The following is a 56,233-nucleotide window of genomic DNA, read 5'->3' on the forward strand; positions in this document are numbered from 1 at the left end:
CTTGGCTTGATTGACATGCCACAATAGGCTTTGCGCAACAGGCACCCTTTGCCAGGAACGTTCATGAACCAGCCCGACCTCCAGGCCGAGCCGCAATTCAGCCAGCCCTTCCGCCAGATCGCCCTCATGCTCGCGGTGATCGGCCTGTGCATTGCGGGCAGCTTCGTGCTGCTGCCGCGGGTGCTGCCGGTGTTCGAATCGAACCCCTGGCTCAACGGGTTCATCGCCTTCGTCTTCGTCCTGGGCGTGCTGGCCTGCTTCTGGCAGGTGGCGCAGCTGATCCAGTCCGTGCGCTGGATCGAAGGCTTCGCCGCCGACCGGGACACCGGCGCCGACGCCCCGCGCCTTCTGGCGCCGCTGGCCGCGATGCTGCGCCGCCGCGACCGGCGGATGCAGATCACCACCACCTCGACCCGGTCGATCCTCGATTCGGTGGCCACCCGCATCGACGAGGCGCGCGAGATCACGCGCTATCTCGTGTCGTTGCTGATCTTCCTTGGCCTTCTGGGCACCTTCTACGGCCTCGCCACCACGGTGCCGGCGCTGGTCGACACCATCCGCAGCCTCGCCCCCGCCGAGGGCGAAAGCAACATGGACGTGTTTACCCGCCTGATGACCGGCCTCGAAAGCCAGCTGGGCGGCATGGGCGTGGCCTTCGGTTCGTCCCTGATGGGGCTCGCGGGCTCGCTGGTTGTCGGTTTGCTCGAACTTTTCGCCGGGCACGGGCAGAACCGCTTCTACCGTGAGCTCGAGGAATGGCTGAGCTCGATCACCCGGCTGTCCTTCTCGGGCGACGGGGATGGCGCGGGCGAAGGCGGTACCAATGACGCCGTGGCACAGGTGCTGGACCAGATGACCGACCAGATGGAGCGGCTGACCCTCATGTTCGCCCGCTCCACCGAAAGCCAGATGGAGGTGGATGGGCGCATCGGCCAGCTGGCAGATTCGCTGGAACGCATGACCGAGCGGCTGGAAGCGACGGCGCCGTCGTCCTCGTCGCTTGCCCGCATCGCCGAAGGGCAGGAACGCCTTGCCGACGTCATCGCCGACCGCGAGACTGCTGATGGCTTTGATGCCGAAAGCCGCATGCGCCTGCGGTCCATCGACGTGCAGATGTTGCGCCTTCTCGAAGAGGTCGCGGCTGGCCGGCAGGAAAGCATGGCCGAACTGCGCACGGATCTTGCCACGCTCAACCGCACGATGACCAGGCTGGCGCAATCGGCACAGCCCCAGTCGGTGACGGTCCGCCCCAGCCGCCCTCGTACGGAAAGCTGATTCATGTCCCTGTCGCGGCGCACGGGATCAAGGTTTCAGGCCAACATCTGGCCCGGATTCGTGGATGCGATGACCGGGCTGCTGCTTGTGCTGATGTTCGTGCTGACCATCTTCATGGTCATCCAGTCGGTGCTGCGCGACACCATCACCGGGCAGGAAAGCCAGCTTGACCGGCTTGCCGGGCAGGTGGCCGAACTGGCCACGGCGCTTGGGGTTCAGGAACGGCAGAACGCCGCGCTCACCGGGCGTCTGGGTGAGCTCGAGGGCACACTGAACGACACCCGCGATCAGCTGGAACAATCGCGTGCGCTCGTGTCTTCGCTGACCGCAGAGCGGGACGAACAGGCTGGCCGCATCGCCAGCTTCGAAGATCAGGTCGCCAGCCTGCTGGCCGACCGAGACGAAGCCGAAGGCCGCATCGCCGAGCTTACCGCCAGCGAAGAGGCCCTGCAGGACGCCCGCGATCAGGCCCTTTCGGAACGCGATGCGCTCGATCTGGCACTGGCTCAGGCGCGCGCCGAGGTGGACGCCGAAGCCGAGACCGCTCGCCTTGCCGCCGCCCGCCGCGAGGCGCTGCAGGCGCTGGTCGAGGATCTGCGCGCCGAGGCCGCCAGCCGCGATGACACTGTCGGCAGGCTCTCGCAGCAGGTCTCCGAGCTGGAAAGCCAACTGACCGATGAAGAAGCGCAGCGCCTCGCGGAGGCCGAAGCGGCCCGCGCCCTGCGTGAACGCCTTGAGAACGCCGATGCCGAGCTCACCGCCATGTCCATGGCGCTTGAGGATCAGCGACAGCGGGCCGAGGACACGCTTACGCTGCTCGCCGCCGCCCGCGACCGCGCGGAGGAGGCCGAAGCCCTGCGGGACCAGCTGTCGGATGCAGAACGCGAGGCCGCGCTGCTTCAGGTCGCCCGGGACGAGCTGTCGGACACCCGTGAACGGGCCGAGGATGCGGAACGCGAAACAGAACTGCTCAATCAGCAAATGGCCGCCCTACGGGGGCAACTGGGTGACCTGCAATCGCTGCTCGACGACGCCCGCGAACGGGATGCCGCCTCGCAGGTCCAGCTGCAGAGCCTCGGACAGGATCTCAACCAAGCGCTGGCACAGGTCGCCGCCGAGGAACGCCGCCGCCGCCAGCTCGAAGAGGCCGAACGGAAAAGGCTCGAGGAGCAGAACCGCGATCTCGAACTCTATCGCTCGGAGTTCTTCGGCCGCCTGCGCGATCTAATCGGCAACCAGGACGGTGTTCGGATCGAAGGCGACCGCTTCGTCTTCTCCTCCGAGGTGCTGTTCCCGCCCGGCGGGGCCGAGCTGTCGCAGGACGGTGAACGAGAAATCGCCAATATCGCTGGCATCCTGCGCGGCGTGATGGACGACATCCCCGACGGCATCGACTGGATCCTGAGGGTTGACGGACACACCGACGACACTCCGATCCGCTTCGGCGGTGACTTCGCCGACAACTGGGAACTCAGCCAGGCGCGCGCCCTGTCGGTGGTGCGCTACCTGTCGCAGGGCCTTGGCTTCCCGCCCTCGCGCCTTGCTGCCAACGGCTTCGGGGAATTCCAGCCCATCGACTCCTCGGGCACCGCGGCCGCCCGCGCCGCCAACCGCCGCATCGAGCTGAAACTCACCGAACGCTGAGGCGCCCGCCGCTTCCTCTCTTTGCAGATACGCCGGAAAAAGCGAGGGGCAGTGCCCCTCGTTCAGGTGCTGCAAGCCGGCGTGAGGGCTGGAAAATCCGGGCCCCTCATGCCACAAGCGCCCCGCACCCCGACAAGATAGGCCGCACTCCCATGTACATCGTCTCGCTCATCGCCAAGCCCGGCAGCCTTGATGCCGCGCTCGTAAGCTCGTTGCACGGCGCCATGGGAGGCGGCGAGACCCGCCTTCTTGCCAGCGGCGAAGCCGCCGAATTCCCGGTTGCCGAGATTCCCTCGAACTTCGACGAGATCCGCGCGTCGGTTGCAGACATGGTTGATCTCAATATCCTGCCCGCCGAGGGTCGTCGCAAGAAGATGCTGCTGGCGGACATGGACAGCACGATGATCCAGCAGGAATGCATCGACGAGCTGGCGGACGAGGCCGGCGTCGGCGCGCGGGTCAAGGACATCACCGCCCGCGCCATGAACGGCGAGCTCGACTTCGACGGCGCACTGACAGAGCGCGTGGCCCTGCTCAAGGGCCTGCCCGAAGGCATCATCGACAAGGTGCTCGCCGAGCGCATTACCCTCATGCCCGGCGGCAAGACCCTTCTGGCGACCATGAAGGCGCAAGGCGCCTACGCGGCGCTGGTATCGGGCGGCTTCACTGCCTTCACCGAAAAGGTCGCGGCACTCGTGGGCTTTGACGAGAACCGCGCCAACATCCTGCACATCGAGGACGGCAAGCTGACCGGCGAGGTCGCCCGCCCGATCCTCGGGCGCGAGGCCAAGGTCGAGGCGCTCGAGCTCATCACCACGCGCCTCGGGCTGGGAGAGGACGAGGTCATTGCCGTGGGCGATGGTGCCAATGATCTGGGTATGCTCGGCCGAGCCGGATACGGCGTGGCGCTGCATGCGAAGCCATCGGTGCAGGCGCAATGTGATCTGCGGGTGAACCATGGCGATCTCACGGCGCTTTTGTTCCTGCAGGGCTACGCCTCGGACGACTTCGTCGCGTGATCCGTGCCGGGGCGAGGGGCGCTGCCCCTCGCCCCGGCGTATTTTTCAAGAGAAGAAGGTCAGGGGAAGCTCGGGGCCGGACGGATGTCGCCGGTGAGCAGCCCGCGCCAGTTGCGGATCTCCGGGTTCAGGAAGCTCTTCACGTCCGGGTGGCCGGCGTCAAGCACGCCAAGCCTGACCAGCAGCGCGGCGATGGCGCAGTTCGAGGCGCGGGTGGTGCCGTCGGTGATCTTGAGCGCTAGGCCCTGGCCGCGGTTCGGCAGGATGGCGATGAAATACCCCTCGGCCCCGGTCTTGATCGCCACCGGCTCTTTCGCGGCGCGCATCAGCAGGGTGCAGGCGCGACCCTGACCGGCCACGTGTTCGGGATTGGCGATCATCGCCTCGGTGAGGCGGGCCGCGGCCTTCGAGAGGCCATCACCACGCCCGCCGGCACTGGCAAAGAACGCCATTGCGCGGGCCATCCCGTGCATCGTCGTGGCGAAGTTCGGGGCCGAGCAGCCGTCGATCCCGTAGCCGGGCGAGGTTGCGTCGGTCACCGTCTCGAACGCATCGCGCACCGCCAGCTGCACCGCGTGTTCCGGCTCCACGTATTCGCTACCGGCGCCGAGGTGCTGGTTCAGGGTCAGGAAGCCCGCATGCTTGCCCGAGCAGTTGTTGTGCACCTGGCAGGGTTTGCGGCCCTCGCGAATCATCTCGAAGCGCAGGTCCTTGTCGCGGCTGGGTTCCGCCCCGCAGCGCAGGTCGTCATCGGTGAGGCCAAGGTCCGCAAGCCACGCGGTCACCGCGTCTGCATGCAGAGGCGCGCCTTCATGCGAGGCGCAGGCCAGCGCGAGCTGCGCCGAGGTCAGGCTGCGCGCATCGGCGGCGCCCGAGGCGACCAGTGGCAGGGCCTGGATCATCTTGGCAGAGCTGCGTGGCAGGATGATCTGGTCGGGGTTGCCCCAGGCCTGGATCACGTCGCCGGAAGCATCGCAAAGTACGGCGTGGCCGCTGTGCAGGCTTTCGGCAAGGGGGCCGCGGTGGACTTCGACCATGGGGATGGGATGGGTGTTCATGATGGACTTTCACAACTAGGCGATATCATGCCGACAGGGGCTTTATGACATGAGCTTTTTCAGTCTATCCTCGCCGCGTCGAGTAAAAATTGGTAGCGCCCGGTGGGCCGCCGGACCGTCCGGGTCCCGCCACAGGGTGATGATCGGGGCGCCTTTCGCGGGCGTTGAGGCAAAAAGACAGCTGGAGGCTGCAACCTATGAAGGCATTTCTCGGAGGGGTTATTGGCGGCGTGATGCTGGCCGCGACCGCGACGGCCGCACTGGCACAGGAAGAAAGCCAGAATCGCGTGAACGCGATCACTGACTGGTCCGTGTTCGAGGGGAGCGACCCGCGCGAATGCTGGGCCGTGACCACCTACAAGGAAAGCGTGAACACCGTTGACGGCCGCGTCGTTTCGGTGCGTCGCGGGGATATCCTGCTGATGGTATTCTACCGTCCGGGCGCCAACGTGACCGGGCAGGTCGCGTTCACCGGCGGCTATCCCTTTGCGCCGGGATCGACGGTCAACGTGAACATCGGCGGCAACGAGTTCGATCTTTACGTCGATGGCGAATGGGCTTGGCCGGCGACACCGCAGGACGATGCTCAGATCATCGCCGCCATGAAACGCGGCGCCGACGCGGTCCTGACCGCGCGGTCGGCGCGGGGCACGCAGACGCAGGACACGTTCTCGCTTCTGGGCTTTACCGCGGCAGTGGATGATGCGCAGTCGCGCTGCTCGTCCTGATCCTTCTGCAGTGACCCGAAATTTGCGCCCTCGCTGTTCTGGCGTGGGCGTTTTCGTTTCTTGAGCCAGCGGCCAGAAGCACCTTGCCTAAACGGCGCCTGGTGTTGTCTGGCAGTGCAGCCCCCGAGGCCAGAGGGCCCGAGGCTGCTGGCGTGGCGGGGCGCTGAAAATCAGCGCCTGGGTCTTGCGCGGCGCATTGGCGTCCCCTTTTTCGAGGTCGCGGGCCTGCCGTGTCCCGAGTCGCCCGGGCGGGACGTCAGATCGCGACCCTGTCCGCCAGCCGTTCCTGCACCAGCCTGCTGAGCCGCGCGACATCGCCGGGGAGCGAGCGACCTTCGACACGGGCGCGGGATACATCTTCGGCGGCGGCCTGCAGCACGTGATCTCCGGCGCTGAAGGCGACTCCGCGCAGGAACTGTGCCACGTAGTCGACCATCCGCCCATCCCGGTTGACGTTCAGCACGTCCGCCGCGTGGGCCATGTCGTCGCGGTAGGCCAGGGGGTCCGGGCGCACCGGATCGTCGGCCACCATGCGCAGCCCGCGCGGCTGGCGTTCGGGGGGCAGGTTACCGATGATCTCGTTCTGGAAGGCGACGACGCTGTCCACCGGTTTCGGGAGGAACCCGTCCGCGCCGGCGGCGAAGGCCACATGCTCGGCAAAGCTGTCGCCGCTGGTACCAAGAATGACCGAAACACGAGGCGTCGTCTTTGCCATCTCGGCGATCAGGTCGGCGCCGGAGCCGTCGGGCAGGCCGAGGTCCACGATCACCACGGTGGGCCGGTAGACCATCAGGTGACGCCGCGCCGACAGCAGGCAATCGGCCCGCCGGATGCGCGCCCCGCTGCGCAGGCACAAAAGGCGCATGGCATCACACGCATAGCGGCTGTCCTCGACCACCAGCACGGTCAGGCCCAGCAGAGGGCGTGTGGCGGTGGGGCGTGGGAGATGGGTGTGGCGGTCCGGGTCTGTCATCGTGTCCTCCATAGGGATCTGCCCTCAGCATTCCCCGGTTGTCCCTAATGCCCAGTTAACGCTCGCAGCATCTTGCGGCATTTCCTGCCCTCCGGTCTTATGCGCGAGATTTTCGCGAAACGGAGGAAAACGCCATGATCGGACGCCTGAACCACGTAGCCATCGCGGTGCCGGATCTTGATGCGGCGGCCGCAAGCTACCGTGACACGCTGGGGGCAAAGGTGGGTGCGCCGCAGGACGAACCCGATCACGGCGTCACCGTCATCTTCATCGAGTTGCCGAACACCAAGATCGAACTGCTCTATCCCTTGGGCGACGACTCCCCGATCCGCGGCTTTCTGGACAAGAACCCGGCGGGTGGCATCCACCACATCTGTTACGAGGTGGACGACATCCTTGCCGCGCGCGACAAGTTGCTGGACACCGGCGCACGCGTTCTGGGCAGCGGCGAGCCGAAGATCGGCGCCCATGGCAAGCCGGTGCTGTTCCTGCACCCGAAGGACTTCCAGGGCACGCTGGTGGAACTGGAACAGGTCTGACAGACGCGGTAGGGTCCCCGCACCCAGCCGACAGAGGAGGCCGAGATGGGCATCGTTTCAGGAATCGTACTCTTTGCAGTGATCTGGTTCATGACCTTCCTGTGCGTGATCCCCGTGCGTCTGGTGACGCAGGGCGATCGAGGAGAGGTGGTCGAAGGCACCCATGCCAGCAGCCCCGAGGTGCACAATCTTCGCAAGAAAGCGCTGATCACCACGGCCATCAGCCTCGTGATCTGGGGCATTGCCGCAGCGGTCATTTTGTCGGGCTGGATCACTGTACGGGACATCGATGCGATGATGTTCAACCGCATGGGCTCGCCTTCGGGCAACTGAAGACGTCAGCGCGCGAACCACGCCAAGCCGCGTGCGAAACAGACGGGGCGGCGCACCTGCGCCGCCCCGCTGCATCGTTGCTTCAGCGTTTGCGGGCCTGAAGCCGGTGGAAGAGGTGGGTGAAGGTTGCCGCGCCAATGATCGGCACCAGCAGGTTTACCAGCGGAATGGTCAGCGGCACCACCATCAGGATGCCCGCCAGCCAGATCGTCACGAAATGGCGCTTGCGGATCTGCCGCGCGCCCTCGCGCCCAACCCGGCGCACCGCGGCAAGGGTGATGTATTCCCGGCCCAGCAGGAAGCCGTTGAGCCCCCAGAAGATGAACGGCGCCAGCGGTGCGAACATCAGATACAGCACCAGTGCCACGATGTTGGCCAGCACCAGCACCCCGAGGAAGGCCAGCGAATCGCGGATGTTCTCGGCCAGCGACAGCTCGTCCGCGGGGCCGAGGCTCGGGTAATGCCGGTCCTCTACCGCCTGCGCCACGTCGTCGAGGAACAGCCCGGTGATGGCCGAGGCCACCGGTACCATGAGAAAGACCGACAGCAGCATCATGAGGGGGATCGCCCCCCAGCTGATCGCGTCGTCCACCCATGTCACGGTACCGACCCATGGCAACGTCAGGCTGTCCCCGATGACCCAGCCCACGCCGGTCACGAAGACGAAGTAGACCGCAACGAAGATCGCGATGGTGATCGCAAGCCCCTTCAGGAGCACCCACTGGAAGCGCCGGTCGCCCAGCTGGCCGATGGCGGCAAGGAAGGACGCAGGGATCATTCGCTCACCCAGGTGGTGATCGCGGAGAGGTCCGGGCGCGGGCGATCTGGTGGGGCGGAGGTTTCGGTGCCGATGTGGATGAAGCCAGCGATGCGTTCATGTGGGGCAAGGCCCAGCGTGTCCTCGACGAAGGGCCGGTCCTCGGCAATCCAGCCGGTCAGCCAGTTGGCGCCCCAGCCGCTGGCCAGCGCGGCGTTGAGCAGCGCCAGACATACGGCACCGGCAGAGTAGGTCTGTTCGATGGCTGGGATCTTGGCGCTGTCCTTTGGCGACTCGACCACCGCCACGCAAAGATGGCTGTCGGAAAATTGTTTGCGCCCCTTGCCGGCGTTGCCCTCATCGAGCTCCAGCGCCTCGCCGCGCGCGCCCGCCGCTTCCGAGAGGCGGGCCAATCCCGCGCCTTCGATGACGATGAAGCGCCATGGCTCGAGCTTGCCGTGGTCCGGCGTGCGGGCCGCCGCGGTCAGGATCGGCTCGAGCGCGGCGCGGTCCGGCGCGGGGCCGGTCAGCGTCTTGGCAGGGCGCGACCGGCGGCCAAGCAGGAACTCCATCGCGGCGGTGTTGGGGGTGGGCATCGGCGTCTCCTTCGCTGGTCCGCCTCTATGTCAGCCTTTCTGCCCCGTCTTTCAACCATCGGCGTTGCGGCGATGGGGCAGTGTTTGCCGCCTGTTCTTGACGGCACTGCGACGGGCGCGCGCCCACTCCAAGCGGGAGGCGGGAGGCGGGAGGCGGGAGGCGGGAGGCGGGAGGCGGGAGGCGGGAGGCGGGAGGCGGGAAGCGGGAAGCGGGAAGAAGTCTGGCGCGCAGCCCGGAGAGGTTGCCGCAGGATCACGCCAACGCTATCGAGTGGCGCAGCAGCGAAAAGGACAAACGCCATGGCTAAGGCGGCCCTCGCCCATCTCGCGCAGCCCGGCGCCCGGTTTGAGCTGCGGGTGACCCCCAAGTCCCGCCGCAACGAGATTCGCGAAGACGGCAGCCTTCTGCGCGTCGCCGTCACTGCCGCGCCCGAGGACGGCAAGGCCAATGCCGCCGTCCAGAAGCTTCTGGCAAAGGCGCTCGGCGTGCCGAAATCCCGGCTGGAACTGGTGCGGGGCGCGACCTCGCGGGACAAACTTTTCCGGCTCGAGGAGTGAGCGGCTTTTCGTCTTGGGTATTGCCGTCCGAGACGGATCGGAACGATGGTTCGGCCCCGGGGGTCAGTCCTTGTCGCGCACGTAGACCCCTTCGGGCAGCGACAGTGCCGCGGCGAGGTCGCGCATCTGGGTCATAGACAGGGTGATGCGATACACCTGATCGGTGCGTGGATCGTATTGCTCGACCGTGACGCATTCCTCGAACCCGGAAACGATGACGTCTTCCTGGAGGTGTGTGGAGCCCTCGTCCACAAGGGTGACGACCGTGGCGTCAAATTCGTGCTCTATGCTGAACATGAAACCAGCCTATCCCGGCCACCGCCCGGCGCAAGACCTGAAAAGCACGCCCCGCCGCGAACATCGCCTTCTGCGTGGCAATGCTGGTACAGCAGCGCCATGGCTTCTATGCTGGAGTGACGATCTGCCCGAACCCCGGAGCCTTCATGCGCCGTCTTCTTCCCCTCCTCCTCGTCTTCCTCGCCGCTTGTGAGGTCATGCCCACGGTCGATACCCCGCCGGGCACCGGCAGCGCGCGCCCGGTCGAGACGCAGGCTGAAATGGCGACCCGGCGCTTCGTCGAGGTGGCAAGCCGGATCGAGCCCATTGCCGAATCGCAGTGTGATCGACTGACCCGCGGGCAGAACTGTGATTATCTCATCGTGGTCGATGACCGGCCGGGGCAGGAAGCCAACGCCTTCCAGACGCTGGATGCACAGGGCCGTCCCATCATTGCCTTCAACCTCGCACTCATCGCGTCCGTGCAGAATGCCGACGAGCTGGCCTTTGTCATGGCGCATGAATCGGCGCACCACATCCTCGGACACCTTGCCAAGGTCGAAGAGGATGCCGCCATCGCCGCGGTGATCTTCTCGGGTGTCGCCGAGATGTCGGGGGCAAGCGCCGCCGATGTTCGCTCGGCGCAGGAGCTGGGGGCAAGCGTGGGCGCGCGGACCTTTTCCAAGGAATACGAGCTGGAGGCCGACCAGATGGGCACGGTCCTGACCATCATGGCCGGCTATGATCCGGTGCGGGGCGCGGATTTCTTCCTGCGTCTGCCCGATCCGGGTGACCGTTTCATGGGTTCGCACCCGTCGAACGCCGCGCGCCGGACCATCGTTCAGCGCACTGCGGCCGCCTACCGCGCCACCAACTGACCCGCCAAGGCCCCTCTTGACCTGAATCAAGGGGGGATTGCCGACGGTTTGCTAGCCTCTCTCCTGTCCCCAACCCCGACAGGAGAGACTGCCATGCCGACCAATACCAACTACGCCCGACACGCGCGACTGGTGGATCACATGGCCTCGGCCGTGGGTGTCGACATTGCCGAGGAAATGATCCGCGGGAGACTGACCTTCGATGGTTTCGATCACGCAGTGCTGTCGTGCACCGGCTGCACCCAGCCCTGCGCCTGCGCCGGCTGGCTGGAGCAGCGCGAGCAGCAGCAAGCCGGCCCTGCCGACACCACTCCCGATTTCTGTCGCAACACGGCGCTGTTCCAGCAGCTTCGCGACGCCTGAGCGGCATGAGGCAAGAAGCAGACGAGGAAGCGATGCTTGACGCCACCCCGTTCCGACCGCTCGGCGATGAGACCGAGCATTACTGGCTTGTTCAGCGCATGGCCCGTGCCAGCGGCACCGACCTTGTGGAAGCCTCTGACACCGGGGCGCTCACTCAGGCGGAATGGGCCGGCATGGTTCACCGCTGCCGTACCTGCGCCTGGGCCGACGGCTGCCAGCGCTGGCTGTCGCAGCCGGTGGATGCGCTGCGCGAGGCTCCGGCGGATTGCCTCAACCGTGACTGGTTCGCGGCGTTGCAGGCAGGGCCGGGCATGGCCTCGGGCACAGAGAAGAACCGGCGGTGATTCCATGGCACACCTGCTCGGGGATCCCGCGCTCCATTTCTGGTTGACGCGCAGCGTGGCCCGGGTGATGGGCCTCAGCCTTTATGACGAAATGCAGGAGGGCTCGCTGTCTTCCGCCGACTATGCGCAGATGGTGACGCGGTGCCGTGGCTGCGCTCTGGTCGAGGCTTGCGAGCGCTGGCTGGCGTCCTCAGCCCCCGGTGCGGGGCAGCCGCCTCCGGGGTGCCCTAATGCCGAGCGGTTGCATGCGCTGAAGCGGAGGCACTGACGTCCGGTTGGGAATACCGTTGGCCTGCCATAAAGGCGTCAAGGGTACCGGGAACGGCAAATCGCAGCAGAAGAGAAAAGGCGGCCACCCCGGCGAAGGGGTGACCGCCTTTTTCGAGACCTGGTTCAGGCCACGCAGAGGGCGCTGAACAGGGCTTCGGGCGGTTACTCGGGCCGCAGGCCGCGCGCCGATTCCTTGATGGCGTCGTATTGGCCCGAGGGGCGGAAGCGCCAAAGGTAGTCAGGCAACACCGCCTCGGCGACCGTGGGGGAAATTCCCAGATCAGCCAGGCCTTTGGCCCCGTCGCTGACGATGTTGTCGCTGCCCAGCTGCTTGACCTGGTCACGGGTGATCTGCGCCTTGAAGAGACCACCGGTCAGCTTCTGCACCGTCTCGAAGCCCGATCCCATCACCGAGGCCATTCCGAAGGGGATGTTGGCGGTAAAGCGGCGGCGGCGGATGATGGCCAGCATCTCCTCGATCCATTCGCGGAAGGTCTTCACCTCGGGGCCGCCCAGCTCGTAGATGCCGGTGGCTTGGCCAGTGATCCCAAGGACGGCGGCCTGTGCCACGTCATCCACGTAGACCGGCTGGAACTTCGTTTCGGCGCCGACCAGCGGCAGAACCGGGCCCATGCGGGACATGCCGGCGAAGCGGTTGAAGAACGCATCCCCCGGGCCGAAGATCACCGATGGCCGCAGGATCAGCGCGCCGGGCATGTGCTTCAGAACGGCCTCTTCGCCCAGTCCCTTGGTGCGGGCATAGTCGCTGGCGCTGCTGCTGTCGGCGCCAATGGCGGACAGCTGCACCATGTGCGCGACGCCCAGTTCAGCGGCGATGCGGGCAACGCGTTCCGCGCCGTCCGACTGGATGGCGTCGAAGTTGTTCTTGCCCTTGGCGTCGAAGGTGCCGACGCAGTTCACGACCGCATCCGCGCCCTTCATCACATCGCGCACGGAGGCATCGTCGCGGATGTTGCAGAACACCGGTTCGACTTGGCCGACGACGCCGTAAGCGCGCACGAAGATCGCTTCGTTGGGGCGCCGCACGGCCACACGCACCCGCCAGCCAAGCTTGGCCATACGGCGTGCTATGTAACGGCCAACAAAGCCGGATCCCCCGTAGATGGTGACGAGTTTGCTCATTGGGCCTGCTCCTGATGCCAGGTTTCGATCACTGGATACCCATTGCAGGTGCGTCCAGCAAGGTGCGCAGAGAGGAGATGGAAAACAAATCGAAAAAAGGTCGTTGACACTCCTGCGCACTCCCCGTAAACGCTCGCCACACACCACCTAGTGCCCAGGTGGCGGAATGGTAGACGCGCTGGCTTCAGGTGCCAGTGGCCGCAAGGCCGTGGAGGTTCGAGTCCTCTCCTGGGCACCATTGGTGTACTGCACCAAAGACCCTGGAAACCGCTGGTTTCCGGGGTCTTTTGCATTTCAGGCGGGCTCCTTGTCTTGATGACCCTGGCCTGACGATCAGGGCGGTGTCTGGGGCCGGATGTCAGAGCCGCAAGTTCAGGGCGATCCTCAAAGCGGTATGTCGAGACCAGCCGATCCGCAGCCGGTCGAGTTGATGCCAGTCTGGTCGATGCCTGTCGAAAAGGCCCGGTCATACAGGCCCAAGGGAGCCCGGATGATCTTTCAGCCTTGCGTTGACGCCCCTCACCAGCACCCGGAGACGGCATTAGTTGTTCGGGCCCTGTCTCAGACGTTCTGGTCGGGCATCTGCCGTTCAGGGTGGAAGGCCGTGCCGGAGGTCAAAGCCGATGGCCCCGGAAGGCCAGCCCCGACCCTCTCAGGCCTTCAGCATCCACAGGGCCAGAAGCGGTTCTTCCCCACTGCGCATGGCGTGCTCGTATCCCGGCGGGACGTAGAAGCTGCCTCCGGGGCCGGGGGTGAACCAGTCCGGAGTGCCGACTCGGAATTCGCCACCCGACAGCACGAGGTAGGTTTCCTCGGGCGCATGGTCATGGTCGGGATAGCGCAGGTCCGGGGCCAGAAGGCTCAGGCCGATCCACACGTCGGGGCGGTTCTCCCAGCCGCCGGGGCCGACGAGCATGGCGTTGGCATGCCGCTCGCGCACCTCTTCGCTGGCCGAAGGTTTCGGAGACCAGCGCAATTCCGGCGCGATATGGCGAATCGCCTGCAGCAGCGGCGCAAGCCGGGGCGCCTGCGGCGCGTTCCGCAGCGCCGGGCCAAGCCATTGCGACACCACGGGGGGCATCTCGGCATCGGCGGCATGTTCGCCGGGAGGAATGTCCGACAGCCGCTCGCGGATCATTGCAAGGGACGCGCGCGAGCGGTCGTCGGTGGCGTGATGCTCCGCCGCGTCCAGCGCGACGGAGAGGAAGGTTTCGAGCGTGTCCGCTCTCATAGGCTCTCCTTGGGTCAGAGCGACCGGGTCAGCCGCAGTCCGTCGTAGATTGCCGCGTGGGTGTTGCGCGATGCAACCGCGTCGCCGATGCGGAACAGCCGGAAAGCGCCATCGGGGTTCGCATTGACTGTTTGCGCGCCACCCGTGGCCAGCGCGTCGTAATCCACCTCGCCCAGGTTGCGCGACAGCGGCTTCAGCTCGAAGTAGAGATCATCGAGCGGGCGGGTGCCGTGGTTGACCACCACCTGGTCCACCTCGCGCGTCCGGCTGAAGGCGCCGTAATCCGAGCCAAGCACCGCTTTCAGCATGTTGCCACTGCGTTCGACCGAGGCGAGCCGCCATGTCACCGTGAAGGTGGTGTCACGCTGCTGCAGATTGCGCATGTATGGCACGAGGTTCATCGCCATGACCTCGGGGGCGAAGCTGCGGTCAGGGGTGACGATCTCGACCGACGCGCCGGTCTCCGAGATCATGTCCGCCGCCTGAAGCCCCGCGTGATCGCCCGCGTCGTCATAGACCAGTACGTTGCGCCCCGGCTTCACGTCACCTGACAGGATGTCCCATGCGGAGACGACCAGATCGTTGCCGTCGGGCAGTACCTCGGTGTGGGGCATGCCGCCGGTGGCGATGATGACCTCGTCGGGGGTGGTGGCAATGATGTCGGCGGCTTCGGCGAAGGTGTTGAAGTTGAAGGTCACGCCCAGCTTCTCGCACTGATCAAATCGCCATGCGATGATCGAGGACATTTCGCGCCGCCGTTCCTGCAGGGCGGTCAGGCGGATCTGCCCGCCGGGCTGGTCGGCGGCCTCGAAGACGGTCACCGCGTGGCCGCGTTCGGCCGCGGCGCGCGCCGCTTCCATGCCGGCGGGGCCAGCGCCCACGATGGTCACGCGCTTGGGGGTTTCCGCCTTGGCGATGGTGTGGGGCTGCTCGATTTCACGCCCCGTGGAGGGATTGTGCAGGCAAAGCGCCATCCCGCCCTGATAAATGCGGTCGAGGCAATAGTTGGCTCCGACGCAGGGGCGGATGTCATCCTCTCGTCCTTGGGTGATCTTGCGCACAAGGTGCGGGTCGGCGATGTGCGCGCGGGTCATGCCGACCATGTCCACCTTGCCGCTGGCGATGGCATGGCGGGCGGTGGCCACGTCGGGAATCTTGGCGGCGTGGAAGGTGGGGAAATCGGTGGCCTTGCGGATCTCGCCCGCGAAATCGAGATGCGGCGCGTTCTTCATCCCCTGCACCGGGATCACGTCTGTCAGGCCTGCATCGGTGTCGATATGGCCCTTCACCACGTTGAGGAAGTCGACCAGCCCGCTGTCCTTTAGCTTGCGCGAAATTTCAAGGCCGTCCTGGGCGTCGAAACCGCCGGGCAGATCCTCGTCCCCTGTGTAGCGTACCCCCAGCAGGAAATTTTCGCCGCAGCGCTCGCGGATGCCTCGCAGCACGTCGAAAGTAAACCGCAGGCGGTTGTCGAGGCTGCCGCCGTATGGACCATCAAGGTCGTTGGTCAGTGGCGACCAGAACTGGTCTGCCAAATGGCCGTAGGCTTGAATCTCAAGCCCATCGAGCCCCGCCGCCTTCATACGCTCTGCGGCGCCGATGTAATCCTCGATGATGCGGGCGATGTCCCAGTCTTCCATTTTTTTCGGAAAGGCGCGGTGCGATGCCTCGCGTTCATGGCCGGGCGAGACGACGGGCAGCCAGTCGGCCTTGTCCCAGCGGGTGCGGCGGCCCAGGTGGGTGAGCTGTATCATCACCGCACAGCCCTCGTCGTGGCATTCCTGCGCCAGCTTGGCCATGTGGCCGACCACCTCGTCCTTCCAAGCAAGGATGTTGTTGAACACCGGCGGGCTGTCCCGCGACACGCTGGCCGATCCTGCGGTCATGGTCATCGCCACACCGGCCTTGGCGCGCTCCACGTGGTAGGCGCGGTAGCGGTCCTTGGGCATGCCGTCCTCGGGGTAGGCTGGTTCATGGCTGGTGATCATGATGCGGTTCTTCAGCGTCAGATGCTTGAGCTGGTACGGCTGGAGAAGCGGGTCGTTCGACATGGGGGCCTCTTCGTCTTGCTGAGGGAACTGCGACGACGATTTTCCAAAATGTACATATGTGTCAATAAATTTCGCAATCGTGCGAGGTGGTGGCTGGCCCTGATATTAGGGGTGCACGATATGTGGTGACTGTTTGGTCTCTGATATCAACATACACGCCAACGCCGCTGCTGAAAACTGGACATAACCGTACATTCAGGCGACACTGACTCCATGACCGACACCCCTCAGACCGACCTTGACCTTCCCGAACGTGGCTGGCGCGGCTCGCCCGAGCTGTGGCTTGATGCCGCCTACGAGGCGCTGGTGACCGGGGGCGTGGACGCGGTGAAGATCATGCCGCTCGCCACCTCGCTGAAGCTGTCGCGCACCAGTTTCTACTGGTTCTTCAAGGATCGCCGCCAGCTTCTGGCCGCGCTTCTGAACCGCTGGGAAGACACGACCACCGAGGCGCTCATCGCTGCCACCGTCGCCTATGCCGCGACTGAGACCGAGGCGATGCTCAACGTCGTCTCAGTGTTCCTGTCGGACGCGCGATTCGACACGCGGCTGGAATTGGCGGTCCGGTCCTGGGCGCAGCAGGACGAAGAGGTGCTTTCCCGTCTGAGGCAGGCGGACACGCGCCGGCTTGCCGCTCTGCGTGAGATGCTGGAAGGCTGGGGCCATGATGTGGCGGATGCGGATGTGCGGGCACGGACGATCTACCTCGTGCAGATCGGCTACATCTCCATGCGGGTGGTCGAGGGGCTCGAAGAGCGGCTTCAGCGCTTCCCCAACTACGTGGAGATCTACACCGGCAAGCGCCCCACCGAGGCCGAGATGGCGCGCTTTACCGCTGGGCTCGGGCTGGGCTAAACCTCGACGTTTCGCGCGCCCATTTTTCCACGTCCCAGTGCAGGAAGTTACCGCATGAGCACCGAGATCCCCCCGAGTGGAGAGCTGATCCTTGTCCGTCATGCCCCGGTGGTCGAACCGGGCTGCCTGTTCGGACGCACCGACGTGGCCGCGCGGGTAGATCCTGTGGCGGCCCAAGCGCTGCGTGAGGCGCTGCCCCGGCCCGCGCGACTGGTAAGCAGCCCGGCCCGCCGCTGCCGCGAGACGGCTGCCGCGGTCTGGCCGGACCTTTCACCCGAAACCGATGCCCGCCTGTGGGAGCAGGATTTCGGCGACCACGACGGGCTGCCCTTTGCCGAGATACCCGACATCGGCCCGCTGTCCGGCCCGGATCTTGCACGCTGGGCGCCGCCCGGAGGCGAAAGCTTTGCCGATGTCTGCGCGCGCACCACGCCCGCGCTGGCCGAACATGGCGCAGCGGCCTGTGAGGCCGGGCCGGTGGTGCTGGTGGTCCATGCGGGAGTTATCCGGTCGGCTCTGTCACAGGTGACGGGGGTGATACATGCGGGGCTGGCCTTTGAAGTTGCCAATCTTTCGATCACCCGCCTGCGGTGCGGCGCGAAGGGACCGCTTTCGGTGATGGCGGTGAACCATGCCTGACAGGTGGATTGAGTTCCGCTAAACCGGAAACCAGTGGACTCATCTGTTCAGCCACGGGGGCCGCACCGCATACTGCCCCAAACGCGCAACAGGGATTTTTGACATGGCACGCGACGACAAGCTCAAGCTGGGTACCTTCGTCTACACCTTCGGCTTCCACCCGGCGGCCTGGCTGCATCCGGAGTCGGACGTGAACGGCGCCAACGACATCGCGCATCTGGCGAACGTGGCGAAGATCTCGGAGGCGGCGAAGCTGGACTTCATGTTCTTCGCCGACAGTCCGGCCGCCGCCATCGGCCATCCCGACGCGCTGGCCCGCCAGCCCACGAAGATGAACCGCTTCGAGCCGATCACCGCGATCACCGCGCTGTCCATGGTAACCGAGAAGCTGGGCTTTGTCGCCACCGCCTCGACCTCGTATTACGAGCCTTACAACATCGCGCGACTCTACGCCTCGGCGGACCATATCTCGGGCGGGCGGATGTGCTGGAACGTGGTCACCTCGGACCATGACGAGACCGGGTACAACTACAACCGCGAGGGGCTGGATCCGCACGCAGACCGCTATGCGCGCGGCGAGGAGTTCCTCGACGTGGTGTTCGGGCTGTGGGACTCCTTCGAGGACGATGCGCTGCTGCTGGATCGTGAGAACGGCGTCTACCACGACAAGGACAAGCTGCATCAGCTGGACCACAAGGGCGAACACTTCCAGGTGCGCGGGCCGCTGAACATCGCCCGCACGCCGCAGGGGCGCCCGGTGATCGCGCAGGCCGGAGGGTCCGAGCGGGGCCGCGAACTGGCGGCACGGACCGCCGAGATCGCGTTTTCGCTGGCGTCGAACATCGACAAGAACGCCGCCTTCTACGCGGATGTGAAGGGGCGCATGGCCAAGTACGGGCGCAATCCCGACGACCTGAAGATCATGCCCGGCATCGTGGTCAACGTGGGCCGCACCCGCGAAGAGGCAGAGGCCCGCGCGCAGGAGATGGTCGATCACATGCACCCCGAGGTGGGGCTTCTGATGCTTCAGGAATTCCTCGAGACCGACCTGCATGGTGCCGACCTCGACGCGCCGTTCCCGATGGACCGCATGCCGGCCAAGGCCAAGGGGTCCGAGGCGATGTTCGCCGAGGTGAAGGAGTTCGTGGAACAGGGCCACACCCTGCGCGACCTCATCACGCATTACGCCCGCAAGCACACCGGCAACGGGCTGACGGGGTCGTACATGGAGGTGGCCGACTACATGCAGGAGTGGTTCGAGGCACGGGCCGCCGACGGGTTCATCCTGATGTTCCCCACCCTGCCTGCCTCGCTGCGCGATTTCGCCGAGCTGGTGGTGCCGGAACTGCAGCGCCGTGGGATCTTCCGCGAGGAGTACGAGGGCAGCACCCTGCGCGAGAACCTTGGGTTGAGCTGGCCTGAGAACCGCTACACGTTGGCGCGCAGCGCGGCGGAGTAGGCGCCGGTTCTAGGCTGCAAGAACGGCGGGCGTTGCATCTGGCGGCGCCCGTCCGCATTTTGCGTATTTGGAAAGAGAAGAAGGGTCTGTCGATGAATGGGGCGATGAGCGAAGCGGCACTCGAGGCGCTGGTGGCGCGGTTCGGAACACGGATCGAGACGGGTGAGGCGGTGCGCGCCCAGCATGGTGCCGGGGACAGCTGGCACGCGGCGGCGGCGCCGGATGCGGTGCTGTTCGTGGACAGCACGGCGGAGGTGTCGCAGGCGCTGGCGATCTGCCACGAGCATGGCGTGCCGGTGGTGGCCTTTGGGCACGGATCGTCGCTCGAGGGGCAGGTGCAGGCGGTGCGCGGTGGGCTTTGCCTAGACCTCTCGCGCATGGACAAGGTGCTTCGGGTGTCGCAGGGCGATATGGACTGCAGCGTTGAGTGCGGCGTCACCCGGCAGGCGCTGAACGAGGATCTCCGGGCCACGGGGCTGTTCCTGCCCATCGACCTTGGCGCACATGCGACTGTGGGGGGCATGGCCTCGACCCGCGCCTCGGGGACGATGACCGTGCGCCACGGCACCATGCGTGATCTGGTCATGGGCCTGACCGTGGTGCTCCCCGATGGCGAGGTCGTGCAAACTGGGGGGCGGGCGCGCAAATCCTCGGCCGGGTATGACCTGACTGGGCTGTTCATCGGTGCCGAGGGCACGCTTGGCATCATCACTGAACTGACGCTGAAGCTGGCTGGCATCCCCGAGACGGCGAAGGCGGGGATGTACGCCTTTGCGAGCGTGGATGAGGCCACCGCCTGCGTGGTGGAAGCATTGCAGTGTGGGCTCTGCCTGAACCGGATCGAGCTTCTGGACGGCTTGCAGATGGCGGCGATCAACGCCTGGAATGGCACCGCCCATGCTGAAACCGCGACGCTGATGGTGGATCTTGCGGGCGGCGAGGTGCAGGTGGAGACCGACCTTGAGATGTTCGGGGCGCTGGCCGAGGGTCATGGTGCCACCGCCCATCCCTGCGAGACGCCCGAGGCGTATAGCGCCATGTGGGCGCTGCGGCATTCAGCGCTTTATGCGGCGCGGGGGCTGCGGCCCGGCTGCAAGAGCCTGTCCACGGACGTTTGCGTGCCGGTGACCGAGCTGCCCACGATCATCGCCGCGATCGGGGCCGAGATCGAGGCGGCGGGCATCGTCGCCCCCATGCATGGTCACGTGGGCGACGGTAACTTCCACCTTGTCATGCTGTTTGACCCCGAGGAGCCTGAAGAGCAGGAAACCGTGCGCGCCCTCAATCACCGTCTTGTCTCCATGGCGCTGGAACATGGCGGCACCGCTACGGGCGAGCATGGCGTGGGGCTGGGCAAGAAGGTGTTCATGGAGGCGCAGCACGGGCCGGCGCTGGGCCTCATGAAGCGCATCAAGCAGGCGGTGGACCCGAAGGGCATCCTTAACCCCGGCAAGATCTTCGACCTCTGAGCTCCCCCTGCTTTCATGAACACCCATGGCGGTGGCGGAAAACAGCGCCTGTTTTTTAGGCGTTGCCTTGCGTGTGGCGTGGGGGCATGAAAAGGAAATCCGGCGCTGGCGACTTTTCCCCTGTCCATGCGGCTCCTTTTTATTTTGTATATGCAAATGGGCTGCCGGGTGCTGGAGATCAGAATCGTGGGCCAGCCCGAGAGATATGCAACGACAAGGCCCGGAACGGGCCGCACAGGGAGAACTTCTATGCGCAAGCATTTCCTTGCCGCCCTCGCAGGGGCGGCCGTGACCCTCGGCTCCACCGTGGTCGCCCAGGCCGATGCCCTTGACGACGTGATGGAGGCAGGTGTCCTCCGCGTCGGCACCGAGACCGCCTTCGCGCCCTTCGATTTCATCGACGCAGGCACCCACACCGGCCTCAACACCGATGTCTTCGCCGCCATTGGTGAGGAAATGGGCGTCGAAATCGAGTGGATCACTCTTGACTGGACCGGCGTTCTGCCCGGCCTCGAGGCGGGGCGCTTCGACGTGGTCGCCGGCCCTGCGACCATCACCAAGGAACGTGCCGAGCGCTACCGCTTCTCGTCGCCTATCGCCGAGGCGACCGTGGCGATCCTTGCCTGCGCTGATTGCGACATCGAGGCCCCCGAGGACATCGCCGGCAAGCCCATCGGGTCTGCCACGGGCACCGCGCAGCTCAAGCAGCTGCAGGAGTTCGCCAGCACTCTCGACACCCCGCCGACCGAGATCAACGAGTACGTGTCGTTCAACGAAAGCTACGCGGACATCGCTGCGGGCCGGATCGAGGCAGTTGCCAACTCGCTGCCCAACATCGCCTTCGTGGCGCAGCAGCGTCCCGAGGTCTTCAAGGTCGTGACCCCCGCCTTCGGCACCCCGACCTACTTCGGCTACCCGGGCCGCATCGAGCCCGAGTTCGCGACCCTCATGGACAAGATCGACGAGATCCTGCTCGCCATGAAGGAAGACGGTCGCATGGCCGAGCTTCAGGAAAAGTGGTTTGGCACCACCTTCGACATGCCCGACTACGTCACTGAACCCAACATCTGATGACCATCGGCGGTGCGGGGGCGAACCCCGCGCCGCCAAGCAGAACGGGCCCTCATGACCTGGAAACTCTTCTCCCTGCTGCTCGAAGCGTCGCTGATGACGCTTCTTGTAAGCTCGATTTCCATCCTTGTGGGGCTTGGTATCGCCATCGTGCTGTCGGGCATGCGCATGTCGGGAAACCGCGCGCTGTTCGCCATCACCGGCGTCTTCATCTCGTTCTTCCGCGGTGTGCCGCTGCTTGTGCAGCTTCTGCTGATCTACAACCTGTTGCCCGTGCTTGGCCTCACCCTGCCCAGCCTTGCCACTGCGATCATCGGCCTGTCGCTGTGTACCGCCGCCTACCAGGCCGAGAACCTGCGCGGCGGCTTCGAAGGGGTGCCCAAGGGGCTGGTCGAATCCGCCGAGATGGCCGGGTTCTCGCCTGTGCAGACGTTCATCCACATCCGCACGCCCATCGCCCTGCGCATGACCTTCCCGGCGCTGGTGAACGAGGCGATCCTGATCCTGAAATCGTCCTCGCTGGTGTCGGCCATCGGCCTGATCGAGCTCACCAAGATGGCGCAGAACCTTGCCGCCTCGACGTACATGCCGCTGCCGATCTTCGCTTCCGCTGGCGTGATCTACCTTGCCATCAACCTTGTCGTGGCCTGGCTTGGCCGCCGCGCCGAGAACGCGCTGCCCGGACTGCCGACCAAATGAGCTTTGATTTCGCCGTCATCCTTGCCCAGGGGCCAAAGATCCTTTCGGGGATTGTCGTCACCATCCTGATCTGGGTGGGCGGCAATGTCGCCGCCGCCGTGCTGGGATTCCTCATCGCCACGCTGCGCCGCTTTGGCGGGCGGGGCGTGGATGTCCTGCTGCAGGTGCCGATCGAGGTGATCCGGGGCACGCCCTTCCTCGTGCAGATCTTCTTGCTGTATTTCGGCGGTCCCTACATCGGGCTGCGGCTGGATCCGATCACCGCGGGCTTCATCGGCATATCGGTCTACGGTGCCGCGTACTACGCCGAGATTTTCCGTGCCGGGTATCGGTCGGTGCCCGTGGGCCACGTCGAGGCCGCCGAATGCGTCGGCTTCAGCCGCAACCAGATCATCCGCTTTGTCCTTCTGCCCGAGATGGCGCTGCTCGTGCTGCCGCCGTCGATCAACATGGCGATCATCCTGCTCAAGGAAACCGCGCTGCTCTCGCTCATAACCGTGCCCGAAATGACCATGACCGTGAGCGCCATCGGCTCGCAGCAATATGCCTTCGTAGAGGCGCTGGTGGTGCTGGCGCTGGTCTACTGGGCGCTGGTCGAGGTCGCCAACTGGCTGGGCCGCATCGCCGAACGCAAACTCTCGAAACTGAGTGCCTGACATGACCGACCACGCAATCGTCGCCACCCACGTGTCGAAGCAGTTCGGCGACACCGTCGTCCTGCGCGACATCAACATGGAGGTCGAGCGGGGCAAGGTGTCCTGCCTCATCGGCCCCTCCGGCTCGGGCAAGTCGACGCTGCTGCGCTGCATTGCCTTCCTCGAGCAGGCCACCAGCGGCACGATCCTTGTCGAAGGTCAGCCGCTGGGCTTCGTGGGGGACGGCAAGGACCGCCGCCGCCAATCCCCGGCTGAACTACGCAAGGTGCGCTCCAAGATCGGGATGGTGTTCCAGCAGTTCAACCTTTGGCCCCACATGACCGCGCTTGGCAACGTGTCGGCTGCACTGCGCCGGGTGCGCGGCATGTCCCGCTCCGAGGCCGAGGACCGCGCCATGCGCCAGCTAGACCACGTGGGCCTCAAGGAGCGGGCGGGGCACTACCCCAGCCAGCTGTCCGGCGGCCAGCAGCAGCGCGTCGCCATCGCCCGTGCGCTGGCGCTGGATCCGACGATCATGCTCTTTGACGAGCCGACGTCGGCGCTTGATCCCGAGCTGACCGGCGAGGTGCTGAGCGTGATGCGCGAGCTTGCCGCCGAGGGCATGACCATGGTCGTCGTGACTCACGAGATCGGCTTTGCCGCGTCGGTCGGGCACAAGGTGGCCTTCCTCGACGGGGGCAAGCTGCTGTTCCACGACACCCCCGAGGCGGTGTTCCAGAAACCTCGCGAGCCCCGGCTCGAGCAGTTCCTCGACACCTATCTCGATCGCGGCGCGGCGATGCTCAAATGACGCCCCTCTTGGGGGATGTGGAAATGGCGCCCCTCCGGGGCGAGTCCCAAATCGCAGCATGGGCCTGACATGGCCCGTCTGCCCCAGCTTCGCGCAATGGAGAGCTTTGAGGCGGTGGGGCGGCTTGGGTCCGTCGCCGCGGCGGCGGCCGAGCTGGGCGTGACCGCCGGTGCCGTGAGCCAGCAGGTCCGTCGGCTCGAGGCGCATCTCGGGGTCACTCTTCTGGAACGGCAGGGGCGTGGGCTGGAGCTGACCCGTTGGGGCAGGCTCTACCATGCGGGCCTCGCGGACGGGTTCGCCCGGCTGGCTGAGGCTGAACGCCCTCTGCGCGCCGCCATGGAGGGCGCACCGCTGGTGGTCAGCGGGTTGCCCACAGTGGCGGCGAAGTGGCTGGGGCGTGTCCTTTACGACTGGGCGCGGGCTCATCCCGAATGGCCGGTGCGCTTGATCTCTGAAGACGATCCCCGTGCCGGAGCGGGCGTGGACTTCGCCATGTGCTTCGGCGCGCCCGAGGGGCAGGGGGCCACGCTTTTCACCGACGAGGCGGTGCCGGCCTGCGCTCCCGCGCTGCTGGCTGCTCATGCGCCCGTTGGCCCGGAGGAGCTGCTGGACATGCCACTTCTGCGCATCGACTGGAGCGCGCAGTACGATCGCTTCACACCGCCGGGGTGGGAGCCATGGGCCGCGCTCAACGGATTGCCCCCACCGCAGGCCACGCCGGTGATGAGCTTTGCGCAGACTGCGGCTGCCATCGACGCGGCGGTGGCGGGGCAGGGGGTGGTGCTGGGCCAGCGGGCGATGATGCACGAAGCGCTGGTGACCGGGCAGCTGGTGGTGCCCTTTGACCTCGGGTTGCCGTTGTCGCAGCCCTATTCGCTGGGCTGGTCTCGCGAGGCACTGGAAAAGCCCGGCGGCACCGCGCTGCGCGACTGGCTGGTGGCGCGGGGGCGCGAGGAGCGCAAGGCTTAGGCCGGGCAGGGGCGTTGCGTGACCGGATGGCGGACTCTGAGGGGCGAGCGAGCCGCATGCTGCCTGTATGTGGGCCTGAACGCGAAGCAGCGCAGCGTCGGGCCGCGGACTGGCGATCCGCCTGCGGAATCCCTCGGTTTACCGTCGCCAGATCCGAAGGCCCTCGCAGCTTAGCGCTTGTGTCGACAAATCGCCGGGCCGGGGGGCGGCCCGACGATGCGCGGCGGCCTACAGCCTTGTTTCCGCGCGAGGGCAGACGGCAAACGGAAAAAGGGCGCCCCGAGGGACGCCCTTCCTTGATCTCGAACGCTGAGCGATCTCACTCCTGCGGAATGACACGCAGGGACAGTTCCATGAGCTGGTCCGAGGTCGCATCGGACGGCGCGGCCATCATCAGATCCTCGGCGCGTTGGTTCATCGGGAACATGATGACCTCGCGGATGTTCGAGGTGCCGGCCAGCAGCATCACGATGCGGTCGATCCCGGCGGCGCAGCCACCGTGCGGCGGGGCACCGTACTGGAACGCGTTGTAGAGGCCCTGGAAGCGCTTCTTCACCTCGTCCTCGCCGTAGCCCGCGATCTCAAAGGCCTTGAGCATCAGCTCGGGCTTGTGGTTCCGGATTGCGCCCGACACCAGCTCGTAGCCGTTGCACGCCAGATCGTACTGGAAGCCTTTCACCGCCAGCGGATCGCCTTCCAGCGCCGCCATGCCGCCCTGCGGCATCGAGAACGGGTTATGCTCGAAGTCGATCTTGCCGGTTTCCTCGTCCTTCTCGTAGATCGGGAAATCCACGATCCACGCAAAGGCAAAGCGGTTCTTGTCGGTCAGGCCAAGTTCTTCGCCGATGACGTCACGCGCCTTGCCCGCAACGCGCTGGAAGCTCGCGGGCTTGCCGCCAAGGAAGAACGCCGCGTCGCCGACGCCAAGGCCCAGCTGCTCACGGATCGCCTCGGTGCGCTCGGGGCCGATGTTCTTGGCCAGCGGGCCTGCGGCCTCGAGGCCTTCGCCCTGATCACGCCAGAAGATGTAGCCCATGCCCGGAAGACCTTCCTTCTGGGCAAACGCATTCATCCGGTCGCAGAATTTGCGCGACCCGCCGGTCGGCGCCGGAATCGCGCGGATCTCGGTGCCCTCCTGCTCGAGCAGCTTGGCGAAGATCGCAAAGCCCGAGCCGCGGAAATGCTCGGAGACGTCCTGCATCTCGATCGGGTTGCGCAGGTCCGGCTTGTCGGTGCCGTACTTGAGCGCCGCTTCCTTGTAGGGGATCTGCGGCCAGGAGGCGGGATCGTCGACCTTTGCACCCTCGCCGAATTCCTCGAACACGCCCGCGATCACCGGGGAGATGGTGTCGAACACGTCCTGCTGCTCGACAAAGCTCATCTCGAGGTCGAGCTGGTAGAAATCGGTGGGCGAGCGGTCGGCGCGGGGGTCCTCGTCGCGGAAGCAGGGCGCGATCTGGAAATACTTGTCGTAGCCCGACATCATGATCAGCTGCTTGAACTGCTGCGGCGCCTGCGGCAGGGCGTAGAACTTGCCCGGGTGCAGACGGGACGGCACGAGGAAGTCGCGCGCGCCTTCAGGAGACGACGCGGTGATGATCGGCGTCTGGTATTCGCGGAAGTTCAGATCCCACATGCGCTTGCGCATGGACGACACCACGTCCGAGCGCAGGGTCATGTTCTTCTGCATCGCCTCGCGGCGCAGGTCGAGGTAGCGGTACCGCAGGCGGGTTTCCTCGGGGTATTCCTGATCGCCGAAGACCATCAGCGGCAGCTCGGCGGACTGGCCCAGCACCTCGATCTCGCGCACGAAGACCTCGATCTCGCCGGTGGGCAGCTTGGGGTTCACGAGGCTCTCGTCGCGGGCCTTCACGGTGCCGTCGATGCGGATGCACCATTCGCTGCGCACCTTCTCGACCTCGGCGAAGGCCGGGCTGTCGGGATCGCACAGCACCTGCGTGACACCGTAATGGTCGCGCAGGTCGATGAACAGGATGCCGCCATGGTCACGGATCCGGTGGACCCAGCCGGACAGGCGGACGGTGTCCCCCACGTTCTGCTTGGTAAGCTCGGCACAGGTGTGCGTGCGATAGGCGTGCATGGGTACGGGCCCCTTGAAAGCTGCTGGAAAGTTAGGCGCCGATACAGCCTGCACAGCCCCGGAAGTCAAGGGAACAGGGCGCAAACTTGCCGAAAAGGGCGCCTGTATTAATGTTTATTAATGCCCCCCGCGACCATTGCCGCGCCGGGCGAAGATGAAAAGCTCACAGATTGGAGGTCTTTGCCATGTGGAAGACCGTACTCGACAGGATGTTGAGAAAGCTCGTGGTGACGGGCGAGCTGACCGTTACATGGCCGGATGGAATGAGCGATGCCTATGGCCCCGGAGGTGGCCCGACCGCCGATGTGCGGCTCACCGATGACAGCATCGTCAAGGAACTGGGCCAGCGACCGGTACTTGCCCTTGGCGAGGGGTACATGGACGGTCGCATCGATGTGGCACCGGACCGGGTCTATGACCTGCTCGCCCTGTTGATCCGCTGCCAGCAGCAGGGGGCCATGCCCAAGTGGTTCAACGCGGTGCAGGCGGTGCGCGGCTGGACCCGCGGCATCGAGCAGCGCAACAACCCGCTGCGCAGTGCAAGGAACGTGCAGCATCACTACGACATCTCGGATGATCTCTACCGGCTCTTCCTTGATGACGACATGCAGTATTCCTGCGCCTACTTCGCCCGGCCCGACATGACCCTGGACGAGGCCCAGGCAGCCAAGAAGGCGCATATCGCCCAGAAGCTGCAGCTGAAACCGGGGATGACCGTGCTTGATATCGGCTGCGGTTGGGGCGGCATGGCGCTGACTCTGGCGCGCGATTACGGGGTAAAGGTCACCGGGGTGACCCTGTCGGAAAACCAGCTTGCCACGGCGCAGGCGCGGGCGAAGGAGATGGGGCTCGAGGATCGGGTCGAATTCCTGCTGCGAGACTACCGCAAGGTGGAGCGGCATTTCGACCGGATCGTCAGCGTGGGGATGCTCGAACACGTGGGCTACCCGCATCTCGACAGCTATTTCGCCAAGGTCGATGACCTGCTGGCCCCCGATGGCGTGGCGCTGATCCACTCCATTGGCCACGTGTCGCCGTCGACCGCCACCTCCACCTGGATCGACAAGTATATCTTCCCCGGCGGCTATATCCCGTCGCTGTCCGAAGTGTCCCAGTCCATCGAGAAGACCGGCCTCTGGGCCGCCGACGTTGAGATCCTGCGCGGCCATTACGGCCCAACGCTGAACCACTGGCGGCAGCGCTTCGAGGCGCGGCTGGACGAGGTGCGCGCCATGTACGATGAGACCTTCGTGCGCATGTGGCGCTTCTACCTCGCGGTCTGCGAGGCGGCGTTCGAGGAAACCCGGCAGGGGGTGTTCCACCTGCAGCTGTCGCACGGGCAATACGCGGTGCCGCGCACCCGCGATTACCTTTACGCGGCCAAGCCACAGGACGAGATGAGGCACGCGGCCCAGTAAGGGACGCCCACCGGCACCGGCTGGGCGAGTTTCAGAGCGCGTCCAGCCCGGATTTCAGCGCATCGCCCATGCCGCTGTCTTCCATGTGGACCCGAAGCCGCTGGTTGTAGCCGCCTTCGGTGTTCAGCGCCGCGATCAGCGTGGTGCAGTCGCTTCCCGCAAGGCTGGACGCGACGAGCATGCGCAGGAAGGCCTCGCCCTGCGCGGTGTCCTCGACCTTGTCGCCCAGCCAGTCCGCAGCGTCCGCGACCATCCGTGCCGCCGGGGACAGCACCGCCTGCGCCGACAGGTAGGCCGACAGCTCCGCCTCGTCCTTCAGCGGGAAGAGCGTATTCTTCGCCCCGAAGAGGTCGCCCACCAGCGCCTCGTCGCCCAGCATCATCAGCGGCGTGCCGCCGGTTGCAATGCCGGGGAAGGGCATCATCACCGCCGCCGCCCGGGCCGGGGCCACCAGTGCGGCCACGTCACCAAGCCCGGCCCCGGCCATGAAGCTGATGACGTTCTGTCCCTCGCGGAAGGGCAGCCCGCCGAGGATGCCCGGCGCGTGCTCAGCCATGAGCCCAAGGAAGACGACGTCGCAGGCTGCCACGATGGCCGCTGCCTCGGCGATCTCCACGTTCTCGTGCGCCGCTGCCAGCCGCGACGCATGCGCCTTGCTGCGCGGGGTTACAAGGATGCGGTGGCCGTCAGGCGCGAGGCCCTCCACCACTGCCGATGCGATGGTGCCGCAGCCGATGAAGCCGATTGTCGCCATGGTATGTCCCCCGTATTGGCCCTGTCTTGGTCCCTGTCTTGCGTTGCTGTGACCCTGCCCCGCGATCCTCTCGGGGTGCAAGGGGCAGGGCCCGTGCAGGACGCCGCAGACGTGACGCTGATCGGGGGTTGCACGGGACAGCGGCATGTCTATAACGCACGACAATTTGCGGGCAGCAGCGACTCTCCCCCGCCGCTTTGCCGTGCCTGCCGAAAATTGCCCCGAATACGTCCAAGCCAGAGGTCGAGACATGCCCAAGAGAACCGATATCAAATCCATCATGATCATCGGCGCAGGGCCCATCATCATCGGCCAGGCCTGCGAATTCGACTATTCCGGTGCCCAGGCCTGCAAGGCCCTGCGCGAGGAAGGCTACCGGGTCATCCTGGTGAACTCGAACCCCGCCACGATCATGACGGACCCCGGCCTTGCCGACGCCACCTACATCGAGCCGATCACGCCCGAAGTCGTCGCCAAGATCATCGAGAAGGAACGCCCCGACGCGCTTCTGCCGACGATGGGCGGTCAGACCGGCCTCAACACCTCGCTGAAGCTCGAGGAAATGGGCGTTCTTGAGAAGTATGGCGTGGAGATGATCGGCGCCAAGCGCGAGGCCATCGAGATGGCCGAGGACCGCGCCCTGTTCCGTGACGCCATGGACCGCATCGGCCTCGAGAACCCGGCGGCGACCATCGTCACTGCGCCCAAGAAGGAAAACGGCAAGGCCGACCTCGACGCGGGCGTGCAGATCGCGCTCGAGGCGCTGGAAACCGTCGGCCTGCCGGCGATCATCCGTCCCGCCTTTACCCTTGGCGGCACCGGCGGCGGCGTCGCCTACAACCGCGAGGATTACATCCATTACTGCCGCAGCGGCATGGATGCGTCCCCGGTGAACCAGATCCTCGTCGACGAATCCCTCCTTGGCTGGAAGGAATTCGAGATGGAGGTCGTCCGCGACAAGGCCGACAACGCTATCATCGTCTGCGCCATCGAGAACGTGGACCCGATGGGCGTGCACACCGGCGACTCGATCACGGTGGCGCCCGCGCTGACACTGACCGACAAGGAATACCAGATCATGCGCAACGGCTCGATCGCCGTCCTGCGCGAGATCGGCGTGGAAACAGGCGGCTCTAACGTGCAATGGGCGGTGAACCCCGAGAACGGCCGCATGGTCGTCATCGAGATGAACCCGCGCGTGTCGCGCTCCTCGGCTCTGGCGTCCAAGGCGACCGGCTTCCCCATCGCCAAGATCGCTGCGAAGCTGGCGGTCGGCTACACGCTCGACGAGCTGGACAATGACATCACCAAGGTGACCCCGGCCTCCTTCGAGCCGACCATCGACTATGTCGTCACCAAGATTCCCAAGTTCGCCTTCGAGAAATTCCCCGGCTCCGAGCCGCACCTGACCACCGCGATGAAATCCGTTGGCGAGACCATGGCCATCGGCCGTACCATCCACGAGAGCCTGCAAAAGGCGCTGGCGTCGATGGAATCCGGTCTGACGGGCTTCGACGAGGTGGAGATTGACGGCGCGCCCGAGAAATCCGCCGTCATCAAGGCGATCAGCCAGCAGACCCCGGACCGCATGCGCACCATCGCGCAGGCGATGCGTCACGGCCTGACCGATGACGAGATCCACGGCGTCACCATGTTCGACCCGTGGTTCCTTGCCCGCATCCGCGAAATCGTGGAAGCCGAGGAAGACGTGAAGGCAAACGGCCTGCCGCAGGACGAAGACGGCATGCGCATGCTCAAGATGATGGGCTTCACCGATGCGCGCCTCGCCAAGCTAACCGGCTTCTCCGAGAAGGACGTGCGCAAGCGGCGTCACGGCCTTGGTGTCACCGCCGTCTTCAAGCGCATCGACACCTGCGCCGCCGAGTTCGAGGCGCAGACCCCCTACATGTACTCCACCTACGAGACCCCGATGATGGGTGAGGTGGAATGCGAATCCCGGCCCTCGGACAAGAAGAAGGTCGTGATCCTCGGCGGTGGCCCGAACCGGATCGGCCAGGGCATCGAGTTCGATTACTGCTGCTGTCATGCATGTTTCGCCCTGACCGATCAGGGCTATGAGACGATCATGATCAACTGCAACCCCGAGACCGTGTCGACCGACTACGACACCTCGGACCGTCTCTATTTCGAGCCGCTGACCTTCGAGCACGTGATGGAGATCCTGCGCGTCGAGCAGGACGCCGGCACCCTGCACGGCGTCATCGTGCAGTTCGGTGGCCAGACTCCCCTGAAGCTGGCAAATGCGCTCGAGGCCGAAGGCATCCCGATCCTCGGCACCACGCCCGACGCCATCGACCTTGCCGAAGACCGCGAGCGGTTCCAGGCGCTGGTCAACCAGCTTGGCCTGAAGCAGCCCAAGAACGGCATCGCGTCCACCGATGCGCAGGCGCTGGCGATTGCCGAGGACATCGGCTTCCCGCTGGTGATCCGCCCGTCCTACGTCCTTGGCGGCCGCGCCATGGAGATCGTGCGCGACATGGCCCACCTCGAACGCTACATCAAGGAAGCGGTTGTCGTCTCCGGCGACAGCCCCGTGCTGCTCGACAGCTACCTGTCGGGTGCGACCGAGCTTGACGTCGACGCCCTTTGCGATGGCGAGGCGGTGCATGTCACCGGCATCATGCAGCACATCGAAGAGGCCGGCGTGCACTCGGGCGACAGCGCCTGCTCGCTGCCGCCCTATTCGCTGGGCAAGGACATCATCGAAGAGATCAAGCGCCAGACCGAAGCACTGGCCCGTGCGCTGCACGTGGTCGGGCTGATGAACGTGCAGTTCGCGGTCAAGGGCGGCGAGGTTTACCTCATCGAGGTGAACCCGCGCGCCTCGCGTACCGTGCCCTTCGTCGCCAAGGCCACGGATTCGGCCATCGCCTCCATCGCGGCGCGGATCATGGCGGGCGAAAAGCTGTCTGCCTTCCCACTGCGCGCAGGCTATGCCGCTGATACGGACTACGACACCGACGTGCCGATGGCCGACCCGATGACCCTCGCCGATCCGGATATGCCCTGGTACTCGGTGAAGGAAGCGGTGCTGCCCTTCGCCCGCTTCCCGGGTGTCGACACCATCCTTGGGCCGGAAATGCGCTCCACCGGCGAAGTCATGGGCTGGGATCGTTCCTTCCCCCGCGCCTTCCTCAAGGCGCAGATGGGCGCAGGCACGCACCTGCCGACCGAAGGCGCGGTGTTCTTCTCGATCAAGGATGACGACAAGACCGACCAGATGCTCGAGGCAGCGCAGGTGCTGACCGAGATGGGCTTCACCATCATCGCCACCGGCGGCACCGCGGCCTTCTTCGAGAAGGGCGGCGTGACCGTCGAGCGGGTCAAGAAGGTCTACGAGGGTCGTCCCAACGTGGTCGACCTGATGAAGGACGGTGGTATCCAGCTGGTTCTGAACACCACCGAGGGCGTTGCCTCGGTCGAGGACAGCCGCGAGATCCGCTCGGTCGCGCTTTATGACAAGATCCCCTACTTCACCACCGCCGCCGGCGCCCATGCCGCGGTGATGGCGATGAAGTCCCGCGAGGAAGGCGACATCGTCGTGAAGTCGCTGCAGGGCTGAGGCCCTTCGCGCAGATGAACACAGGAAAGCGGGGCGGAAACGTCCCGCTTTTTCCGTTTGAGCCGAGGCCCTCAGCGCGGAATCAAGGCCGCAGGCCGCCGCGCAAGCGCCGGACCGTCCCGGCGGTCTGGCGCTCTGGTGATGTCCGTGCATCGTGTCGAGGTTCTTCGGACGTGGCCGGGATAAATCGAGAGGATCGACCATTTCAGCGCCAGCCCATGGTCCGGCGCTGGCGCGGCTCCACACTGAGGCGACAACCAAATCGGCGCCAACGGGAATTCCCGCAGCTTGCGCAGCCGAACCCGATGCATCCCCTTCCCCCTCCCCGGGAAACCCTGCTAAGCCTCACCTGACCGCAGAAGGAGGCCCATCCCATGACCACGCCGAAACCCGTTGTCCTGACCATTCTCGACGGATGGGGCCTGCGCGACGAAGAAGCCTTCAACGCCCCCAAGCTCGCCCGCACCCCCAACATGGACAGGCTCTACGAAAGCTGCCCCAACGCCACCCTCGTGACCTACGGCCCCGAGGTCGGGCTGCCGTCCGGGCAGATGGGCAACTCCGAAGTGGGGCATACCAACATCGGCGCAGGCCGCGTGGTGGCGATGGATCTCGGGCAGATCGACCTTGCCATCGAGGACGGCAGCTTTTTCGACAATGACGCCATCAAGGACTACGCCGCCAGGGTGAAGGATGCCGGGGGCCGCGCGCATGTCATGGGCGTGATTTCGGACGGGGGCGTGCACGGGCATATCGACCACGTGAAGGCCGCGGTGAAGATGCTCACCGATCTGGGCTGCCAGGTGGTTATCCACGCCATCACCGATGGCCGCGACGTGGCACCGAAATCGGGTGAAGGCTTTGTGACCGACCTTGCGGGCAATCTGCCCGCAGGCGCGACCATCGGCACCGTCATCGGGCGCTACTACGCCATGGACCGCGACAACCGCTGGGAGCGGGTAGAACAGGCCTATAACGCGATGATCCTCGGGCAGGGCGACACCGCGCCCGACGCGCCCACCGCAGTCTGCCAGAGCTACGCCAGGGAGAAGACCGACGAGTTCATTCCCGCCACCGTCATCGATGGCTATGACGGCCTGAAGGACGGTGACGGCCTCTTCTGCATGAACTTCCGCGCAGACCGCGCGCGTGAAATTCTGAAAGCCATCGGTGACAAGGATTTCGACGGGTTCGAGCGTGAGATGCCCAAGCTGTCCGCGCTGCTGGGCATGGTGGAGTATTCCGATGCCCACAACGCCTATATGACCACCGCCTATCCCAAGCGGAAGATCGTCAACACGCTGGGCGAATGGGTGGCCAAGCACCGGCTGAAGCAGTTCCGCCTCGCCGAGACCGAGAAATACCCCCACGTCACCTTCTTCCTCAACGGCGGCAAGGAAGACCCTGAGGAGGGCGAGGACCGGTTCATGCCGCTGTCGCCCAAGGTCGCGACCTACGACATGCAGCCTGAGATGTCCGAACCCGAGGTGGCCGACCGCTTTGTCGCTGCCATCGAAAGCGGCACCTATGATCTCATCGTTACCAACTTCGCCAACCCTGACATGGTGGGCCATACCGGTGTTCTCGAAGCGGCCGTCGCCGCCTGCGAGGCGGTGGACCATGGGCTTGGCCGGGTGATCGAGGCGCTGGAGAAGGCCGGAGGCGCGATGCTGATCATCGCCGACCACGGCAATTGCGAGACCATGTGGGACGAGGCCACCGATGGCCCGCACACGGCGCATACCACCAACCTCGTGCCGGTGATCCTTTACGGCGGCCCAGAGGGCGCCGAGCTCAAAGCAGGCAAGCTGGGCGACGTGGCTCCGACGCTGCTGCAACTCATGGGCCTCGAGAAACCCGAAGAGATGACCGGCGAGAGCCTCATCAAGTGAAGCCCCTCGCGCTTGCCCTGCTGCTGCTTGCAGCGCCTGTCGCCGCGCCCGTTGCAGCTCAGGAGCCGGCAGAAGCCGCGCGCGCGGCGGCAGGGGCGCTCGAGGAGGCATCGGTGCAGCTGGACCGCGCGACAAGCGCGCGCGACCGGGTGGCTGCTCTGACCCGCACGGTCAGGGCCTACGAGGCCGGGCTGGCGGCCATGCGCGACGGCCTTCGCGAAGCTGCGATCCGGGAAACCGAACTGTCGCGCCGCCTCGAGGGGCAAGAGGCCGAGATTGCCCAGCTGCTGGGCGTGCTGTCGAGCATGGGAGGCCGGGCCGAGCCGGGCATCATGCTGCACCCACAGGGGCCCGTGGGCGCCGCGCGGGCGGGAATGATGCTCGCTTCGGTAACGCCAGGGCTCAATGCCGAGGCGCAGCGCCTGCGCGCCGACCTCATGGAGGTGACAGAGCTGCGTCTGCTGCAGCAATCCGCTGCCGACACCCTGCGCGAGGGGCTGACCGGCGTGCAGCAGGCCCGCACCGCGCTCAGTCAGGCTGTAGCAGACCGTACTGAATTGCCGCGCCGCTTCACCGAGGACGAGGTGAAGACCGCGATTCTGATCTCCTCCACCGAAACGCTCGAAGGCTTTGCCAGCGGGCTGTCGCATATCGCGGACAACGAGGTGCTGACCGCTCTGCCGCCCATCGACGACCGCAAGGGCGCGCTCGATCTGCCGGTGCAGGGCCAGCTGCTGCGGCGCGCGAACGAAGCCGATGCGGCCGGCGTCGCTCGCCCAGGTATCGTCCTCGCTACGGCGCCGGAGGCACTGGTCACCACCCCCACGTCGGCCACCGTGCGCTACAGCGGGCCGCTGCTTGATTACGGGCTTGTGACCATTCTCGAGCCGCAGCCCGATCTGCTCTTCGTTCTGGCCGGGCTCGACACGACCTATGGCAAGACGGGCGAGGTGCTGCCCGAAGGCACCCCGATAGGTCTGATGGGTGGCGCGCCGGACGGGGACAATCCGTCACCATCTGTTGAAGGGGGTGGCGCTGGACGCAGTGAAACGCTCTATATAGAGGTCAGAGAGGGTGACAGGCCCGTGGATCCACTGACGTGGTTCGCAACCGACCAGAACTGAACCGGGGATGAACTGAGGGATGAACAGGGCATGAACAAGTTTATGATGGCCGCGCTGGGTGGCACCGTCGCGGGCGTTGTCGCGACCACCCAATTCGTGGGGCCGCTGCTGGCGCAGGAAAACGAACGGCAATCCAGCGTGTATGAACAGCTCGACCTGTTCGGTGACATCTTCGAGCGCATCCGCGCGCAATATGTTGAAGAGGCCGAACCTCAGGAGCTGATCGAGGCGGCAATCAACGGCATGCTCACGTCGCTCGACCCGCACTCGAGCTACCTGCCCCCGGACGACGCCGAGGACATGCGGGTGCAGACCCGCGGCGAGTTTGGTGGTCTCGGCATCGAGGTCACGCAGGAAGATGGCTTCGTCAAGGTCGTCTCGCCCATCGACGACACCCCGGCCGCCGAGGCCGGGATCGAATCCGGTGACTTCATCACGCATGTCGACGGCGAAAGCGTGCTTGGCATGACCCTCGACGAGGCGGTGGACCTGATGCGCGGTCCCGTTGGCTCCGATATCGTCATCACCGTGGCCCGCGAGGGCGAAGAAGAGCCCTTCGACGTCACCATCACGCGCGACACCATCACGCTGACCGCCGTGCGCACCCGCCTCGAAGGCGACACCGTTGTGCTGCGGGTGACCACCTTCAACGATCAGACCTTCCCCAACCTCGAGGCCGGCCTTGCCGAGCGCATTGAGGAAGCGGGCGGCCTCGATGCCATCAACGGCGTGGTGCTTGACCTGCGCAACAACCCCGGTGGCCTGCTGACCCAGGCGATCAAGGTGTCGGACGCCTTCCTCGACAAGGGTGAGATCGTGTCGACCCGGGGCCGCAACCCCGAGGACGGCGACCGCTACAATGCCGAAGCGGGCGACCTGACGAACGGTAAGCCAATGGTCGTGCTGATCAACGGCGGCTCGGCCTCGGCCTCCGAGATCGTCGCGGGCGCGCTCAAGGATCACCGCCGCGCGGTGGTCGTGGGCACCAAGAGCTTTGGCAAGGGGTCGGTCCAGACGGTGATGCCGGTGCGTGGCGATGGCGCCATGCGCCTGACCACGGCGCGCTATTACACGCCGTCGGGCCGGTCGATCCAGGCGCTCGGCGTGTCGCCGGACATCGTGGTGGAACAGCCGCGCCCGGCGCCAGAGGAAGAAGAGGAAGAAACCTCCATCTTCAGCCGCTCCGAAGCGGACCTGCGCGGGCGCCTCGACAACGACAGCCTGTCCGAGGACGAGATCCAGCAGATCGAGGAAGACCGCGAGCGGGCCGAACAGTCCGCCGCCCTGCGCGAAGAGGATTACCAGCTGGCCTACGCCATCGACATCCTCAAGGGCCTCAGCGTTCTTGAAACCGAACAGCAGGAATGAGATTGGACGGGCGGGGATTTCCCCGCCCTTTCCTTTTCCGACGAGGCTTCGATGACCAAACCCCTGCTGAGTGCCGAAGAGATTGCCGCGCTGCCCTACCGCCCCTGCGTGGGCGTCGTGCTGGCCAATGCCGAGGGCAAGGTGTTCGTGGGCCAGCGCATCGACAGCGAGGTGCCCGCCTGGCAGATGCCGCAGGGCGGCGTCGACGAGGGCGAGGATGCCCGCACCGCAGCCCTGCGCGAGCTCTGGGAAGAAACCGGCGTGACCTCGGACCTCGTGACCGTCGAGGCGGAAACAGACGAGTGGTTCACCTATGATCTGCCCGACAACCTCGTGGGGCGGATCTGGAAGGGCAAATACCGCGGGCAGGAACAGAAGTGGTTCCTGCTGCGCTTTGCGGGCAACGATGAGCAGGTGGACATCGCGACCAGCCACCCCGAGTTCTCGGTCTGGCGCTGGCTGCCCATGGACGAGGTGGTCGAACAGATCGTGCCCTTCAAGCGCGCGGTCTACAAGCAGGTCCTGAAAGCCTTCGCTGACAAACTCTGAACGACGGCTGCAGCTGCTCTTTCCTACACTCGCCGTGTGGTACGCTCCGCCTCAGGGCATTGCCGTGCCAGCGCTCCTTGAACGTTCTTGCAAGGGACGGGGTGGCTAGCGACACGCCGGAGACTGCTGTGGGTGGGCTTTGCCCCTTCACGTCAAATCCGGCGTCTCGCGGCCTGCCGCTAACGCGCTTTCCCAACCTGCGCCATGATGAATGAGGCGGTGCGCTCGCTGGCGCAATCACGGACTGACCAAGGGTCGAGATGGCTCAGGGAGCCGGGCTTTACCGGTATTTTCTAAGCCCCATGCTTCGTCGGGGCTAACCTGTGAACCTTAGATTGCGAACGTTTGAAAGGTCGCAGGGGCCCTTCCTTGCCTGCCCCAAAGCGTGACGAAGGCACATCTAGATCCATCGGACCATCAACCCGAATGTCATCGAGGTTCGAGATGTGGCAGGGGGCTCTGCCCCCGTCTCCTGCGGAGACTCCCCCGGCGTATTTTCAAAGAGACGAAGAGCAGGCCGCGCCCGGGCACCTGCCGAAGGACGCCCTGTTTCCTCTTGCCGAAAATATCCCCGCCGGAGGCAGGCCCGGCAGTCGGACCGGGTGCCGAGTGGGGCAAGGGCACTCAGCGCAGGGCGTTCAGCACTCGCAGAGAGGCATAGCCATCCGGCACCATGTCGCGGCTTTCCTGATAGCCACGCACGGCGGCGATGGTAAGGGGGCCGATCCGCCCGTCGAGACCCTTGGGATCGAAGCCCACGTCTTGCAGCCGCTCCTGCAGCTCTAGCCGTTCGTCCAGCGTCAGGGCGCGGTCCTCGCGGGGCCACTCGGCCTGGATCGCAGGGCCGCCGAGGATACGGTCACCAAGGTGGCCGACCCCGATCACGTAGGCATCGGCGGTGTTGTAGCTTTCGATGACCGAGAAGTTCTCGAAGATCATGAAGGCCGCGCCCTCGTGCCCGCCGGGTAAGAGGAGCGAGGCGGGTCCATGATCCGGCACCGGATCCCCGGACATGTCGGTGACGCCGAGCGCCTCCCAGTCCGTCCCTTGCTTTTCGATCTCACGGTCTGCGAGCGTGTAGTCGAAACCGTCCGGAAGGCGCACTTCCACGCCCCAGGGCTGACCCTTGGTCCAGCCGTTTTCCGCCAGGTAATTGGCAGCCGAGGCCAGCGCGTCGGCAGGATCGTCGGACCAGATGTCGCGCTTGCCGTCGCCTGTCCAGTCCACCGCGAGGGAAAGGAAGGACGACGGCATGAACTGCGTGTGCCCCATGGCCCCGGCCCAGGACCCGCGCATGTGCGCAGCGTCAGTGTCGCCGTTCTGCAGGATGGTCAGCGCGTCGATCAGCTGGCCTTCGAAGAAGGCGCCGCGCCGGCCGTCATAGGCCAGCGTCGCGAGCGAGCGGATCACCGGATCTGAGCCGCGGAAGGTGCCGAAGGCGCTTTCCAGTCCCCAGATCGCCACCACCGCTTGCTTGTCGACGTTATAGTGGTCCTCGATGCGCTGCAGCAGCTCAGCATGCTCAGCCAGCGCCTCCTTGCCGGCCTTGATGCGGGCGTCCGAGGCGGCACTGTCGAGATACTCCCAGACCGTCTTGGTGAATTCGTTCTGGTTGCGGTCACGCTTGATGACCGCCGGATCGTATTCCACCCCGGAGAAGGCCGCATCGAGCACGTCGTCCCGGATGCCCTGTTCGGCGGCGCGGCTGCGGAAGGCGGCGACCCAGTCGATGAACCCGTCCGGACCCTTCACGTCGCTGTCCGCCGGCGGCAGATCGCCTTGCGTCGACAGCACCGGGCGCGCCTCGGGTCGGGTGGATGTGTTCGGGGCCTCGGCCTGCGCCATTGTGGCGGTGCAGGCGACGAGGGCGATGCTCAGGATCCGCGTTCTCATGCCGGGTTCTCCCTTATGATGCCTCGGGGCGCAAACTACAGCCTGAGCGCCCCGCTGCGAAGGGGGATCGCGCGCGGCGGCGGAGTCCCGCCCGCCACTTCGGCTCGCTACTTGGACCGACGCTGGCGGGTGACCTTGCGCTTGGCCTTGGCATCCTTGCGCTTCGCCGCGTTCTCCTTGCGGCGGGGTGGTCCGGAGGGTTTGCCCCGCTTGCCGCCCGGACGGCGCGAGGGCCGGCCCGTGCCGCGCCCTTCGGGCATCTTGGCATCCTCGAGTTCGATCAGTTCGAGCCCGATGCCGCCGGTGACGGGCACCGCCTCGGCAAGCCGCACCTTTACCCGCTGGCCAAGGCCGATCACGATGCCGGTGTCGGAGCCCATGAGGGTGCCCGCCTCGCGGTCGAAGTGGAAATACTCGTTGCCTATGTTGCGGATCGGCACGAGCCCGTCAGCCCCGGTTTCGTCCATGCGTACGAACAGGCCGAACTTGGCGATGCCGCTGATCCGCCCGCCGAACTCCGCGCCGATGCGGTCGGCAAGATAGGCGGCAAGGTAGCGGTCCGTGGTGTCGCGTTCGGCCATCATCGACCGCCGCTCGGTGTCCGAGATGTGCTGGCCGGTCTGTTCCAGCCGCTCGATCTCGCCCTCGGTGAGGCCATCGTCGCCCCAGCCATGGGCCGAGATCAGCCCGCGGTGGACGATCAGGTCGGAATAGCGCCGGATCGGCGAGGTGAAATGGGCGTAATCCTTCAGCGCGAGGCCGAAGTGACCGAAGTTCTTGGGGCCGTAATAGGCCTGCGTCATCGACCGCAGCGTGGCCAGGTTGATCAGCTCGGCTTCGTCCCGGCCCGCCGCGTCATGCAGCAGCTTGTTGAGATGCGCAGTCTTGAGCACCTGCCCCTTGGCCAGCGACAGCCCGGCGGCATCGGCGGTCTCGCGCAGTGCCTCGAGCTTGTCCTGCGGCGGCTCCTCGTGGACACGGAACAGCAGGGGGGTGCGCTTGGCGATGAGGGTTTCGGCGGCGGCCACGTTGGCCAGCACCATGAACTCCTCGATCAGCTTGTGAGCATCGAGCCGTTCCGAGAACTGCACCGAGGTCACCTTGCCCTCGTCCGAGAGCACGATCTTGCGCTCGGGCAGGTCGAGATCCAGCGGCTGGCGCCTCTCGCGGGCCGCGCGCAGGGCCTCGTAGGCGGCGTAGAGCGGTTTGATGACCGGCTCCAGAAGCGGGTCGGTGGCGTCGTCGAGGGTGCCGTCCATGGCCGCCTGCACCTGCTGGTAGCTCAGCGAGGCGGGCGAGCGCATGAGGGCGCGGACGAACTTGTGGCTCTTCTTATTACCTTCGGCATCGAGCACCATGCGCACGGCGATACAGGCGCGCGGCACGCCTTCGTGCAGCGAACACAGATCGCCCGACAGCCGGTCGGGCAGCATCGGCACGACGCGATCGGGGAAGTAGCTCGAGTTGCCGCGCTTGCGGGCTTCGATGTCCAGCTTGGATCCGGGCCGCACGTAATGGGCGACGTCGGCGATGGCGACCCAGACCACGTGGCCGCCCTCGTTGCCGGGATCCTCGTCCGCCTCTGCATAGACCGCATCGTCATGGTCGCGGGCATCGGAGGGGTCGATGGTGACCAGCGGCAGCTCGCGCAGATCCGTTCGGCCCTTGAGGCCCGCGGGCTTCATCGCGTCGGCCTCGGCCAGCACATCGGCGGGGAAGTCGTCAGGGATGCCGTGCTGGTGGATGGCGATGAGCGATACCGCCTTCGCCTCGGACGGATCGCCCAGGCGTTCGGTGATGCGCGCCTTCGGCCTGCCCATGCGGCCCTTGGGGCCTGCCTGTTCGGCCTCGACCAGTTCGCCGTCCTGCGCGCCATGGGTGGCATCGGGGCCGACGATCCATTCCTTGTCCGACCCCTTGTCGATGGGCAGGATGCGGCCGCCCTCGGCGCCCTTGCGGAAGATGCCCACCACCCTGAGCGCGGTCTGGCCGATCCGGCGGATCAGCCGCGCTTCGTAGTTGTGGCTGTCCTCGTGCACCACCTGCAGCTTGGCAAGGATGCGATCACCCGGTCCAAGCGTGGCATCGGTGGCGCGTGGAACATAGAGCACCACGGGCTCCACGCCTTCGCCATGCCATTCGAGCGGCTTTGCAAAGAGATCGCCGTTCTCGTCCGGCGCTTCGATCTGCAGCACGGTGACGGGGGGCAGCCGGTCCGGGTCGCGGTAGGTCTTCTTGCGTTTCTCGAGATGACCCTCGTCCTCGAGTTCTTTGAGAACCCGCTTGAGGTCGATGCGGGCAGCCCCCTTGATGCCGAATGCCTTGGCAATGTCGCGCTTGGAGGTGAGGGTCGGGTTCGCGGAGATCCAGTCGAGGACGTCCGCCTTGGTCGGCAATTTGCTCATGTCTACGCCGTATCACGCCACCGCGACGCCGTCATGACGAATCGTGCGGTGTTGGCGGGGCTGGTCATGGGGAAAAAGGGACAGACCCGACCGGTCGGCGGGGCAGGGTGGGAGCAGCGGCTGCGGCTCCGGGCCAGGGTGCGGATCTGCGCCACTGCTGCGGCGGTCGCCGGGGGACCTGATTGGTCGGTCAGGCTGGCTGTCCGGACAATCGTCGGGTCAGTTGATATGCCCGCCCCGTGAGTGGCAGCTTTAGAGCCGACCCTGAGGCGGACGGCTCAGGCCGCCTGCGAGGATCGGTCTTCGGTCAGTATTGCATAGAGCGTCGCCGGATCGGGATTGGCCCGCAGCTTGGTGCAAAGGGCCGGATCGCGCAGGGTGCGGGATACGAGGGCCAGCGCCTTGAGATGTTCCACCCCGGCATCCTCGGGCGCGAACAGTGCAAGCGCGATGTCCACGGGCTGGCGGTCAACTGATTCGAAGTCCACCGGCTTTTCCAGAAGGATGAACACACCGCGCACCTCGTCGAGGCCCGAAAGGCGCGAGTGCGGCAGCGCGACACCATGGCCCACACCGGTGGGCCCGAGGCTTTCGCGCTCCATCAGTCCCTCGACGACGCGGGGTGCCGAGAGCTCGTAAGCGCTCTCGGCCAGTTCGGCGATGTCATGCATCAGCCGCTTCTTGCTGCTGGCAGCCGCGACGACCTTGACCGCCTGCGGTTTGAGTAGTTCCAGAAAGGTCATGGACCGCCTTTCAGTGTCTGCTCTTTGGGGCAAGCCCGTCGCGGTGCCGATCGTCTTACGGATCGATCCAGCCGATATTGCCGTCTTCACGACGGTAAACGACGTTCACGCCATCCTTCTTTTCATTACGGAACACCAGCACGGGCGCGCCGGCAAGCTCCATCTGCATCACGGCCTCGCCCACGGAGAGAGAGGGAATCTGGGTTTCCATCTCTGCCACGATGATAGGCTGAAGGCTATCGGGCTCCTCGGCACCAGTGTCCGACTCGCCGGCGAGGATATACGAGGACACCCCGAAGAGTTCAACGGGCTGTGACCGGTCCTTGTGGTGATCCTTCAGACGACGCTTGTAGCGACGCAGCTGCTTGTCGATTTTTTCGGAGGCTCCCTGGAAGGCGGCGTAGATCTCGGTCGCCTTGTCCTTGGCCGTGCAGTTCAGGCCGGTGGACAGGTGGACCGTGACTTCGCAGACATATTCATGCGCACTTTTGGAAAAGGTCACCTGGGCGTCGGTGGGTCTGTTCGAATACTTGTCGAAGATGACGCCCATCTCGTTCTTGACGTGCGTCTGAAGCGCTTCGCCAATGTCGATCTGCTTACCCGTGATCTGATAGCGCATTTTCATTCCTTCTCATCGTTGGATCCGACTTCCACGAATGCCCTCTGGGGCCTTAGGGATGTGGGGACGGACCGGGGGCGACGCAACCACTTTGCATCCAATGACGTGCCGGCCCTCTCCCTGGGGTGGCGCTTGGTCTGGCATGCAAGATCACGTTGCGTCATGGGGTATATTTGACGCGAGGAACGCAGAGTCTGTCAATGATCTGTCACAAGGCGAAGCGGGTTGCGGCCTGCCAGCCTGAACGATTGGTAAAGCCGCGTCGCGGCATGACCATCAGTCGATTCGGAAGTTCTCGCCCAAGTAGACGCGGCGCACGTTCTCGTTCTGGACGACTTCGGCGGGGGTGCCGTGCATCAGCACCTTACCGTCGTGCAGGATGTAGGCACGGTCGACGATTTCCAGCGTTTCCCTCACGTTGTGGTCTGTGATGAGCACGCCGATGCCGCGGCTTTTCAGGTCCGCGACAAGGTGGCGGATATCGCCGACGCTGATCGGGTCGACCCCGGCGAAGGGCTCGTCCAGCAGCAAATAGCGGGGATTGGCGGCAAGGCAGCGGGCAATCTCGACCCGGCGGCGTTCACCGCCCGACAGGGCAAGCGCCGGAGCCCGGCGCAGGTGCTCGATCGAGAACTCGCCCAGCAGCTCCTCTAACCGTTCACGGCGGCGGTGGCCGTCGCCCTCGGCGATGTCGAGCACGGCCGAGATGTTGTCCTCGACCGACAGGCCGCGAAAGATCGACATCTCCTGCGGCAGGTATCCGATTCCCAGCCGGGCGCGGCGGTACATGGGCAGCCAGGTGGCGTCACGCCCGTCGATGGTGACCTGCCCGCCTTCGGGGTTCACGAGGCCCGCCACGGCGTAGAAGGTGGTGGTCTTGCCCGACCCGTTGGGACCGAGCAGGGCGACGACCTCGCCCCGGTTGAGGTCGAGCGTCACGTCGCGGATCACCACGCGCTTGCGGTAGCTCTTGCGCAGGTGGCGAACGCGAAGGCCGCTGTCGCCTTCGGTGCTGGTCGTGTCGGGGCGGGCCATGTCGTCTCTTTACTGCTGCGCGGCGTCGTCGCCCTGGTTGAGCACGGTGCGCACCCGACCGGTCATCTCGGCGGTGCCATCCTCGAGGTTGACGACCATCCGCTCGGAGGTCAGCGCGTTGTTGCCCTGCGTGAGAAGGACGTTGCCGGTCATCACCACGGTGCCGGTGTCGATGCTGTAATCGGCGCGCTCGGCCTCGGCAGCCTCTTCACCGCTGACTAGCGTGACACCGCCCGACGCCTCGAGCCGGTCGATGCGGCCTTGGCCTTCGGTATAGATCACCAGCACGCGCGGCGCGGCGAGGCGCATCTCGCCCTGACCGATGACCACGTTGCCGGTATAAAGCGCAGTGCCGTCGGATTGGTTGACCTGAAGCTGGTCGGCGGTCACCTCGACGGGCGCGTCGGTGTCCTGCTGCATGCCTCCGAAAGCGACCTGCGCCCCCTGCGCCAGCAGCGGACCGGAAACGGCAATGAACGCGGCGGTAAGGGCTGCGGTCGTGAAACGAAGCATCTTGTAGCGTCCTCAAGGATCTTTCGGGTCGTATACCAGCTTTACACCGTCCGTGAACAGCAGTTGCACATCATCGCTGGACTCTTCGCCGGTGATCACCAGCCGTCCGGCGGTGAACTCCCCCGCTGGCCCCTTGCCCGAAACGGGCGCAAGCGTTTCCGCCTCGATCCGGTCCAGAGCAGTGCGCATGCGCTCCGTGGTCATGACATAGCCGGTGGTGCTGGTGATTTCCACCGCTCCCTCAAGGTCGGCGCTTCGGGTGTTCTCGTCCACCAGCCCCTCCGCCGAACGCAGGGTCACGCGGCTGCCGTCCGCCATGTCGAGCGCGGCATCGAGGCTGAAGGCGCGGATCCGGTCCAGTGCGCCGTCTACCGGCTCGGCCCGTTCGGCGGTCAGGCGCAACTGGTCCCCTTTGGCAGTGGTGCCGGCAAAGTTTGGGCCGACGATCTGTTCGCGCCCCGGCGATCCGCTGCCCTGCATGAAAGGCAGGTCGATGGTGGGCTCCGTGCCACGCGGCAACAGGAACAGCGTCGAGAGCAAGGCAAGCGCTGCCAGCGGCAAAAGCAGTTTCAGCCAACCGACGAACCGGGAATATGTGTCTCCGCGCGGTGCCATGTCAGGAATGGGCGAAGATGTCAGTGTCAGCCCAACCCTCAAGGTCGAGCATCGCGCGGGTCGGCAGGAAGTCGAAGCAGTGCTGCGCGATCTCCATCCGGCCTTCGCGGACCAGCATGGCGTTGAGCGCCTCGCGCAGGTGATGCAGGTGAAGGACGTCCGATGCGGCGTAGTCGATCTGTGCCTTGCTCAGCTCGTCCGCACCCCAGTCGCTGGATTGCTGCTGCTTGGAGATGTCGACACCCAGAAGCTCTTGGGTGATCGCCTTGAGCCCGTGGCGGTCGGTGTAGGTACGCACGAGGCGGCTGGCGATCTTGGTGCAGTAGACCGGCGCGGCCAGTGTGCCGAAAGCATGCTGCATGGCGGCAATGTCGAAGCGCCCGAAGTGGAACAGCTTGAGCACGTCCGGATCGGCCAGAAGGTTGCACAGGTTCGGCGCGTGGGTCTGGCCTCTGGCCACCTGGACCAGATGCGCGTCACCGTCACCGGAAGACAGCTGGACGACACACAACCGGTCCCTCTGATGGTCGAGGCCCATGGTCTCGCAGTCGATGGCGACGACCGGGCCGAGGTCGAGGCCGTCCGGCAGATCGCCTTTGTGCAGATGGTTTGCCATGGATCCGACCCCTTTCACAGTCCTGCGGGCAGTGCGCTGGACATAGGCAGAAGCGACCCGGCGCGCAACTGGGGCCGCGTTCCCAAGCTTGCCACATTTGGTCCGAATGAAGCGGCAAATGTGGTGCGATTCGGCAGGAATGTGGCGTGAAGTGGGCGTCCTCTCTGTGGAGTCCGGAGTAGATGATGACGAAAAGTGACAGAATGTAACATTTCGTGATGTCCGGCGTGCACGCTAAGGGTGTGCTTTTTGCGGAGCGAGTAGCTGCGTCGATCCGCCGGCGTTTGGTCGAGGCAGGCGTGGCTCGGGCGTCGTTTTGTCACGGTCGGCCTGGCTCGGGCCTCAGCACTGTTTCTGGTTTATAATGAGTTCATGACGTCTTCGTTGTCTCAGTCGAGCCAAAAAATCAATATTCGCAATATGAAATGGAAAGTGGCCCGGATTATCGCGAATTGTTTCCAATATTAATGCCACTTTAAGGCGAGTTAGTGGCGCATTGTTGATGATCTAATTTGAGGCGTCCGAGGTCTCCGTGTGACATGAATCCCGGTTCATGCTCTCGACTGGTCTGACGATACCGCCCGCGCGCCGGCCCATCCAAGCGGCATACGCTCGCCTGTCATCAGACGGGGTGAACAACCTATTGGTGTGCATATAAACCACTTGTTGACGTGCCACGGGTTGGACGCCATATCTCTAAAAGTCGAAGGATGGACACATTCTCGACAAACTACGGCACTGGGGGTTGGTGCTGCCCATTCGGGAGAACAGGGTAAAGTCTGCTGCGATCCGCTCGGATCTGACATTTGCATCATCTGCCCCGGCATGCCGGGATGGCCCCCCCCTCTGGTCGGACTCTGTCCGACCTCACGGATAGGTCTTGCCGATATGCAGCCGTCATTCAGACCAACCCAAAGCTTCCGGTAACGCACGCCTCCGGGAGGTTATTGTGACACTGCAGATCCGCCAGCCGCTGCCGACGGCCCAGCTTGAAACGCTGATCGACACCGCGCTTTTCTCGACGCCCCGCTCTGCGTTCTATCGTAATGTCGCCAAGCGTGGTCTTGACATCGCACTGATCGCGATCGGCGTGCTGCCGGTGATGCTCGTCACTCTTGTCCTTGCCGCCCTCATCGCCTGTGACGGACATTCGCCGATCTACCTGCAGAAACGCGTGGGCCGGAATGGCCGCGTGTTTCACATGTGGAAGCTGCGCTCGATGGTAAAGGATGCGGACAGCCGGCTCGACGCCTACCTCGCCGCCAATCCCGAAGCCCGGGAGGAATGGACCCGCACCCAGAAACTGCGCCACGATCCGCGCATCACTCGGATCGGCCGCATCATCCGCAAGACCTCGCTCGACGAACTGCCGCAGCTCTGGAACGTGCTGCGCGGCGACATGAGCCTCGTGGGGCCGCGCCCCATGATGGTGGAGCAGCAGGACATCTACCCGGGGACTGCCTATTACGCCCTGCGTCCCGGCATCACCGGCTTCTGGCAGACCTCGGTCCGCAACGAATCCAGCTTCGCCGAGCGTGCCGGCTTCGACACCGACTATCTGCGTCAACTGTCTCTTAAGGCGGATATGAAAATACTTTTGAAGACGGTCAAGGTCGTCATCAAAGGCACTGGCTGCTGACGCTTCTCTCTCTCTCAAGAAGCTCACGAAAGGCCTCCTCATTCGAGGGGGCCTTTCTTCTTCTGCGCCTAGGCGGCAGGGCAGAGCCCATGAAAAAGGCGCGCCGCGGGTTCTCCGCAGCGCGCCTCGCTTCGTCGGCCCTGATGGGATCAGGAAGCGTTGGGCAGGATCACGATTTCCACGCGGCGGTTGCGCTGCTTGCCCTCGGCGGTGAGGTTGGAGGCGATCGGCTGGTCTTCGCCGCGGCCGATGGATTGCACGCGGTAAGACGGCACGCCTTCGGACATCAGCACGCTGGCCACGGCCTGGGCGCGGCGCTGCGACAGGCTTTGGTTATAGGCGGCTGCGCCGTCACTGTCGGTGTGGCCCACCACCTGAACGGTGGTGTTCGGGTAATCGAGAAGCGACCGGCCGACAGTGCGGATATCGGCGGTCAGGTCGCCGCGCAGGGTGGCGCTGTCGGTCGCGAACAGGATGTCCTGCGGCATGGTCACGACGAGGCGATCACCGGTGTTGTTGATCGACACGTTGTTGCCAAGCTGCTGGCGGAGCGCCGCTTCCTGCTTGTCGAGCTGGTTGCCGATCAGGCCACCCGCGACGGCACCGGCAAGGGCGCCCGCGGCGGCGTTCTTGACGCGGTCATCGTTGTTGCCGCCGATCGCGCGACCGGCGATAGCACCACCCAGCGCGCCGATGGCGATACCGCGGTTGGTGTTGTTGTTGGGGTTGTTCTCGTTGAACATCTGGTTCTCGGCACAGGCGCTGAGCGCCATCGCGGCCGCGAGGGAAACCATAAGGGGGGTTTTGACCCGGATCATCTTGTGCCTCATCTGTCACTCGTCCCGTTTCAAAGGGCTCTGGCGACGTTATAGCGCGCCGTTTGCTTTCGCCAACCGAACATTCCGTGTGCGGTCGGCAGCCTTCCGCCCAAAATGTAACTCAGCGTTTCAGGCCTCGAGCCGCGCGCTTTCCCACGCGAGGATGGCGCGCTTCACCGGCAGTCCCCAGTGATACCCTCCAAGGCCGCCCGATTTGCGCAGCGCCCTATGGCAGGGAATCAGCAGTGAGATCGGGTTGCGCCCCACCGCCGTGCCGACCGCCCGCACCGCCTTCGGGCTGCCGATGGCGGCGGCAATGTCGGAATAGGTGGTCACATGCCCCGAGGGGATCGACATCAGCGCCTCCCACACCTTGATCTGGAAGGGGGCGCCAATGACGAACAGTGGTACCTCGGCATCGCTGCGCCCGAAGGCGGCATCGGCCCAGGGGGCAAGCGGCGCGGGTTCTTCGACATAGCGCGCGCCGGGCCAGCGGGCGCAGAGGTCGGCCATTGCAGCCTCCTCACCTGCTTCGGCAGTGAAGGCGATGCCGCAGATGCCCCGTTCGGTGCCCATGATGATGGCAGGGCCAAAGGGGCTGTCGAAACGGCCCCAGCGGATCATCAGCCCGTCACCGCCCTTCGCAAAATCGCCGGGGCTCATGGCCTCCCAGCGCAGGAACAGGTCGTGCAGCCGCCCGCCCCCGGACAGCCCCGCCGCCAGCGCGGTATCAAGGGTGCTGTGCCGATCTTCCAGCAGGGCCTTGGCGTGGCCGAGGGCAAGGTACTGTTGCAGGCGCTTCGGCGACACCCCGGCCCAGGTCGAGAACAGGCGCTGGAAATGCGCCGGGCTCATGCCCATGCCGCCGGCGAGCTCGTCGAGCGTGCAGGCGGGGCCGCGTTCGTCCACCAGTTCGATGGCGCGGCGCATCACCTCGTAATGGTAGCCTGAGGTCTTTTGCATCTGGTTCATGGTCTCGTCTCCGGCCCCGATACCCCATTAGGCGGCAAACGTGGGCCGGATGCGACCCGAATATTGCGCATCCCGCGCCGCTCGGGCATCAGGGTGGGCATGGCAAAGCAGCTTGATTATCACACCCTGCGCGAGATCTTCACGCGCTTTCACGAGGCCGAGCCCGAACCCAAGGGCGAGCTTCACCACGTCAACGCCTTTACCCTCGTGGTGGCAGTGGCGCTTTCGGCGCAGGCGACGGATGCCGGGGTCAACAAGGCCACCGCAAAACTCTTCGAAATCGCCGACACCCCCGAGAAGATGCTGGCCTTGGGCGAAGAGGGTGTGACCGATCATATCAAGACCATCGGCCTTTACCGCAACAAGGCCAAGAACGTCATCAAGCTGTCCCGCATCCTGCACGAGGACTACGGAGGCGAGGTGCCCTGTTCCCGCGCCGCGCTCGAGTCGCTGCCCGGTGTGGGGCGCAAGACGGCCAACGTTGTATTGAACATGTGGTGGCATTACCCGGCGCAGGCGGTGGACACCCATATCTTCCGTGTCGGCAACCGGTCGGGGATCTGCCCCGGCAAGGACGTGGTCGCCACCGAGCGCGCCATCGAAGACAACATCCCCGTGGATTTCCAGCAGCATGCGCACCACTGGCTGATCCTTCACGGGCGCTACACCTGTGTCGCGCGCAAGCCCAAATGCGGGGCCTGCCTGATCCGCGACCTCTGCCAGTTCGAGGAAAAGACCTTATGACCTCCACCAAGAAATACCAGGTTGTCGGCATCGGCAACGCCATCGTCGACGTGCTGACCCGCTCGGACGATACCTTCCTCGATCACATGGGGATCGAGAAGGGGATCATGCAGCTGGTCGAACGCGAGCGTGCTGAACAGCTGTATGGCGCCATGGAAGGCCGGGTGCAGGCGCCGGGCGGGTCCGTCGCCAACACCATCGCCGGGATTGGCGCGCTGGGGCTGCGCACCGGCTTCGTGGGCCGGGTGCGCGACGACGCGCTGGGGCGCTTTTACGCCGAGGCAATGGAGAAGGACGGCACCGATTTCGTCAACCCGCCGGTGGAAGGCGGCGAGCTGCCCAGCTCGCGCTGCATGATCTTCGTGTCCCCCGATGGTGAGCGGTCGATGAACACCTACCTCGGCATCTCTGCCGAGCTTGGCCCCGAGGACGTCTCGGACGAGGTGGGCGCGCAGGCCGAGATCGTCTTCCTCGAAGGCTATCTCTTCGACAAGCCCAAAGGGAAAGAGGCTTTCACCCGCATGGCCCGCACCTGCCGCGCGGCAGGTGGCATGGCCGGGATCGCCATTTCCGACCCGTTCTGCGTGGAACGGCACCGGGACGATTTCCTCAAGCTCATCGCCAATGAAATGGACTACGTCATCGGCAACGAAGCCGAGATCCGGTCGCTTTATCAGGACGATTCGCTTGAGGCCGATCTGGCCCGCGTGGCCGAGCTGTGCCCGCTGGTGGTCTGCACCCGCTCGGGCGATGGCGTCACGATCATTCACAACGGAGAGCGGACGGACGTGCCGGTGACCAAGGTAGTGCCGGTTGATGCCACCGGCGCGGGCGATCAGTTCGCCGCCGGGTTCCTCTATGGCCTCGCGACAGGCGCGGACATGGCAACCGCGGGCCGCATGGGCACCGTTGCCGCGTCCGAGGTCATCGGCCACATGGGCCCGCGCCCCGAAGCCGACATCCGCGCGCTGTTCCGCCGCGAAGGCCTGATCGACTGATCCGATGCGCCGGGGCGGGCTGCCGCCCCGGCCTTTTCTGATGGGTCTGCACACTGGCCGTCCCGGCCCTTCGGCCTGCGGCGACGGGCCTGCCGAACCGGCCCTTCCAACCTTGCCCCATCCAAGCTGGCCGACCTGATGCCGGTGTGCCGGGCGTCAGTGCGCTTCGGCCCAGTTGCGGCCCATTCCTGCATCCACCACCAGAGGCACATCGAGCTTCACCACCGGCTCTGCGGCGCCTTCCATCACAGATTTAGCGGCCTTGATCAGGTCGTCCTCGGCGCCGGTCTCCACTTCGAACAGCAGTTCGTCGTGCACCTGAAGCAGCATCTTCGCGGGCAGCCCGTCGATGGCGTCGGGCATGCGCACCATGGCGCGGCGGATGATGTCGGCAGCGGTGCCTTGGATCGGCGCGTTGATCGCGGCGCGCTTGGCAAAGCCCGCGCGGGGGCCCTTGGCGGCAATCTCGGGTGTGTTGATGACGCGGCCAAACAGCGTTTCCACCCGCAGGTGTTCCTTGGCGAAGGCCACGGTGTCGTCCATGTAATCGCGAATGCCGGGGAAGCGCTCGAAGTAGCGGTCGATGAATCCTTGCGCCTCGCCGCGCGGAATGCGCAGGTTGCGCGCAAGGCCAAAGCCGGAAATGCCGTAGATTACACCAAAGTTAATCGCCTTGGCCTGCCTGCGGATCTCGGGGGTCATGTCCTCCATGGGCACATTGAACATCTCGGAGGCGGTCATGGCGTGGATGTCCTGCCCGTCACGGAATGCCTGCTTGAGCGATCCGATGTCCGCCATATGCGCAAGGATGCGCAATTCGATCTGGGAATAATCGAGCGCTACCAGCGTCTTACCCTCGGGCGCGACAAAGGCTTCGCGGATGCGGCGGCCTTCTTCGGAACGGATCGGGATGTTCTGCAGGTTGGGGTCGGTGGACGACAGCCGCCCGGTCACCGCGCCGGATATGACGTAGGAGGTGTGGACCCTCCCGGTGTCCTTGTTGATATGTTCCTGCAGGGCGTCGGTGTAGGTGCTTTTGAGCTTGGACAGCTGCCGCCAGTCCAGAACGCGGCCCGGCAGGTCGTGTTCCGTCGCCAGATCCTCGAGCACGTCGGCCCCGGTGGCATAGGCCCCGGTCTTGCCCTTCTTGCCGCCGGGCAGGGACATCTTGTCGAAGAGGATCTCGCCCAGCTGCTTGGGCGAGCCCACGTTGAACGTCTCGCCCGCAAGCTCGTGGATTTCCGCCTCGAGCGCGGCCATCTTCTGGGCAAAGGCGCTGGACATGCGCGACAGCGTGGCGCGGTCAACCTCGACCCCCGCCATCTCCATCTGCGCCAGCACCGGCACCAGCGGACGTTCGAGCCCTTCGTAGACCCGCGTGACCTTCTTGGGGCTGAGCTGCGGCTTGAAGATCTGCCATAGGCGCAGGGTGATGTCCGCATCCTCGGCGGCGTATTTCACCGCATCCGCGACGGGCACGCGGTCGAAGGTGATCATGCTCTTGCCCGACCCCAGCAGCGACTTGATCGGGATCGGCTCGTGCGACAGATACCGTTCGGACAGCGTGTCCATGCCATGCCCGTGCAAACCGCCATGCATGGCGTAGGACATCAGCATGGTGTCATCGAAGGGCGCGATATTGATGCCGTAGCGGGCCAGCACCTTCAGGTCATACTTCATGTTCTGACCGATCTTCATCACCGCCGGATCCTCGAGCAGAGGCTTCAGCAGATCCAGCGCCTCCTGCATGGGGATCTGCCCCTCGGCCAGATCGTCCGACCCGAAAAGGTCATCCGTGGCGGCGCTGCGATGGGCCAGCGGGATGTAGCAGGCCTTGCCCGCCGTGGTGCAAAGCGAAACACCTACCAGATCGCAGGCCATCTCGTTGAGGCCGGTGGTTTCGGTGTCCACGGCAACCCAGCCGCGCTCGTGCGCTTCGGCGATGAAGGGGGCGAGGTCCTCGGCGGTTTTAACCCAAGTGTAACTTTCGGGGTCGATGGCGGGGAATTCGGGCGCGGCTGCGGCTTCGGGGGCGGCCTGCGGCGCGGTTTCCGCAATGACCGGCGCGTCTGCGCCAAGGCTGTCAGCGATGCGTTTGGTCAGGCTGCGGAATTCCATCTTGGACAGGAAGCCAAGGATGGTGTCCGGATCCGGCTCGCGCACCTCGAGATCGTCGAGCGTGTAGTCCAGCGGCGTATTGCAATCGAGCTGGACCAGCTTTTTCGACAGCTCGATCTGTTCGCGCTTGTCGATGAGGGTCTGGCGGCGCTTGGGCTGCTTGATCTCCTCGGCGCGGTCGAGCAGCTCTTCGAGCGAGCCGTATTCGTTGATGAGCAGGGCGGCGGTTTTGATGCCGATGCCGGGCGCGCCGGGCACGTTGTCGACCGAATCTCCCGCAAGCGCCTGCACGTCCACTACCCGGTCAGGGGCGACGCCGAACTTCTCCATCACGCCCTCGCGGTCGATGCGGCGGTTCTTCATGGCGTCGAACATCTCGACCCCGTCGCCCACCAGCTGCATGAGGTCCTTGTCCGAGCTGATGATCGTCACACGCCCGCCGGCCTCGCGGGCCTGGCAGGCGAGGGTGGCGATGATGTCGTCGGCCTCATAGCCTTCGGTTTCCTTGCAGGCGATGTTGAAGGCGATGGTCGCCTCGCGGGTCAGCGGGATCTGCGGGCGCAGATCCTCGGGCATGGCCTCGCGGTTGGCCTTGTACTGGTCGTAAAGATCGTTGCGGAAGGTGTGCGAGCCCTTGTCGAAAATCACCGCCACGTGGGTCGGCGCATCGGGGCCTGCGTTGTCCTCGACATATTTCTGCAGCATGTTGCAGAAGCCCGAGACCGCCCCGATGGGCATGCCGTCGGATTTCCGCGTCAGCGGCGGCAGCGCGTGGTAGGCGCGGAAGATGAAGGCCGATCCGTCGATCAGGTGCAGGTGGCAGCCCTTGCCGAACTGGGTCATGTGTCGCGTCCTTCTTCGCCTAGTCCTTGAGGCGCAGGTGTGCCACGGGCGCGCCCGCTTCGCCAGTGCGGATACGGGGTCAGGCGCCCGATGGCGATCCGCAATCGCGGTCTCCGGGGTGTTGCAGCGGAATTGCCCCGCAAATCTCGCGCAGTGCGGTCTTGAGCCCCTCTTCCAGAGTGGGATGGTAGATCGGCAGGTCGAGCATGTCTCCGGCGGTCATGCCCTGGGTGATGGCAAGCGCCAGCAGGTGGGCCATGTGGTCCGCGCCGGGGCAGAAGAGGTCGGCGCCAATGAGCCGTCCTTCACGGTCGGCGTGTAGCCGCGCCAGCCCGGTGGCCCGATCCTCGACCTTCGCGCGGCCCTGATCGGTGTAGTCGGCGGTGCCGGTGACGGCGCCCTCGTCCGCAGGTTGGCCCACGGTGACCAGCGGCGGGTCGGTGAAGGTCACCGCCAGCGGAACCTTGCGGGTGCCGGGCACGGGGGCGGGGAAGCTCACCGCATTGCGCCCGGCGATGGCACCTTCGTCGCTTGCCTCATGCAGGAGGGGGCGGTCGGCATCGGCGTCGCCCACCATGAAGATCGGCAGATCACCGCATTGCAGCGTGGCAGGGCAGACCTGCGGCATGCCCTTGTCATCCAGATCGAGGCCAGTGGCATCGAGCCCCAGCCCCTTGATGTTCGGCGGCCGACCGGTGGCGACGAGCACCTTGTCGAACTCTTCCGATCCGCCCTCCCAGTCGATGCGCAGACCAACCTCGAGGGCGGTGGGCTGCGGGTCTGTGCCGAGGCGCAGGGTCATCTCGTGGCTCAGCGCGTCGTACAGCGCATCGTGTATGTCCTCGTCCCGGGTGCCGCCAAGGCTGTCAGACTGATCGAAAAGTGTCACCTTCACCCCGAGCCGTGCCATGGCCTGCGCCAGCTCCATCCCGATGATCCCGCCGCCAATCACTGCAAGTCGGCGGGGCAGGTCGGGCAGCTCGAACAGCGTGTCGTTGGTCAGCAGCCGGTCACCCAGATCGCGGTAGGGCGGGGGTACCATGGGGGAAGAGCCGGTGGCGATGATCACCGCTTTCGCGCTGACACTGCGCCCGTCTTCGAGTTCCAGCGTGGTGGGGCCAGTGAAATGGGCGCGGGACTGGATGCGTATCTCGTCCGGCAGGTCCATGATGCTATCACGGGTGGCCCCGGCGAAGTCGTCGCGCAGGCGGCGCAGGCGGGTCATGACCTCGGGGCCGTTCACCGTGACCTCGCCAGTGTGCACTCCGAAAGTGTCGGTGCCGCGGGCATCATGGGCGCGGTGGGCGGCGGCGATCAGCAGCTTCGAGGGCATGCAGCCCACGGTGGCGCAGGTGGTGCCGATGAATTCCGGGTCGATGAGAAGGGTGGTCGCGCCATTCTTGCGGGCGCTGCGCTCGGCGGCGAGCCCGGCGGTTCCGGCGCCGATGATGGCGACGTCGCAGGTAAGGTCTGTCATGGGGTCCCTTTCCGCCCGGTCAATCGGGGTCTGGAAGGGAACGGCGGAAGGCCGGGCCGAGTTCCGCCCGGCCTTCCGCCATCACTCGCAGGCTGTCGGCCCGATGGGGCCAGTCTGCGCTGGTCAGTCCGCGAACCAGTCGCGCAGGATGCGGGTGTAGATCGCTTTCAGCTGGTCGATCTGCTCCACCGGCACGCATTCGTCCACCTGGTGCATGGTCTTGCCCACGAGGCCGAATTCCACCACCGGGCAGTGGGTCTTGACGAAGCGCGCATCCGAGGTGCCGCCCGAGGTCGACAGCTCTGGCACCACGCCGGTTTCGGCCTCGACGGCGCGGCCGATGATGTCCGACAGCGCCCCCGGCGGGGTAAGGAAGCTTTCGCCCGACACCTTGATGCGGATTTCAGTGGTGGTGCCGAAGGCGGTATCCACGGCGGCGGCCTCCTCGCGCAGCCAGTCCGACAGGGATGCGCCGCTGTGCAGGTCGTTGAAGCGGATGTTGACCGTGGCGCGGGTCTGCGCCGGGATCACGTTGGTGGCCGGGTTGCCGGTGTCGATGGTCACCACCGCAAGCGTCGAGGCGTCGAAATGGTCCGTACCCTCATCAAGCGTATGGGACGCCAGCCGATCCATCAGCCGCGCCATGGCGGGCATGGGGTTGAGCGCCCGGTGCGGGTAGGCGGAATGGCCCTGCCGCCCGGTCACGGTGAACCACGCGGACAGGGACCCGCGCCGCCCGATCTTCATCATTTC

General features: G+C 65.4%; 53 protein-coding genes and 1 tRNA gene (2 of these 54 only partly in view). 31 read left to right on the top strand and 23 right to left on the bottom strand.

All coding sequences use genetic code 11. The features are described from left to right. The 4 genes from IEX41_RS08245 to serB all read left to right on the top strand — a co-directional run. Nucleotides 1-10 carry the final stretch of a gamma-glutamylcyclotransferase gene (locus IEX41_RS08245; protein ID WP_188789772.1) on the top strand. It extends 533 nt beyond the left edge of the window, so the window shows 10 of its 543 coding nt (coding positions 534-543); its start codon lies beyond the left edge, outside the window; its stop codon occupies nt 8-10. A 53-nt stretch (nt 11-63) separates the two neighbouring features. After that, nucleotides 64-1,275: a biopolymer transporter ExbB gene (locus tag IEX41_RS08250; protein ID WP_188789773.1), complete on the top strand. Its 1,212-nt coding sequence runs from the start codon at nt 64-66 to the stop codon at nt 1,273-1,275. A gap of 3 nt (nt 1,276-1,278) precedes the next feature. Further along, the gene (locus IEX41_RS08255; RefSeq protein WP_188789774.1) at nt 1,279-2,919 is read left to right on the top strand and encodes a peptidoglycan -binding protein; all 1,641 of its coding nucleotides are present in this window, start codon (nt 1,279-1,281) and stop codon (nt 2,917-2,919) included. A gap of 152 nt (nt 2,920-3,071) precedes the next feature. After that, nucleotides 3,072-3,938 (top strand): phosphoserine phosphatase SerB, encoded by an 867-nt coding sequence (gene serB, locus IEX41_RS08260; RefSeq protein ID WP_188789775.1) that lies wholly within the window; start codon nt 3,072-3,074, stop codon nt 3,936-3,938. A gap of 59 nt (nt 3,939-3,997) precedes the next feature. Here serB and IEX41_RS08265 read toward each other — a convergent pair whose 3' ends face one another. Continuing rightward, nucleotides 3,998-4,996 (bottom strand): asparaginase, encoded by a 999-nt coding sequence (locus IEX41_RS08265; RefSeq protein ID WP_229673056.1) that lies wholly within the window; start codon nt 4,994-4,996, stop codon nt 3,998-4,000. A 197-nt stretch (nt 4,997-5,193) separates the two neighbouring features. Between IEX41_RS08265 and IEX41_RS08270 the strand changes: the two genes are divergently transcribed. Continuing rightward, nucleotides 5,194-5,724, top strand: a complete 531-nt coding sequence (locus tag IEX41_RS08270; protein ID WP_188789776.1) for an invasion associated locus B family protein — start codon at nt 5,194-5,196, stop codon at nt 5,722-5,724. 256 nt (nt 5,725-5,980) lie between these two features. Here the strand turns inward: IEX41_RS08270 and IEX41_RS08275 are convergent, their stop codons facing one another. Continuing rightward, nucleotides 5,981-6,697 carry a response regulator gene (locus IEX41_RS08275; protein ID WP_229673064.1) on the bottom strand — a complete coding sequence of 239 codons (717 nt, stop codon included), beginning with the start codon at nt 6,695-6,697 and terminating at the stop codon, nt 5,981-5,983. Between the two features lie 134 nt (nt 6,698-6,831). Here IEX41_RS08275 and mce point away from each other — a divergent pair, with 134 nt between their 5' ends. Together mce and IEX41_RS08285 are read left to right on the top strand one after the other, a co-directional pair. Beyond that, nucleotides 6,832-7,236, top strand: coding sequence for a methylmalonyl-CoA epimerase (gene mce, locus IEX41_RS08280; protein WP_188789778.1), 405 nt, complete (start codon nt 6,832-6,834; stop codon nt 7,234-7,236). A 45-nt stretch (nt 7,237-7,281) separates the two neighbouring features. After that, entirely contained in the window at nt 7,282-7,569 is a 288-nt protein-coding gene (locus IEX41_RS08285) for a DUF1467 family protein (RefSeq protein WP_188789779.1), read from the top strand. 82 nt (nt 7,570-7,651) lie between these two features. Here the strand turns inward: IEX41_RS08285 and IEX41_RS08290 are convergent, their stop codons facing one another. After that, a complete protein-coding gene (locus IEX41_RS08290) occupies nt 7,652-8,347 on the bottom strand; it encodes an EI24 domain-containing protein (RefSeq protein WP_188789780.1) in 696 nt (231 codons plus the stop codon). Further along, nucleotides 8,344-8,922 carry a nitroreductase family protein gene (locus tag IEX41_RS08295; RefSeq protein WP_188789781.1) on the bottom strand — a complete coding sequence of 193 codons (579 nt, stop codon included), beginning with the start codon at nt 8,920-8,922 and terminating at the stop codon, nt 8,344-8,346. The genes IEX41_RS08290 and IEX41_RS08295 overlap by 4 nt, the downstream gene beginning before the upstream one ends. Nucleotides 8,923-9,222: 300 nt before the next feature. Here IEX41_RS08295 and IEX41_RS08300 point away from each other — a divergent pair, with 300 nt between their 5' ends. Beyond that, nucleotides 9,223-9,480 carry a DUF167 domain-containing protein gene (locus IEX41_RS08300; RefSeq protein WP_188789782.1) on the top strand — a complete coding sequence of 86 codons (258 nt, stop codon included), beginning with the start codon at nt 9,223-9,225 and terminating at the stop codon, nt 9,478-9,480. A 63-nt stretch (nt 9,481-9,543) separates the two neighbouring features. Here the strand turns inward: IEX41_RS08300 and IEX41_RS08305 are convergent, their stop codons facing one another. Further along, nucleotides 9,544-9,777, bottom strand: a complete 234-nt coding sequence (locus tag IEX41_RS08305; RefSeq protein ID WP_188789783.1) for a DUF8831 family protein — start codon at nt 9,775-9,777, stop codon at nt 9,544-9,546. A gap of 146 nt (nt 9,778-9,923) precedes the next feature. Here IEX41_RS08305 and IEX41_RS08310 point away from each other — a divergent pair, with 146 nt between their 5' ends. The 4 genes from IEX41_RS08310 to IEX41_RS08325 all read left to right on the top strand — a co-directional run bounded on the left by IEX41_RS08310 (nt 9,924) and on the right by IEX41_RS08325 (nt 11,609). Then, nucleotides 9,924-10,634 (top strand): M48 family metallopeptidase, encoded by a 711-nt coding sequence (locus tag IEX41_RS08310; RefSeq protein ID WP_188789784.1) that lies wholly within the window; start codon nt 9,924-9,926, stop codon nt 10,632-10,634. A 93-nt stretch (nt 10,635-10,727) separates the two neighbouring features. Further along, nucleotides 10,728-10,997: a DUF6455 family protein gene (locus IEX41_RS08315; protein ID WP_188789785.1), complete on the top strand. Its 270-nt coding sequence runs from the start codon at nt 10,728-10,730 to the stop codon at nt 10,995-10,997. Nucleotides 10,998-11,029: 32 nt separating this feature from the next. Then, nucleotides 11,030-11,341 carry a DUF6455 family protein gene (locus IEX41_RS08320; protein ID WP_229673066.1) on the top strand — a complete coding sequence of 104 codons (312 nt, stop codon included), beginning with the start codon at nt 11,030-11,032 and terminating at the stop codon, nt 11,339-11,341. A 4-nt stretch (nt 11,342-11,345) separates the two neighbouring features. Beyond that, nucleotides 11,346-11,609: a DUF6455 family protein gene (locus IEX41_RS08325; protein ID WP_188789787.1), complete on the top strand. Its 264-nt coding sequence runs from the start codon at nt 11,346-11,348 to the stop codon at nt 11,607-11,609. 164 nt (nt 11,610-11,773) lie between these two features. On the opposite strand, the gene IEX41_RS08330 is transcribed toward IEX41_RS08325, so the two are convergent. Beyond that, complete coding sequence (locus tag IEX41_RS08330; RefSeq protein ID WP_188789788.1) at nt 11,774-12,754, bottom strand: complex I NDUFA9 subunit family protein; 981 nt, start codon at nt 12,752-12,754, stop codon at nt 11,774-11,776. Between the two features lie 152 nt (nt 12,755-12,906). Here IEX41_RS08330 and IEX41_RS08335 point away from each other — a divergent pair. Continuing rightward, a tRNA-Leu gene (locus IEX41_RS08335) sits at nt 12,907-12,992 on the top strand. Nucleotides 12,993-13,406: 414 nt separating this feature from the next. Here IEX41_RS08335 and IEX41_RS08340 read toward each other — a convergent pair. Both IEX41_RS08340 and hpbA read right to left on the bottom strand, forming a co-directional pair. Further along, nucleotides 13,407-13,985 (bottom strand): dimethylsulfonioproprionate lyase family protein, encoded by a 579-nt coding sequence (locus IEX41_RS08340; RefSeq protein ID WP_188789789.1) that lies wholly within the window; start codon nt 13,983-13,985, stop codon nt 13,407-13,409. 14 nt (nt 13,986-13,999) lie between these two features. Beyond that, the gene (gene hpbA / locus IEX41_RS08345) at nt 14,000-16,036 is read right to left on the bottom strand and encodes an N-methyl-L-proline N-demethylase HpbA (protein ID WP_188789790.1); all 2,037 of its coding nucleotides are present in this window, start codon (nt 16,034-16,036) and stop codon (nt 14,000-14,002) included. A 213-nt stretch (nt 16,037-16,249) separates the two neighbouring features. Here hpbA and IEX41_RS08350 point away from each other — a divergent pair, with 213 nt between their 5' ends. From IEX41_RS08350 to IEX41_RS08390, 9 genes are all read left to right on the top strand, one after another. Continuing rightward, nucleotides 16,250-16,891 carry a TetR/AcrR family transcriptional regulator gene (locus tag IEX41_RS08350; protein WP_188789791.1) on the top strand — a complete coding sequence of 214 codons (642 nt, stop codon included), beginning with the start codon at nt 16,250-16,252 and terminating at the stop codon, nt 16,889-16,891. 54 nt (nt 16,892-16,945) lie between these two features. Beyond that, complete coding sequence (locus IEX41_RS08355) at nt 16,946-17,530, top strand: histidine phosphatase family protein (RefSeq protein WP_188789792.1); 585 nt, start codon at nt 16,946-16,948, stop codon at nt 17,528-17,530. A 103-nt stretch (nt 17,531-17,633) separates the two neighbouring features. Then, a complete protein-coding gene (locus tag IEX41_RS08360) occupies nt 17,634-18,989 on the top strand; it encodes an LLM class flavin-dependent oxidoreductase (protein WP_188789793.1) in 1,356 nt (451 codons plus the stop codon). Between the two features lie 104 nt (nt 18,990-19,093). Further along, nucleotides 19,094-20,458: an FAD-binding oxidoreductase gene (locus tag IEX41_RS08365; RefSeq protein WP_229673068.1), complete on the top strand. Its 1,365-nt coding sequence runs from the start codon at nt 19,094-19,096 to the stop codon at nt 20,456-20,458. A 249-nt stretch (nt 20,459-20,707) separates the two neighbouring features. After that, nucleotides 20,708-21,529 (top strand): transporter substrate-binding domain-containing protein, encoded by an 822-nt coding sequence (locus IEX41_RS08370; protein WP_188789795.1) that lies wholly within the window; start codon nt 20,708-20,710, stop codon nt 21,527-21,529. 54 nt (nt 21,530-21,583) lie between these two features. Then, the gene (locus tag IEX41_RS08375; RefSeq protein ID WP_188789796.1) at nt 21,584-22,228 is read left to right on the top strand and encodes an amino acid ABC transporter permease; all 645 of its coding nucleotides are present in this window, start codon (nt 21,584-21,586) and stop codon (nt 22,226-22,228) included. After that, nucleotides 22,225-22,884, top strand: coding sequence for an amino acid ABC transporter permease (locus tag IEX41_RS08380; protein ID WP_188789797.1), 660 nt, complete (start codon nt 22,225-22,227; stop codon nt 22,882-22,884). The genes IEX41_RS08375 and IEX41_RS08380 overlap by 4 nt, the downstream gene beginning before the upstream one ends. A gap of 1 nt (nt 22,885) precedes the next feature. Then, a complete protein-coding gene (locus tag IEX41_RS08385) occupies nt 22,886-23,674 on the top strand; it encodes an amino acid ABC transporter ATP-binding protein (RefSeq protein WP_188789798.1) in 789 nt (262 codons plus the stop codon). A gap of 69 nt (nt 23,675-23,743) precedes the next feature. After that, nucleotides 23,744-24,643, top strand: coding sequence for a LysR substrate-binding domain-containing protein (locus IEX41_RS08390; RefSeq protein ID WP_188789799.1), 900 nt, complete (start codon nt 23,744-23,746; stop codon nt 24,641-24,643). Nucleotides 24,644-24,962: 319 nt separating this feature from the next. Here IEX41_RS08390 and aspS read toward each other — a convergent pair whose 3' ends face one another. Next, nucleotides 24,963-26,744: an aspartate--tRNA ligase gene (gene aspS, locus IEX41_RS08395; RefSeq protein WP_188789800.1), complete on the bottom strand. Its 1,782-nt coding sequence runs from the start codon at nt 26,742-26,744 to the stop codon at nt 24,963-24,965. Nucleotides 26,745-26,929: 185 nt separating this feature from the next. On the opposite strand from aspS, the gene IEX41_RS08400 reads away from it, so the two are divergent. After that, nucleotides 26,930-28,162 (top strand): SAM-dependent methyltransferase, encoded by a 1,233-nt coding sequence (locus tag IEX41_RS08400; RefSeq protein ID WP_188789801.1) that lies wholly within the window; start codon nt 26,930-26,932, stop codon nt 28,160-28,162. A 31-nt stretch (nt 28,163-28,193) separates the two neighbouring features. On the opposite strand, the gene IEX41_RS08405 is transcribed toward IEX41_RS08400, so the two are convergent. After that, nucleotides 28,194-28,916, bottom strand: coding sequence for an NAD(P)-binding domain-containing protein (locus IEX41_RS08405; RefSeq protein ID WP_188789802.1), 723 nt, complete (start codon nt 28,914-28,916; stop codon nt 28,194-28,196). Nucleotides 28,917-29,166: 250 nt separating this feature from the next. Here IEX41_RS08405 and carB point away from each other — a divergent pair, with 250 nt between their 5' ends. From carB to IEX41_RS08430, 5 genes are all read left to right on the top strand, one after another. Next, nucleotides 29,167-32,499 carry a carbamoyl-phosphate synthase large subunit gene (gene carB / locus IEX41_RS08410; RefSeq protein ID WP_188789803.1) on the top strand — a complete coding sequence of 1,111 codons (3,333 nt, stop codon included), beginning with the start codon at nt 29,167-29,169 and terminating at the stop codon, nt 32,497-32,499. 374 nt (nt 32,500-32,873) lie between these two features. Next, the gene (gene gpmI / locus IEX41_RS08415) at nt 32,874-34,391 is read left to right on the top strand and encodes a 2,3-bisphosphoglycerate-independent phosphoglycerate mutase (protein ID WP_188789804.1); all 1,518 of its coding nucleotides are present in this window, start codon (nt 32,874-32,876) and stop codon (nt 34,389-34,391) included. Continuing rightward, on the top strand, nt 34,388-35,515 hold the full coding sequence (locus IEX41_RS08420; RefSeq protein ID WP_188789805.1) for a murein hydrolase activator EnvC family protein: 1,128 nt from the start codon (nt 34,388-34,390) through the stop codon (nt 35,513-35,515). The genes gpmI and IEX41_RS08420 overlap by 4 nt, the downstream gene beginning before the upstream one ends. A 30-nt stretch (nt 35,516-35,545) precedes the next feature. Next, nucleotides 35,546-36,883: a S41 family peptidase gene (locus IEX41_RS08425; protein ID WP_188789806.1), complete on the top strand. Its 1,338-nt coding sequence runs from the start codon at nt 35,546-35,548 to the stop codon at nt 36,881-36,883. Nucleotides 36,884-36,949: 66 nt separating this feature from the next. Next, entirely contained in the window at nt 36,950-37,432 is a 483-nt protein-coding gene (locus IEX41_RS08430; protein WP_188790116.1) for an RNA pyrophosphohydrolase, read from the top strand. Between the two features lie 624 nt (nt 37,433-38,056). On the opposite strand, the gene IEX41_RS08435 is transcribed toward IEX41_RS08430, so the two are convergent. The 8 genes from IEX41_RS08435 to IEX41_RS08470 form a co-directional block, all read right to left on the bottom strand. Further along, nucleotides 38,057-39,325: a lytic murein transglycosylase gene (locus IEX41_RS08435; RefSeq protein WP_188789807.1), complete on the bottom strand. Its 1,269-nt coding sequence runs from the start codon at nt 39,323-39,325 to the stop codon at nt 38,057-38,059. A 107-nt stretch (nt 39,326-39,432) separates the two neighbouring features. After that, nucleotides 39,433-41,730, bottom strand: a complete 2,298-nt coding sequence (rnr, locus tag IEX41_RS08440) for a ribonuclease R (RefSeq protein ID WP_188789808.1) — start codon at nt 41,728-41,730, stop codon at nt 39,433-39,435. Between the two features lie 278 nt (nt 41,731-42,008). Continuing rightward, the gene (locus IEX41_RS08445; RefSeq protein WP_188789809.1) at nt 42,009-42,473 is read right to left on the bottom strand and encodes a PTS sugar transporter subunit IIA; all 465 of its coding nucleotides are present in this window, start codon (nt 42,471-42,473) and stop codon (nt 42,009-42,011) included. 55 nt (nt 42,474-42,528) lie between these two features. Continuing rightward, nucleotides 42,529-43,092, bottom strand: coding sequence for a ribosome hibernation-promoting factor, HPF/YfiA family (hpf, locus tag IEX41_RS08450; protein ID WP_188789810.1), 564 nt, complete (start codon nt 43,090-43,092; stop codon nt 42,529-42,531). Nucleotides 43,093-43,368: 276 nt separating this feature from the next. After that, nucleotides 43,369-44,127 carry an LPS export ABC transporter ATP-binding protein gene (gene lptB / locus IEX41_RS08455; protein WP_188789811.1) on the bottom strand — a complete coding sequence of 253 codons (759 nt, stop codon included), beginning with the start codon at nt 44,125-44,127 and terminating at the stop codon, nt 43,369-43,371. A gap of 9 nt (nt 44,128-44,136) precedes the next feature. After that, nucleotides 44,137-44,640, bottom strand: coding sequence for a lipopolysaccharide transport periplasmic protein LptA (gene lptA / locus IEX41_RS08460; RefSeq protein WP_188789812.1), 504 nt, complete (start codon nt 44,638-44,640; stop codon nt 44,137-44,139). 12 nt (nt 44,641-44,652) lie between these two features. Continuing rightward, complete coding sequence (gene lptC, locus IEX41_RS08465; RefSeq protein WP_188789813.1) at nt 44,653-45,255, bottom strand: LPS export ABC transporter periplasmic protein LptC; 603 nt, start codon at nt 45,253-45,255, stop codon at nt 44,653-44,655. Nucleotide 45,256: 1 nt separating this feature from the next. Further along, nucleotides 45,257-45,871: a ribonuclease D gene (locus tag IEX41_RS08470; RefSeq protein ID WP_188789814.1), complete on the bottom strand. Its 615-nt coding sequence runs from the start codon at nt 45,869-45,871 to the stop codon at nt 45,257-45,259. Between the two features lie 949 nt (nt 45,872-46,820). Between IEX41_RS08470 and IEX41_RS08475 the strand changes: the two genes are divergently transcribed. Then, complete coding sequence (locus IEX41_RS08475; RefSeq protein WP_188789815.1) at nt 46,821-47,510, top strand: sugar transferase; 690 nt, start codon at nt 46,821-46,823, stop codon at nt 47,508-47,510. Between the two features lie 149 nt (nt 47,511-47,659). Here IEX41_RS08475 and IEX41_RS08480 read toward each other — a convergent pair whose 3' ends face one another. Together IEX41_RS08480 and IEX41_RS08485 are read right to left on the bottom strand one after the other, a co-directional pair. Then, nucleotides 47,660-48,328, bottom strand: coding sequence for a YiaD family glycine zipper/OmpA-like lipoprotein (locus IEX41_RS08480; protein ID WP_188789816.1), 669 nt, complete (start codon nt 48,326-48,328; stop codon nt 47,660-47,662). Nucleotides 48,329-48,457: 129 nt separating this feature from the next. After that, complete coding sequence (locus tag IEX41_RS08485) at nt 48,458-49,291, bottom strand: methylated-DNA--[protein]-cysteine S-methyltransferase (protein WP_188790117.1); 834 nt, start codon at nt 49,289-49,291, stop codon at nt 48,458-48,460. Between the two features lie 108 nt (nt 49,292-49,399). Between IEX41_RS08485 and nth the strand changes: the two genes are divergently transcribed. Continuing rightward, a complete protein-coding gene (gene nth, locus IEX41_RS08490; protein ID WP_188789817.1) occupies nt 49,400-50,044 on the top strand; it encodes an endonuclease III in 645 nt (214 codons plus the stop codon). Next, nucleotides 50,041-51,042: an adenosine kinase gene (locus IEX41_RS08495; protein WP_188789818.1), complete on the top strand. Its 1,002-nt coding sequence runs from the start codon at nt 50,041-50,043 to the stop codon at nt 51,040-51,042. Before nth ends, IEX41_RS08495 begins: the two co-directional genes overlap by 4 nt. A gap of 156 nt (nt 51,043-51,198) precedes the next feature. On the opposite strand, the gene polA is transcribed toward IEX41_RS08495, so the two are convergent. The 3 genes from polA to dapE form a co-directional block, all read right to left on the bottom strand. Continuing rightward, nucleotides 51,199-54,003, bottom strand: a complete 2,805-nt coding sequence (gene polA, locus IEX41_RS08500; RefSeq protein WP_188789819.1) for a DNA polymerase I — start codon at nt 54,001-54,003, stop codon at nt 51,199-51,201. A gap of 79 nt (nt 54,004-54,082) precedes the next feature. After that, nucleotides 54,083-55,480, bottom strand: coding sequence for a dihydrolipoyl dehydrogenase (locus IEX41_RS08505; protein ID WP_188789820.1), 1,398 nt, complete (start codon nt 55,478-55,480; stop codon nt 54,083-54,085). Between the two features lie 123 nt (nt 55,481-55,603). Then, nucleotides 55,604-56,233, bottom strand: partial view of a succinyl-diaminopimelate desuccinylase gene (gene dapE / locus IEX41_RS08510; protein WP_188789821.1) — the 3' portion only. The gene runs 513 nt beyond the window's last position; only the last 630 of its 1,143 coding nucleotides appear in the window; its start codon lies off the right edge, out of view — the gene reads right to left on this strand; it ends in the stop codon at nt 55,604-55,606.

Origin of the sequence: Salipiger pallidus (assembly GCF_014643635.1) — a bacterium.
Lineage (GTDB): Bacteria > Pseudomonadota > Alphaproteobacteria > Rhodobacterales > Rhodobacteraceae > Salipiger > Salipiger pallidus.

Coding starts and splice junctions, on each gene's coding strand:
- IEX41_RS08250 (WP_188789773.1), top strand. CDS start 64: ATGAACCAGCCCGACCTCCAGGCCGAGCCGCAATTCAGCCAGCCCTTC.
- IEX41_RS08255 (WP_188789774.1), top strand. CDS start 1,279: ATGTCCCTGTCGCGGCGCACGGGATCAAGGTTTCAGGCCAACATCTGG.
- serB (WP_188789775.1), top strand. CDS start 3,072: ATGTACATCGTCTCGCTCATCGCCAAGCCCGGCAGCCTTGATGCCGCG.
- IEX41_RS08265 (WP_229673056.1), bottom strand. CDS start 4,996: ATGAACACCCATCCCATCCCCATGGTCGAAGTCCACCGCGGCCCCCTT.
- IEX41_RS08270 (WP_188789776.1), top strand. CDS start 5,194: ATGAAGGCATTTCTCGGAGGGGTTATTGGCGGCGTGATGCTGGCCGCG.
- IEX41_RS08275 (WP_229673064.1), bottom strand. CDS start 6,697: ATGACAGACCCGGACCGCCACACCCATCTCCCACGCCCCACCGCCACA.
- mce (WP_188789778.1), top strand. CDS start 6,832: ATGATCGGACGCCTGAACCACGTAGCCATCGCGGTGCCGGATCTTGAT.
- IEX41_RS08285 (WP_188789779.1), top strand. CDS start 7,282: ATGGGCATCGTTTCAGGAATCGTACTCTTTGCAGTGATCTGGTTCATG.
- IEX41_RS08290 (WP_188789780.1), bottom strand. CDS start 8,347: ATGATCCCTGCGTCCTTCCTTGCCGCCATCGGCCAGCTGGGCGACCGG.
- IEX41_RS08295 (WP_188789781.1), bottom strand. CDS start 8,922: ATGCCCACCCCCAACACCGCCGCGATGGAGTTCCTGCTTGGCCGCCGG.
- IEX41_RS08300 (WP_188789782.1), top strand. CDS start 9,223: ATGGCTAAGGCGGCCCTCGCCCATCTCGCGCAGCCCGGCGCCCGGTTT.
- IEX41_RS08305 (WP_188789783.1), bottom strand. CDS start 9,777: ATGTTCAGCATAGAGCACGAATTTGACGCCACGGTCGTCACCCTTGTG.
- IEX41_RS08310 (WP_188789784.1), top strand. CDS start 9,924: ATGCGCCGTCTTCTTCCCCTCCTCCTCGTCTTCCTCGCCGCTTGTGAG.
- IEX41_RS08315 (WP_188789785.1), top strand. CDS start 10,728: ATGCCGACCAATACCAACTACGCCCGACACGCGCGACTGGTGGATCAC.
- IEX41_RS08320 (WP_229673066.1), top strand. CDS start 11,030: ATGCTTGACGCCACCCCGTTCCGACCGCTCGGCGATGAGACCGAGCAT.
- IEX41_RS08325 (WP_188789787.1), top strand. CDS start 11,346: ATGGCACACCTGCTCGGGGATCCCGCGCTCCATTTCTGGTTGACGCGC.
- IEX41_RS08330 (WP_188789788.1), bottom strand. CDS start 12,754: ATGAGCAAACTCGTCACCATCTACGGGGGATCCGGCTTTGTTGGCCGT.
- IEX41_RS08340 (WP_188789789.1), bottom strand. CDS start 13,985: ATGAGAGCGGACACGCTCGAAACCTTCCTCTCCGTCGCGCTGGACGCG.
- hpbA (WP_188789790.1), bottom strand. CDS start 16,036: ATGTCGAACGACCCGCTTCTCCAGCCGTACCAGCTCAAGCATCTGACG.
- IEX41_RS08350 (WP_188789791.1), top strand. CDS start 16,250: ATGACCGACACCCCTCAGACCGACCTTGACCTTCCCGAACGTGGCTGG.
- IEX41_RS08355 (WP_188789792.1), top strand. CDS start 16,946: ATGAGCACCGAGATCCCCCCGAGTGGAGAGCTGATCCTTGTCCGTCAT.
- IEX41_RS08360 (WP_188789793.1), top strand. CDS start 17,634: ATGGCACGCGACGACAAGCTCAAGCTGGGTACCTTCGTCTACACCTTC.
- IEX41_RS08365 (WP_229673068.1), top strand. CDS start 19,094: ATGAGCGAAGCGGCACTCGAGGCGCTGGTGGCGCGGTTCGGAACACGG.
- IEX41_RS08370 (WP_188789795.1), top strand. CDS start 20,708: ATGCGCAAGCATTTCCTTGCCGCCCTCGCAGGGGCGGCCGTGACCCTC.
- IEX41_RS08375 (WP_188789796.1), top strand. CDS start 21,584: ATGACCTGGAAACTCTTCTCCCTGCTGCTCGAAGCGTCGCTGATGACG.
- IEX41_RS08380 (WP_188789797.1), top strand. CDS start 22,225: ATGAGCTTTGATTTCGCCGTCATCCTTGCCCAGGGGCCAAAGATCCTT.
- IEX41_RS08385 (WP_188789798.1), top strand. CDS start 22,886: ATGACCGACCACGCAATCGTCGCCACCCACGTGTCGAAGCAGTTCGGC.
- IEX41_RS08390 (WP_188789799.1), top strand. CDS start 23,744: ATGGCCCGTCTGCCCCAGCTTCGCGCAATGGAGAGCTTTGAGGCGGTG.
- aspS (WP_188789800.1), bottom strand. CDS start 26,744: ATGCACGCCTATCGCACGCACACCTGTGCCGAGCTTACCAAGCAGAAC.
- IEX41_RS08400 (WP_188789801.1), top strand. CDS start 26,930: ATGTGGAAGACCGTACTCGACAGGATGTTGAGAAAGCTCGTGGTGACG.
- IEX41_RS08405 (WP_188789802.1), bottom strand. CDS start 28,916: ATGGCGACAATCGGCTTCATCGGCTGCGGCACCATCGCATCGGCAGTG.
- carB (WP_188789803.1), top strand. CDS start 29,167: ATGCCCAAGAGAACCGATATCAAATCCATCATGATCATCGGCGCAGGG.
- gpmI (WP_188789804.1), top strand. CDS start 32,874: ATGACCACGCCGAAACCCGTTGTCCTGACCATTCTCGACGGATGGGGC.
- IEX41_RS08425 (WP_188789806.1), top strand. CDS start 35,546: ATGAACAAGTTTATGATGGCCGCGCTGGGTGGCACCGTCGCGGGCGTT.
- IEX41_RS08435 (WP_188789807.1), bottom strand. CDS start 39,325: ATGAGAACGCGGATCCTGAGCATCGCCCTCGTCGCCTGCACCGCCACA.
- rnr (WP_188789808.1), bottom strand. CDS start 41,730: ATGAGCAAATTGCCGACCAAGGCGGACGTCCTCGACTGGATCTCCGCG.
- IEX41_RS08445 (WP_188789809.1), bottom strand. CDS start 42,473: ATGACCTTTCTGGAACTACTCAAACCGCAGGCGGTCAAGGTCGTCGCG.
- hpf (WP_188789810.1), bottom strand. CDS start 43,092: ATGCGCTATCAGATCACGGGTAAGCAGATCGACATTGGCGAAGCGCTT.
- lptB (WP_188789811.1), bottom strand. CDS start 44,127: ATGGCCCGCCCCGACACGACCAGCACCGAAGGCGACAGCGGCCTTCGC.
- lptA (WP_188789812.1), bottom strand. CDS start 44,640: ATGCTTCGTTTCACGACCGCAGCCCTTACCGCCGCGTTCATTGCCGTT.
- lptC (WP_188789813.1), bottom strand. CDS start 45,255: ATGGCACCGCGCGGAGACACATATTCCCGGTTCGTCGGTTGGCTGAAA.
- IEX41_RS08470 (WP_188789814.1), bottom strand. CDS start 45,871: ATGGCAAACCATCTGCACAAAGGCGATCTGCCGGACGGCCTCGACCTC.
- IEX41_RS08480 (WP_188789816.1), bottom strand. CDS start 48,328: ATGATCCGGGTCAAAACCCCCCTTATGGTTTCCCTCGCGGCCGCGATG.
- IEX41_RS08485 (WP_188790117.1), bottom strand. CDS start 49,291: ATGCAAAAGACCTCAGGCTACCATTACGAGGTGATGCGCCGCGCCATC.
- nth (WP_188789817.1), top strand. CDS start 49,400: ATGGCAAAGCAGCTTGATTATCACACCCTGCGCGAGATCTTCACGCGC.
- IEX41_RS08495 (WP_188789818.1), top strand. CDS start 50,041: ATGACCTCCACCAAGAAATACCAGGTTGTCGGCATCGGCAACGCCATC.
- polA (WP_188789819.1), bottom strand. CDS start 54,003: ATGACCCAGTTCGGCAAGGGCTGCCACCTGCACCTGATCGACGGATCG.
- IEX41_RS08505 (WP_188789820.1), bottom strand. CDS start 55,480: ATGACAGACCTTACCTGCGACGTCGCCATCATCGGCGCCGGAACCGCC.